Source organism: Pseudomonas putida W15Oct28 (assembly GCF_000708715.2).
GTDB lineage: Bacteria > Pseudomonadota > Gammaproteobacteria > Pseudomonadales > Pseudomonadaceae > Aquipseudomonas > Aquipseudomonas putida_R.
In genome coordinates this window covers 1-57,671 of the sequence record NZ_JENB01000016.1, presented here as the reverse complement: position 1 = coordinate 57,671, position 57,671 = coordinate 1, and the positions used below count along the sequence as shown (strand labels likewise).

Genomic DNA, 57,671 nt, shown 5'->3' with positions numbered 1-57,671 from the left:
AAGTTGAAGTAGCAGGGGTCGTCGACCAGCACGGTGTCGCCCGGCTCCAGCAGAAAGCGGCAAATCAGGTCGATGGCGTGGGTGCTGGATTCCGTGAGCATGATCTGTTCAAGCGTGGCTTCGGTGCCAATGCCTGCCAGTCGCCGTGACAAGAATTGCCGGAGGGGCGGATGCCCAAGCGGTGATGCGTACTCGGCCAGTTTCGCAGTGTCAGAACGGGCAACGGTTCGAAGCGCTTTACGCATGCCCGCTTCGTACATCCAGGAGGGGGGTAGCCACCCGCACCCGGGTTTCAAAGCATCGCTGGCGGTTTCAAGCGACTGGCGCGAGATCCACAGCGGGTCGACGACACGATCCAGTTTGGGGCCGAGTTCGGTCAGTGCCAGTGGCGCCGCTGGCCCGGCTACGTAAAAGCCGGAGCCAGGGCGAGAGCTGAGTACACCTTCTGCCATTAGCCGTTCATAGGCTTCAAGCACGGTAGACACCGACACTTGCATGGTCTGCGCCATCGCGCGCACGGAAGGAATTCTCGCGCCTGGCGTGTAGGTTCGAGCGGCTATCCTGGACTGGATTTCACCCATGACAGTGTGAATTCGCGTGCCGTTGCGTTTCATCGCACCCTCAACTGTGCTGGATTAATGTGCATAACAGTTCGGTTTAACTGTACTGGATTGTACGTGGCCTTGGTGAGCCTGTCAGTGATGTACTGAGCCTTGGCTTATCGAGGATGTACCGATGGAAAAATCAACAAGCGGGTGGATCAACGGCTTCATAGGCGTCGCGATCTTTGCGGGCTCGTTGCCGGCAACCCGTGTGGCAGTGGCGGCCTTCGAACCGACGTTTCTGACCTGTGCCAGGGCAACCATTGCCGCCCTGTTGGGGGCGCTTTTTTTGCTCGTGCTACGCCAGCCACGACCATCACGGGGTGATTTGTCGTCATTGGCTTTAACAGCGCTTGGCGTTGTTATCGGTTTCCCGCTGCTGACGGCACTGGCGCTGCAGCATGTCACCTCTGCCCATTCCATTGTTTTTGTCGGGCTGCTGCCGCTTTGCACCGCAGGGTTTGCCGTTTTGCGGGGCGGTGAGCGGCCTCGGCCACTGTTCTGGTTGTTCTCGATGGCAGGTGCCGGGCTGGTGGTTGGCTATGCGTTGATGAATGGGGGAGAGGCGTCGGCGGTAGGCGACCTGCTGATGATGGCGGCGGTGGTTGTGTGTGGGTTGGGGTATGCGGAAGGGGCGCGTCTGTCGCGCACGTTGGGTGGTTGGCAGGTGATCAGTTGGGCATTGCTTTTGGCGTTGCCGTTCATGCTGCTGCTGACGATCGCTAATTTTCCGGCGGCTGATACCTTCGCCAAGGTCAGCGCCCCTGCGTGGTTCAGCTTCGGTTACGTTTCACTGTTCAGCATGCTGATCGGGTTTGTGTTCTGGTACCGAGGGCTGGTTCAGGGTGGGATTGCGGCGGTGGGCCAACTGCAACTGGTTCAGCCGTTCATGGGGCTTGGGCTGGCAGCGTTGCTTTTGCATGAGCAGGTCAGCTGGATGATGCTTGTGGTGACGCTGGGGGCTGTGATTTGTGTGGCCGGGGCCAAGAAATATGCGCAGTAGATGAAGAGTTGGATCACCAGTAGTGGATGGCACCGGCGAAGTCGGCGTTCGCAGGCATGCCTAAATGCCAGTCAGTCAAGGTTTCGACCGCTTTGTTGGGGCTGCTTTGCAGCCCTTCGCGGGCTTGCCCGCTCCCACAGGTTTCGCGTTGGGTGCAGGAATACGCTGCTCCTGTGGGAGCGGGCAAGCCCGCGAAGGGCCGCAAAGCGGCCCCAATGGCCTGAACTTGCAAAACAGCTGAAGCTCACTCAGGCGGCTTCCGGCCCGAAACTACTGGCAGCTCAGAACCGAACCGTAACCCCCGCATTCACCGAGTGGAAGCGGGCGTCCGAACCGAATTGCCCCTGATACGACAGCCCTACCTCGGCCTGGCGGTTCAGTTGCACTTTCGCACCCACTTCGGTCATCGCCACGTTACGCGTCTGGGCGATGCCCTGCACCGCGAAGTCCGGGCCACCGGCAAAGGCCTGGGTGCTGCTCGGGTCCAGATCGCCATAGGCGCGGCGCCAGCCCAGCGAGCCATAGAACTGGGTGTCGTGATCAGCCACGCGGGTGCGTGTTGAAGCGCGCATGCCTACGGTCGAGAACCAGGTGTCCTGCTTTTCGCTGGACACGTCCAGGGCCGCCGCACCGCCTTTTTCCCGGAAGCTGTCGGCGTCGTACTTCACGTAGGCCACGCCCACGAACGGCTCCAGCGCCACCGCGCCCAGGCCGATGCGGTAGGCCGCTTCGCCACTGGCCTGCAGCGTGTTGGCGTCGCGCTCGCCCTTCAGGTGGTCGTTGAACCCGGCAAAGGCCACGTTGCGTTTGCTGTCCAGCTTGTGCCAGGTGTAGCCGACGTCTGCGCTCAGGCGCAGGGCATCGAGTTGGGCGCCGGTGTACAGGCCCAGGTGGTAGTTGTCGCTGTGGCCCTTGGCATCGCGGTCGTCGGCATCGAACTTGGTGCGGCTGTAGCCACCGTAAACACCGGCGCGCCAGTCCGGGTTGATGCTGCCGTCGGCGCCAATCAGCACGCCGCCGGTCCTCTGGTGCAGGCCGCCGGCGCCGTTGTTGCCGTCCAGCTTCGACCAGTTGCCGAAGACTTGCGCCCAGGCCCCACCTTGCGCTTCAGGTGTGGTGGGCATGAGGTTCGATGCACCCAGCGGCATGCGCACGCTCGTGCTGTCGAACAGGCTGCGCAGGCGGGTACCCAGCACGCCGGAGACCACCTGGCTGTTGGCGATAAGCGCGGTGCCGGTGCTGGCGTGGTAGTCGCCGGAGAGCTGGTCGATGGCATCGCGCGCGCTGTCGGCATCCAGCACCAGCAGGTTGTTGTAAAGGCGCAGCGGGTCGCCGCTCTGCTGCAGCACGCTCAATGCGCCTGCGGTGTTCCACTGGTTTTCGGTTTGCGCCACGGTCTGGAAGATGCCGGGTGTGCCAGGCCCGCCCGTTTCTGGCGGCTGCACCGGGGGTTGTACGGGGGGCTGCACGGGCGGCTCGACCGGGGGCTGTACCGGTGGTTCTACAGGCGGTTCTACCGGGGGCTGTACCGGTGGCTCGACCGGCGGCTCCACCGGAGGCGTCACTGGTGGTTTTACAGGCGGCTCGACCGGTGGTTCAACAGGGGGAGTGGTCTTCTGCGCGATTGTCAGGTTCAGTTCGTTGGCCGTGCGCTGCAGGCTGACGTTGAGAAACGCCGAGTGGGTGAACGCCTGGGCATAGGCTGTGCCAGCGGCGGCACCGTCCACCACACCGCCCTGGGCGGCCAGCAGCGTGTAGGTTTGCCCAGTCTGGTAGCTTTGCGCGTCGTTGAGCGTGGTGACATCGACCCGTGTGCCACGCAGGGTCGCGGTGCCGCTGACGTTGACGCGGTCGGCGCCGCCATTGCCGGCGATATCTGCGGCGTAGCGCGAGCCGTCGGCCATGTCCAGGTCGCCGTTGATCGACAGGGTGCCCAGCGCGCCTTCACCCGGCGAGAGGGTACCGCCCGAAGCCACCTGGGTGGTGCCGACCCGGCCGCTACCGGCCAGCACGCCACCGTCCAGCACCTGGGCGCGGTTGCTGTAGTTGCCGGACGCGTCGGTGTGGCCCACGGTACCGTTGACCACCAGGGTGCCGTTGCCGACGCTCAGCAGCGAGGTGCCGCGTGGGTTGGTCTGGTCGACATCGCCGGCCAGCACCAGCCGCCCGCCGCGCACCACCGTGCTGCCGGACATCCCGGTCAGGTCGCCGCTCAGGGTGGTATTGCCGCTGAAGGCGTACACTCGGCCCGCACCGCTGATGCGGTTGCTCAGTTGCAGGTCGCTGTCGGTGTGGTTGAACGCCAGCGCGCCGCTACCGGCGCCGAAGCGGATCGCCGTTTGCGGGTCGAGGCGGCCGGCGGCCTGTGCGGCGCTGGCCGTGGGGGCGTCGATATCGGTGCGGCTGTCGTCCCGCACAACCCCGCCCCCGATGCTGAGCGTGCCGCGTGCGGCCGAGTTGATGCTGGTCAGCACGCTGATGTCGATGCCCTCGGTGCTGCTCAGCTCGGCGCCGTTGGCCAGCACCAGGTTGGTGCTGGCGGTGGTGGTGCCCAAGGTCAGTGCGCGGGTGGCCAGGCGCGTGCCTTCGCCGGACACGCTCACCACGGTGTTGCGGTTGAGGTTGGCCGAGCCCAGCTCCATCGAGTCACTGGTCAGCACCGCACCGTTGCTCAGGCTGAGGTCGTTGCGGTTCCTGAAGGTGCCGGTGTTGTCCCAGCGGGTGTTGGTGCCGGACAGGTCGCTGATCGAGTTGATGGCCACACGTTCGCTGGCAAGCTGCCCGCCATCGCGCAGGGTAATGCGCGAGTCGTAGAGGAACACGCCGCCAGAGGTCACGTTGGCTGCATCCACTTTCGCACCCTGGCCACTGACCAGCAGGTTCGCCCGTGACAGCGCATTGCCGGCGTTACCGTTGTCGCTGAGCTGCAGGTCGCGCACCAATACCTGGCCGCCGTCGAGCACGTTGAGCGTACCCTGGCCGCTGCCGCCGACCACGATGGTGTTACCCAGCACGGCCGTTGTGCGAGGGACGACCCAGCGGGTACCTGGTCCCTGGACCGTGACAGTCGCCATGGCCGTACTGGCTTCGTTGTTGGTGAGCGCGCCACCGATTCGCCCACCTTTGCTGGTGAGTTCGGCGCCATTGTTGATGGTCAGGCTGGCGGGCACGCCGTTGCCGGGGCGCAGCGACACCGTGCCATCGTAGGCGCGGTCGCTGCTGAAGGTGTCCTCGCCACTGTCGAGGATGTAGTCAGCTGCGTGGGCGCTCGGCAGCAGGGCGAGGCTGATCGCAAACGTCAGCGGGGACAGTCGGAAAAGGGGATTCATAGCGACTCCAGATACTCCATTAGATGCCACGCAAGTGGCTGCCAGCCCTGAGGGCATTGGCGTTCCATATGTGCAACGGATTAACGCTGGGAGTATCGGCAAGCCTTTGCCGCGCTGAGAATAGTACGCATGTGCTAGCGCTATCCGGAACGTGACGCGGCGCACACAGTGGGCGGCGTGGCGCACAAGCGTTTCTTGCCGAATGTGTGATCTATGCCGCTCAGTCTTCGTCAAGCATGCGACCCCTTATCGACGTCTGAAGGGGATTGAGCCAGGGCCTTTCATGCAAACGCTGTTGAACGAGATTCTTGAAGAAGTACGCCCCTTGATCGGCAAGGGCAAAGTGGCTGACTACATCCCTGCGCTGGCCGACGTACCGGCGCAGCAGTTGGGCATCGCGGTGTATAGCAACGATGGCAGCCATTACTGCGCAGGCGACGCGATGGTGCCTTTTTCGGTGCAGAGTATTTCCAAAGTATTCAGCCTGGTTCAGGCAATTGGCCATTCAGGTGAAGCCATTTGGGAGCGGCTTGGCCATGAGCCTTCAGGCCAGCCGTTCAACTCGCTGGTGCAGCTGGAGTTCGAGCGCGGGCGCCCGCGCAACCCCTTTATCAATGCCGGCGCGTTGGTGATCTGCGATATCAACCAGTCACGCTTCGCTGCACCCACGTTGTCGATGCGTGATTTTGTTCGACGGCTGTCGGGCAACCCCCACATCTCGATCGATGCCCGTGTCGCAGATTCGGAATACCAGTTCCGCGCGCGCAACGCTGCCATGGCTTACCTGATGCAGTCCTTTGGTAACTTCCATAACGAGGTCGAGCAGGTGTTGCGCAGTTACTTCAGTTACTGCGCGCTGCAAATGAACTGCCTGGACCTGGCCCGGGCGTTCTGCTTCCTGGCCAACGACGGGTTCTGCAAGCACAGCGAAGAGCAAATCCTCACCCGGCGCCAGGCCCAGCAGGTGAACTCGATCATGGCCACCAGCGGGCTGTATGACGAGGCAGGGAATTTTGCCTATCGAGTGGGGTTGCCAGGCAAGAGTGGTGTGGGTGGGGGCATTGTGGCGATTGTGCCGGGGCAATTTACCGTATGCGTGTGGTCGCCGGAGTTGAATGCGGCGGGCAACTCCCTTGCGGGCATGGCGGCGCTGGAGTTGTTGAGTTCGCGGATCGGGTGGTCGGTGTTTTGATCAGTGGGCGGGCTAGCCGGTAACGGAGCCTGCTATTTCCCGAGTCACCCAACCCTTGAACGCCTCCGCTACCGGCGACGGGTGCATCGCGCCTGACTGGGCCAGCACCACTTTTTGCGGTGACACCTCTTCCAGCAATGGCCGGCACAGCAGCGGTGTACCGTCATAGCAGTGGTCGCCGGCGGGGCGGGTGCATGACAGGGCAACCCCGTAGCCATGCGCAACCAGGCCGCGTTGCATCTCGAAGGTCTGGGTGTATTGCTGGGTGCGCGGTTGCAGGTTGTGCGCCCAAAACAGTGAAAGGAAGTATTCACGCGTTTGTGCGATGTCCTCAAGAATCAGGCATTCCTGTGCCAGTTCATGCAGCGGTATCGCTGCCAGGTTGGCCAGGCGGTGGTCCGTAGCGATGAGCGCGTAGGGTTTCAACTCGGCCAGCACCTGGCGCGGCAGCGAGGGATCAAGGCCTATGTCGTAAGTAAGCGCAAGCTCTGCCTTACCGGCACTCAGGTGGCGGTGCACGCCTGCCAGGTCCGTTTCGAACAGCGTTACCTCCACATCGGGGTACTGCTTGCGAAAGCTCGAGAGCAGCCGCGGCGCGTAATAAGGGCCTAGGTCCTGAAAGCAAATAAGCGACAGGTTGCCGCGAAGCGAGCCTTGCGCCGTATCCGCTTTCTGATTCATGGCGATGGCCATGCCAATGATGTCGCGTGCCTGGGCCAGCAAACGCGTGCCCGCCGACGTCAGCTCCAGCCCGCGGCTGACCTGGCGCCGGAAGAGCCGCTCATTCAGCGCCTCTTCAAGTTGTGCAATCGCAACCGACACCGACGGCTGTGAAACGTGGCGGGCTCTGGCAGCAGCGCTGATGCTGCCGTGTTCGGCCACCGCGACGAAGTACTCGAGCTGCCTGAAAGAGAACCCTATCATTTTTTCCTATACTCAAAATTAGGAAATATATTCTTTTCCTATTGGTGCCGAAAAGCAATACTCGCTGTGCACCTTGCTTGTTTCACTTCAGAACTTGTGTGCGCCTGCCCCAATAAAAAGATTAAAGGGTGCCTTATGAAACAAACCGCCGAATTTCAATTGAGCCAGGAAACCATCGATGCTTTTCAGCGTGATGGTGCTGTGTGCGTCCGTAATGTGTTCACACCGGAAGAAGTTGCACTGCTCGAAACCGGCATCGAACAGAATCTGAAAACCCCCAGTGAGCGCGCCAAAGTGGCGAGCCGCGCCGACGACCCGGGTTGGTTCTTCGAAGACTTCTGCAACTGGGGCGATATCGCGACCTACCGCCAGTTCATCTTCGAGAGCCGGGTGGGCAGCGTTGCCGCTCAACTCATGAGCAGCGAGACAGCCCGGCTTTATCACGATCACCTGCTGGTCAAGGAGCCGAACACGCGCCAGCGCACGCCTTGGCACCAGGACCAGCCGTACTACAACATCGATGGGCGCCAGAACTGCAGCATGTGGATGCCAGTCGACCCCGTCGCAAGGGAGTCCACCCTTGAGTTTGTAGGGGGCTCGCACCTGGGGCCGTGGCTGATGCCGCGCAGCTTCCTCGACAGCCAGGCGCAATGGTTCCCGGAAGGCAGCCTGGCGGACTTGCCGGATATCGAGGCCGACCGCAGCGCCTGGAATATCCTCGGCTGGGAGCTTTCCCCAGGCGACGCCGTGTTCTTCCACATGCTCACCTTGCACGCTTCTGGAGGTGTCGGGGGCAACCGCCGGCGCCGTGCCTTCTCGGTGCGCTTCCTGGGCGACGACATTACTCACGCGCCACGCCAGTGGAAGACCTCGCCGCAGTTCCCCGGGCTTGAAACGCAATTGGCCAGCGGTGCCCAGATGAACCATGAGCTATTCCCGGTGCTGTGGCCAAGAGCTTGATGATTGAATAAATGCGTGCCTGATTAAAACGCACAGCCTCTGCGTTGTGCGGACCTGATAATAAAATCAAGAAGGTATCTATGAGCGCTCAATCTTCACAACAGCTGAAGCGGGGTCTCTCTACCCGGCATATTCGCTTCATGGCATTAGGTTCTGCTATCGGTACGGGGCTGTTCTATGGCTCGGCATCGGCAATAAAACTGGCAGGGCCATCAGTTTTGCTTGCCTACTTGATAGGCGGTGCAGCCATTTACATGATGATGCGCGCCCTTGGCGAAATGGCGGTTCATAACCCGGTGTCAGGCTCGTTCGGCCACTATGCCAGCCAATACCTGGGCCGCTATTTTGGCTTTCTGACAGGTTGGAGTTACGCATTTTCGATGTTGGTGGTGTGCCTGGCAGACGTGACGGCGTTTGGCGTCTACATGGGGCTGTGGTTCCCGGAAACACCCGCCTGGATCTGGGTGCTTGGGATAGTGCTCTTCATCGGGGCGCTCAACCTGTGTAGCGTGAAAGTGTTCGGCGAGATGGAGTTCTGGCTGTCGTTGCTGAAGGTGACCGCTATCGTTGCCATGATTGTGGCAGGAGGTGCAGTGCTGCTGTTGGGTATCCAGCTGAACGACGAGGCAGGCACTGTTGCCGGGATCTCGAACCTGTGGAGCCACGGCGGGTTCTTCCCTAACGGCGTGGGTGGGATGATTGCTTCGTTCACCGTTGTGATGTTTGCCTTTGGCGGGGTCGAAATGATCGGCATCACCGCAGGCGAGGCAAAGGACCCGAAGCGCGTGCTGCCTAAGGCAATCAACTCGGTGCCTCTGCGCATCCTGCTGTTCTATATCCTGACCCTGTTTGTGCTCATGGCCATTTACCCATGGACCAGCATCGGCAGCCACGGTAGCCCATTCGTTCAGATCTTCAGTGGCCTTGGCATAAGCTCAGCGGCAACCGTGTTGAACATCGTTGTAATTTCCGCTGCGGTATCAGCGATCAATAGCGACATCTTCAGCGCCGGGCGAATGATGTACGGCATGGCCCAAAACGGCCAAGCCCCTGCGGGCTTTGCATCATTGTCGCGTTTCGGTGTGCCGTGGATGACGGTTGCAGTGATGGGCGTCGCTCTGCTTTTGGGCGTGGTATTGAATTATCTGGTGCCAGAAGACTTATTCCTGGTGCTTGCCGCGGTGGTCACTTTCTCCATTGTCTGGGTGTGGTTGATGATTCTGCTATCGCAAGTGGCCATGCGGCGCGGCATGAGCAAGGAGGAGGTGGCTGCGCTGGATTATCGGGTGCCGCTGTGGCCGGTAGGACCAGCTTGCGCGATCGCGTTCATGGTGTTCATCTTTGGCGTTCTTGGTTGGTTCCCGGCCAGCCGCACCGCCATGTATGTCGGGGTTGGCTGGTTGGTCCTTCTGTCTTTGGGCTACTGGCTATGGGGCGTGCGTGCACCGCGGACAGTGTCAGCCAGCGCTTGAGGCATTGAGCCGTTCGCGTCCGGCATTGCGAGAGGGGACGGCTTTGATGTCGCAACCGATGGAGCTGGATATGGGGACATATCGAGACAGGGAAGGCCATGACCAATAGTCATACCCAACCCCGGGATCTTTGCTGCCCGGACCGGCCCCTTCGCGGGTAAACCCGCTCCCACAGAGACCGCGCTGGCTTCTGTATTTTGCTCAGGCAGTTGCTCCTGCAGGGGCATCAAAATCTCCAAGCCATGCGCAGTACCTGTGGGAGCGGGTTCACCCGCGAACACCGGCAAAGCCGGTGCCATCCAGCACCGAGTGCCGTAGTGATTCAGGAGACTTCATCCGTTGCTGGCGCGCTGCGAGACTCAAGGTCGATTTCCGTCGGCCACTGGACTTTCGGCGCCAAGCAATGCATGTGGCTCAGGCCATCGTCATCGTTCCAGTCGCGGGGTGGGTGCACGAACTTGGGCAGGGCTTCAGGGCCTTGCTGCATGAAGAGCCGAGCGATGGCCCAGTAAGCCTCGCCGTCATGCAGGGTATGAGTGAAGAAGACGCGATCAATGACTTCGTCAGTCTCAGGATTACGGACTGACAGCATGACGTTTTCGATCAGGCCACCGTGGCCGGGGGCGTAGATGCGGTAGACCTCGGCGGTGACGTCGTCCCAGTTGTAGGCGACGGGTTGGACACCCCAGCGTTTACGGCTGAAGATGAAGATGCGGTCGAACTTGTACTCGTAGATGTAGATTTTTCTACGTAGGCGATTGAAGCGAATAGGTTCGTCTCTGGGTATGACAAGATCGAGCTTGATGTAGGGGATGAGGGCCCACAGCATTACGGGCGGGCCGAGTACAAATAAAATATTCATTACCCAGTCGCGCTCCCAGCCGTAGGTAAATAAATCCCAGTACAAAGAAAGTGCTAGGCTGGCGCAAAATAATAAGCCAGGAATACCGACAAGCGCTGAAACTCCTCGGAGGCTTACCGTTTTTCTCGGTAACTCAAGGTACACGTCATTAAAGTGACTGGGTGGAGGGTTCACATGCTCTGTCCAGCAGTGGGCGTCTGGGTTGTCTCCAACTGGAGGCAGGTCATAGCTCCAGCCTATTGCACGCTCACTCAAGACCTTGGGTTTAAGCGTCATTCATTATTTCTCGAAAACATACTTCAATATAGGCGCTCGGCCAGCTACGGTCGGGCCACTTCGAGTCACGCCTGGGTTTTGGGAGCGGGCGTGCTCGCGCACACTGGCAAAGCCGGTGCCATTCAAAGCGGTCTCGTTGCAGCCAAGATGGAATGTTTCATGAGTCCCCATCCGTCGCAGGAGCACTCCGAGACTCAATGTCGATTTCCATTGGCCACTGGACCTTGGGTGCGAGGTAATTCATGGGGTTCAGGCCATTTCCAGCCTTCTGATCCTGAACAGGGCGTATAGCGTCGGAGATCGCATCATATCCACTTTGCATGTACAGCCGCGCTAATGCCCAATACTGCTTGCCTTGTTCTATGTTGTTACACAGAAAGAGGCGATCGATGACTTCGTCAGAGCCTGGTTTACGAACCGAGATCATCACATTTTCAATAAGCCCGCCGTTTCCCATGGGCGCATATACCCTATAAACCTCGGCGGTGAGGTCGGCCCAATCATAGGCCACGGGCTTCACACCCCAGCCTTTGCTGCCGAAGGCGTACAGGCGATCAAACCGGTATTGATAGAAATAGACTTTTTGGCGTGCTCTATTGAAGCGTATGGGCTCGTTGCGCGGGAGTCGTAGGTCTATACGGAATAGTGGGAAAAAGGCCCAGGTCGAAAGTATCACAACTACGAGCACTATGATTGTGATATCTAGCCTCGTCTGCCGGTAGTTGAGAAGCGCTTCGAAAAGGTCCGGCATGATGAATTCTATTAAGTATGCTAATAGCATCAGGCCTCCGAAAAATGATATCCCGCGCACGCTGATCGATGATCGAGGGATTTCAATAAATATACGCCCGGCCCGACTGATTTCTAGGTTCACTGCCGAATAGACCTCGCGCGGCGAAGGTATTGCGTCATGCGGAGGAAGATCATGCCTCCAACCAGCGCCTCGATGAGGTAGTGTCTTTTCTTCTCTTGTCATTCGTTGAGCTCAGTCGAAATGATTTCGGCGTACACTTCAGGCATCTTTCGATCAGGCCAGAACTTCAAATATAACGTTGCAGCGAGGATAGTAGGGGTGCCGATATAGGGAACCATTTCAAAGCCCCCAAAGTGCTGCCTGACACTCACGTTGCCGTCAGTTGTAGCAACTGCGTAATCAGTTATATTCTGCTCGATACTGCTGGTATCGTAATCTGGATTTTTAGGTGGAATGTACGGCTGGCTCGGACGGCTGATTACCTCTTCCTTCATACTTACGGGTAAATTTATGGCGCTGCCTATAATGACTTGGCCCTTGACATGCTCATTGAACTGGCCGTCACCATGGCGGTGCACCTTCAGCTCCCAGTGAAGCCCAGAGTTTTCAATATCGAAGCGGGGAAGGGTAATCAGGAATTTTATGCGTTGTTTGATAGTTAAGTTGAAGGGACTTCTTATCTTGGCATTAGATACGGTTCCCAGGAGATCAGTTTCGAACTTAACGTTTGCAGTGATTCCCAATACAGCCGCATTTAGCTCAACTGTGGCCATGTCTGCATGTTCAGGTGTATTCCAGTGGATAGCGGGTAGCTCGTTAGCCTTGCCGAAGTAGCACCTCCTTACCCACCGTTCGAGCGGCGACGACTCGTTCTCCTCTGCCCACTTGGTTAATGCATATGCCCCTAAGCCTGATACCAGTGCGATGCCTAACACACCCAATACTAAAGTTTTGAAGACTGCTGCCACGGCAGCGATTACCCCAATGCCAAATAGATATCCTGCGGCCTTATAGATTATCGCTGCACTTTCATCGCCTCCTGCCGTTGTACGCTTTACAGCACTTATCGTCTGGAGTGCATCGAAAACGCCAGCACCTACATTGATAACCGCGCCAAATCTAGCTGCCACGCCCCCAATCTTTATCAGGTTGGTCATTTTATCTCCGGTAGCAAAAGACAGGGTTCGCGTACGCTGTAGCTCTTTAGCCCCAGAAACAACCACCAACCCAAGTGCTTCGATGCTACCGCCCAAGATGCCCATTCTTGCACCTGCTAAGGCCATCAAGGCTTCCTTGGCTTTGGGCCCGAATTCCGCTTCAGCCTTCGCCTGGTTTTTGCTCAAACTGTCACTTTGTAAGTAAAGCCCTCCCATCGCGAGCAGCACTTCCCAGCTCCCGGCTACACCTCGCAAGCCGCTAAAGCCTGTGCGCACCAACTGCGCCGCCTGCTGCGAAGTAATGCGCATCCCCTGCAACATCTTGCGCGCATTCGCCTCCAGCGTCCCCGCCGCCACCGAGATATCCACCAAGGCAATCTGTGCCACGCTGCTCGCCTGAGTCACCTTCATGTTGGCTTCCTCAACCAACCGGCCACGCACCTCTTCAGCCGTACCCTCGACCCACACCGTTACACTGATCATGGTGTGGGTAAACCGCGGGTCGAGCACCGCCAGGCTCATCAGTCCGTGTTGCATGATCGGCCGTAACTTGGTCCAGGCCTTGGTTGAATGAACGTCGATGTCATCAATGTTGCGATGCATCCGGTCCCTAGCTTCCGCAATCGAGGCATTGGCCTTGTGCTGCAACTCGCGCAGGTGAGCACTCTGCAAGGCGTAGTACTCGCCCAGCTTCATCTTCACTTCCAGTTCGATCAGATGTACGCCGTTGTAAAGAAACTGCGTCGCGCTGTTCAGGTGCCGCACGGCGTTCTGAATACCGGGCGACATGCAGGGTGCCAGCCGCTGGCTAGCCGCGTTGAGCGCGCCCTGGGTTTCGGCAATGGCCTGTTTGAGGGTATTGCGCATGCGCAAGCCGGCATCGTCGCTGGCGATGACCTTGCTCAACATCGAGTACAGCTTGTCGCTGTCGTTCCAGTTGATCGTTTCGGTAGCACTAAAGCTGGGAAGCAGGCCAGCCAGCAGTGAGCGGTCCCGCATCAACAGTGCGCGATAGGGCGGGCTGTCGGGGTCCTGTAGCCATTTCAGCCAGAGGGTTTCGCTGGTGCCGGCTACGGGAGCCACACCGGGCACCACGGCCTCAGTGACGCCACCACCCAAGCACAGCGCCATGGTCTTGGCATACGCTACGCCAGACTCGCGATGATCGCCGTCGTAATCGTACTGCTCGGCCACCTTGAACATGGGCGTGTCGAACAGGGCAGCATAGGCACGGGCGTTCTTGTCGATGTAACCCTGAAATTCAGCTTCCTGCTGGTCATACTCGGCCTGGAACGCCGCGCGATTCGGTTCGTGGTAGCGTTCCTCCAGCCGCTCATCACTCTCCAGCTGCGCCCGCTCCACCAACCACTGGCGCTCCACTGCCGGGTCCGTGAACACCGGTGGCCCATCGCCGGTCATGGGTTCCAGCGACGGTACTTTCTGTGCTGCCCACTCCCGGTGCGTGGCACGAATGAACTGGAGGATCTGCGAGGTCTGCAACTGGTAGGCACGCATGGGGTCTTCCCGCCAGACCTGGCGCTTCACCACCCAGTTCAACCGCTGATGGTTGAATTCCTGAATCAGCCCAACGGTATCGTCGAGCACCACCGCCAGCACGCCGTTCTCCAGCTTGTGCCGGTTCATCGCGTTGACCAGGTACCCCTTCAAGGCGAACTTGCGCAGCCTGCGCGAGTGAAAGCCATGTGCACTGTCGAACGGCGAGCAGCCATGCTGCGTGTACTCGAACACCTCTTTGTCGACCTGCAGGTTATCGGGCGTCATGGCGATGCCCAGTAACTCAGGGTTGTTACGCGCCTGGATCAGGTCCACGCCCTGGAAGCGATGCGCGGGCGCCTGGCCCTTCTTGTAGGCATTCAACACACTCACCGGCCAAGGGTCGCTGGAGAAAGCCAGCCAAGCGCTGCCATAGCGGTCGGTGTCGATATTCAGGAAGGACGAGGGAATGTCGTGGTTTTCATTCGCGCACTTTTCGGGCAGCGATGCGGGTAGGCCGTCGGACGGTTCGTAGGGGTTGAAGCGGCGCAGGTGGCCCTGTTCGCTGACTTCGTAGGCATGCCAGACCTGTTGATCGAGCAGTACGTACAGGTAGCCCATGCGCAAGGTACGCAGGCCCATCTTCGCCGAGATATGCAGGCTACCCGCCACGGTCGTGATGCACTCCGGTCGGGTATCCGGCACCAGCGCACGGCGCAGCGGAAGGATCGGTAGGCCTTGCCGCTCGCAAGACATGCACTGGTCGTGCGGCAGCCCGGCTTCGGCTACCGCAATGGCGATACGTTGGCTGATTGTCAAAAACGACCTCGCATTGAAAGGACCGTGATGGTCCCTGAACACTAACGAGGAATCGCTTGCCGGAGGTTCATGGGGCGTCCTAAAACCTTGTAGGAAACGTCTCTAAATGAGCCACTGGACAATCACACAACTGTCCCCTCACGAGCTCTCGAGTCATGTGCAGGCTTCTGGGAGCGGGCGCGCCCGCGAACACCGGCAGCGCCGGTGCCATCCACCGCGTCGTATTCTTCGCGGGCTTGCCCGCTCCCACAGGTACTGCGCCGGCTTCAGGCTTGCGTCATACCAGTGGGAGCAACAGTCTTCCACAAAAAACAAAAGCTGGCGCGATCACTGTGGGAGCGGGCGTGCCCGCGAACACCGGCAACGCCGGTGCCATCCACCGCGTTGGATTCTTCGCGGGCTTGCCCGCTCCCACAGGTGCTGCGCAAGGCTCGGGTTTATCGCGGCGTCGAGCCGTCGGCTACAGCTTTTGTGCATGCTTTGAAATCGATGTGGGCGAGGGCAGGGGCAGCATGAAGGTCAACAATGCGCCCACCACCAGCGGGTTCAGCGCCGACCCGATGTTGCCGACCGCATTGATCACCGCAATGCCAATGGCCCGGGCCCTGAACGTCAGCGCCTGGTCCGGGGTAGTCCAGAAAATCGACATGGCGGTGTACGAGCCCGTGGCGGCCATGCAGATGCCGCACAGTTGCACCATCGGGTTACTGGCATAGGCAGTAAACATCCAGCCGGCAGCGGCCATCAGCATGGGCAGCACCAGGTGCCATTTGCGTTCCTGGCTGCGGTCGGAGTGCAGCCCCCACACCACCATGCCGATGATGGTGCACACCTGCGGAATCATCGCCAGAAAGCCAATGGTGGTGTTACTGCTGTCGGCGGCACTGATGCTCTTGATGATCAGCGGTGTCCACACGGCGATCATCGCCAGCGTGTTGACCAGGCAGAAGTACACCAGGCTGAACATCAGCACGGTGGGCGAGAGCATTTCGCGCAGCAGGCTGCCGGGCTCATCCTCTGCTGTGCGGGTTGATGGCGGGTTGTCTGCGGCCAGGGCATGTTGCAGATGTTGCTTGTCTTCGGGGCTCAGCCAGCGGGCCTGCTGCGGCGTGTCGTTGAGGTAGCCGAACACCACAAAGCCCATGATCACCGAAGGCATGCCTTCAAGCAGGAACAACCACTGCCAGCCGCGCAAGCCCCACACGCCATCCAGGCCCAGTATCAGCCCCGAGAGCGCCGACCCGAAGCCTGCGGTAAACGGCATCGCGATCATGAACAGGGCGTTGGCGCGTGCCCGGTAGGCCGCCGGAAACCAGAACGTCAGGTACAGCAGCACGCCGGGCAGAAAGCCGGCTTCAGTAATACCCACCAGAATCCGCAGCAGGTACAGGCTGCTGGCATCGGTCGCGAACAGGGTCGCGGTCGAAGCCAGCCCCCAGGCGATCATCAGGCTGCCGATCCATTTGCGTGCACCCACCCTGGCCAAGGCCATGTTGCTGGGGATACCACAGGCGATATAGGCGATGTAGAACAGCGTGGTGGCCATGCCGAACTGGGTACTGCTCAGGCCCAGGTCGCCCATCATGGTCAGGCCGGCAAAGCCGATGTTGATCCGGTCGAGAAACGACAGCACAAAGCACAGGAACAGAAAACCGAGCAGGCGCCTGGACACTTTGCGCATCACCTCCTGCTGGGGGCTACTGGCTGTTTTTATCGTTGTAATGGGGGCAGTGTTCTGATGCATGTGGGCGCCTGATTATTATTGGTTTCAGCGGCACCGGCTCCGGTGCTTTGGCAAGTGCAGGTACTAAAGGTCTTGTAGCGCCGACTGGGCAAGTTCGGTGAAGGCCTGGGCATCGCCGAGTGCATGGGCGCTGAGCAGCGCAAGCTTGGTCAGAAACAGCTCGGCCTTGGCCGGTGTGGCGTGGTCCAAAGCGTCTGCCAGTACGTCGTAAACCACTTCCAGGTCTGCTGCGGTCAGGGTATTCATGGCGCTTCCTCTCAGTGCTTGCCCAGGGCAGTGTCGATGGCGGATTGCAGTTGTGCGGCCGATACCTGCAGCCAGCGGGCGCAGATGTGCTGGTCCGGGCGCACCAGGTAGGCGCCATTGCGGGTGATGCCATATTTGGTAGCGATACGGCCGGTGGTGTCGTCGATCAATTGGTCTGCACCGCTGATGGTGGCCTGGGCGTTTTGCGCAATCGCGATGATCTGCAAGGGCACGCCGCTGCTGAGAATGGTATTCGCCTGCTTGACCATGTCACTTGGGATGCAGTCACTCTCAGTGAAAAAGAGCAGGTAGAAGCAGGCACCCAGATGGTCGAAGAGGTAGTCGTCTTCGGCCAGCCGAACGTTCAGCAGCGGGGCGCCGTTGCGCGGGCCGGCCGTGAAACGCTCATTGTCGTCAGTTGCACAGTTGAGCACCGAGTCCGCGTAGTCATGTGGCCGCGAAGTGCGCCAGTGGTACAACGGGCGGACGAACGCCTGGGTCAGCGACAGCGACAACACCGCGTCGCGTACCAGGCGGTAACCCGCAGTGGGTGGCGCCATGAACCGGGTGCTCTTGCCGGCCTCGCTGATGATCTCCCGCGCCGCGCTGACGCGTTCTGCGGAATAGGACGGCAGCAGCTTGGGGCCTGCCAAACCCTTCAGGGTGAGGGCCAGTTTCCACACCAGATCATGGCAATCCTGGAACCCGGTATTGGCGCCACGCACGCCGAAAATCGGCAACAGGTGTGCCGCGTCCCCGGCGAAAATCACGCGCTTGTGGATGTAATTCGGCAGGGTCAGCGCGCGGGCCGAATAGACCGAACTCCAGTCCATTTCCCATTGTGGGTCTTCAACGCCAAGCATGTGTAGCTGGGCATTGATGCGTGCGCGCAGTGACTCCGGTTGCAGCGCCTGTTCCGGGGTTTCGTTTTCGGGCAGTTGGTAGTCGATGCGCCAGATATCACCCGGTTCACGGTGCATCAATACGGTGTTGCCCGGGTTCCAGGCAGGGTCGAAGTAGGCCAGGCGCTCGGTGGGCAGGCCCAGGTCAATCTTGATATCGGCGATCACGAAGCGGCCTTCGTAGGCGGTACCTTCCAGTTTCAGGTCCAGCAGTGTGCGCAGTGTCGAGCGGGCCCCGTCAGCCGCTACTACCCAGTCAGCGTCCAGCTCATAGCTGCCGGCGGGGGTATCAATGCTCAGCCGGGCGAAGTCGTCATGCTGGGCCAGGTCCGTCACCCGGTTGCCCCATCGTAGTTCCACCAACGGGTGGGCCTCGGCGGCCTCGACCAGAAACTGCTCCAGGCAAGGCTGTTGCAGGTTGGTCATGGGTGCGTAGCGGTCGTCTGGGTCGTGTGGGTTTTCCATTCGAAACACCCGCTGGTTGCGGTAGAACGAATTACCACAGCTCCACGGTAAGCCGAGCTCGCAGACCCGGTCGGCGACGCCTACTTGCTGCAGGATTTCCATCGAGCGGCGGGTGAACACGATCGCCCGGCTGCCCTCGCTCACTTGCCGTTCCGCTGCCAGCACCACGCAGGCTATGCCATGACGGGCGAGGTCCAGTGCTGTGGTCAGGCCGATCGGGCCAGCGCCTACCACCACTACGGGTTTGCGTTCCGGGCGGGCGGCGCCGACGCTTGCGGTGTGGGCGGGGAAGACTTGATAGTTGAAATAGAGGGAGCGGCGAGGCTCGCTGTGGGGCTGATGCATGGCGGTGCACATCCTTATTTTTGTAGCTTTTCAGGTGTGCAAGTGACTCTACTTCAGGCGGCTATGAGCGATGTCCCCTTAAGGGGACAACCCTTTGTTTGAATGCCCCGGCTATTCGCGCCACCCGTCACTCCCCCGGCACTCTAGCCCGACACGCCAGCTCTGAAGTTTATGCGCACACTCGCGGCGCCAAACCGGAGAATGACCATGGCAATCGACCACAACGGCCCGGATGCCCCGTATTCGGGCCCTGAAGAAACCACCCCTGACACCGGAGCAGGTACAGGCTCCGGGCTTGAGCAAACCGAGTCCGAGCCCAAACAAGGCGCCGGTGAGGCGTGGTCCGAAAAGCGTCCCGTCGATTGGGACCCGCCTCCTGGCAACCCCGGTTCAGGCCAGGACGGTCAAACCGAACTGGACAATGAGGCTGCCATGCCAGATGGGGAAGCCGGCACCCGGGAAGGGGAGCTACCGTTACCGGCAGACGATGACGGCCCAATCGAGGAAGAGATGAACGATGTGGATGCCAATAATTCGGTCTCCGCCGAGCATCCTGAACCTCGCTGACGCAGCGGTTGCCCATTGCACGGGGCGCTGCCACGCACACAGCGCCCAAGTGCAATCATTACGACTGACTCAGCCGTTTCTCCATGATGATCGTGCGTTCATCCCCATGGAATTCATCCCGCACTTTGCGATACCCCAAGCGCGTATAGAAACCCTGCGCCGTAATCGAAGAGGGTACTTGTAACCGTTGCGAACCCCGCACAAGCGCCTCGTTCTCGACTGTAAGCATCAACTGCTCGCCGATACCTGACCGCTGATACTCGGGGGCGACGAACACGCTTCTGACTACATCATCTTCAAGGCTGGCAGTCGCCATGACCTCATCGTGATCAGCCGCAACGAAGATCAGGCGTTTACCCAGCAGGCCAACAATTCCCGCTTCGCTGAACGACTGCTCGACCCTGGCAATGGTCGCGGCATCGTAGTCCGCTGCATTTGTCTTGCGCAGGGCGGCGATGATCACTCGGCTAATACCCGCAGCATCCTCTGGTCGCGCCCTGCGAATCTGATACTCCATGGGTTACCTCAATTCATTGATCTGGCACGGCCACTGTGGGAGCGGGTTTACCCGCGAAGCATCCTGCGCGGAGTATGGCACCGGCTGCGCCGGCGTTCGCGGGCAAGCTCGCTCTCACAGGTATGGCGCCAGGCTCAGACGTTACACCGCCCCTGTGGGAGCTGGCTTGCCTGCGATGGGCTGCGCAGCAGCCCCACTGGCGCATCAACGCCGTCGTAATACGGTAGCCAGCCCAACGGTCAGCACCACGGCGCAAAGCATGGCCAGCCCGATAGTCAGGCCGACGCCCCACACTTCGAGCAGCCCCGCCAAAACCAGATAAAACGCGACCACCCCCACCGCCCCAATCGCATTACCCCGCACCATCGCCGCCATCCCGGCCCGGCCATTCTGCACATGGGCGAACACCACCAGCGGCCAGGCAATCACCGGTATCGGCGCGAGCATCCCGCTGGTTGCCGGGCCCAACCAACTCGCCAGGCTGGTGATGACCATCAGCAGGCAAGTGGCAGACACCATGCGCAGGGGGATCTCCCAAAACCGCTGACGGGGGCGGGCCAGAGTGTCGGGTTTGGGCTCACGGCCGCTGGCGCGAATCAGCACGCCGATCAGCAGCAGCGTCGCGGCAATCGACAGGTACAGGTTGCCCCAGTGAGTAAACGCATAGGCGGCCGCGCCATAGAACAGCAATGCCAGCAGCACGGCCGCGGCGATGCCGAGCCTGCGCGTGGCCAACAGGTAGAAGGTATAGGTGGCCTGCACTGCCGCCAAGCCGCCCAGTGCGCCGGGTATCGCGCCCAAGGCGAAGGCCGTGCCCTGTTCCAGGCACAAAAAGGTCATCACCAGCGCCGAGGTGATCGGCAGGCCGGACAGCAACCCACCCAGCAAACCGCCCCAGCGCCGCGAGGCGAGGGAGATGGCCCACATCAGCAGGGGCGTGACGATGAGTTTCAGGTAGAACAGCGTCATTGCAGGTGTATCCAGGCTAGATAACTGTGCGCCCGCCGTCGGCATTGGGTGGGGCGCGGATGAATCACCCGCGGCTGGCCTCCAGGGCCTGGGCCAGGTCGGCGATGATGTCGTCGCTGTGCTCGATGCCGATCGACAGGCGCACCATGTCCCGCGGCACGCCGGCCTTTTCCAGTTCCTCGTCGTTGAGCTGGCGGTGGGTGGTGGAGGCGGGGTGGCAGGCCAGTGACTTGGCGTCGCCGATGTTCACCAGGCGCACCACCAGTTGCAACGCATCGATGAAGCGCGCACCGCCAGCTTGGCCGCCCTTGATGCCGAACGACAGGATCGACGCCGGCTTGCCGCCGGTGTAGCGCTGGGCCAGTTCATGCTCGGGGTGGTCGGGCAGCCCGGCGTACTTCACCCAAGCCACCTGCTCGTGGGCTTGCAGGTAGTGGGCGACTTTCAGCGCGTTCTCGGTGTGGCGCTCCATGCGCAGGGCCAGGGTTTCCAGGCCTTGCAGGATCAGGAAGGCGTTGAACGGCGACAGCGCGGCGCCCGTGTTGCGCAACGGCACCACGCGGCAGCGGCCAATGAAGGCGGCGGGGCCGAAGGCTTCGGTGTAGGTGACGCCGTGGTAGGACGGGTCGGGGGTGTTGAGCAGGGCGAAACGTTCCTTGTTGTCGGCCCAGGGGAACGTGCCGGAGTCGATGACGATGCCGCCGATGCTGGTGCCGTGGCCGCCGATGTACTTGGTCAGCGAGTGCACGACGATGTCCGCGCCATGCTCGAAGGGGCGACACAGCACCGGGGTGGCCACGGTGTTGTCGACGATCAGCGGCACACCGTGCCGGTGGGCGGCTTCGGCCAGTGCGGCGATATCGACAATGTTCCCGGCGGGGTTGCCGATGGATTCGCAGAACACCGCCTTGGTGCGCTCATCGATCAACGCTTCGAGCGCGGCGATGTCGTCATGGGCGGCGAAGCGGGTTTGAATGCCCATGCGCGGCAGGGTGTGGGCCAGCAGGTTGTAGGTGCCGCCGTACAGCTTGGCCACCGAGACAATGTTGTCGCCGGCCTCGGCAACGGTCTGGATGGCGTAGGTGATGGCCGCCATGCCCGACGCCACCGCCAGCGCGCCGACCCCGCCTTCGAGGGCGGCCATGCGCTTTTCGAGCACATCGTTGGTAGGGTTCATGATGCGCGAGTAGATGTTGCCGGCCACTTTCAGGTCGAACAGATCGGCGCCGTGCTGGGTGTCGTCGAAGGCGAACGAGGTGGTCTGGTAGATCGGTACGGCCACCGCCTTGGTGGTCGGGTCGGGGCTGAAGCCCGCGTGGATGGCGAGAGTTTCCAGCTTCATGCAATCGTTCCTTGAGCGTGGGGTGGAAGCGTTCGAGCATGCGGCGGTGGGAGGGCGAGGGTCAAGGACGTCGTGGCGGCGGCGATTGAGCGGCGTTGCAAAGTCAATGTCGCCTGTGCCGATTGTAAAGATATGCAAAGTTTCCCTGTGCCATCACACCGCAGCTCTAGAATCCGCCCGCTGCCGGACCGGCCAACGGCGGGCAGCAGATCTAGCCTTGTGGAGCGTTCCAATGAAGTCGAAACACCTTTTCCGCGCAGCCCTGGTTGCGGCGCTGGTATCCGCCTTGTCGGGTTGCTGGATGTTCATGCCGCCGGGTGGTGGCGGTGGTCATGGTGGTGGTGGCCACGGTGGTGGCGGTGGTGGCTTTGGCGGCCATCAGGGCGGCGGCCCGCGCTGAGGTGACTAGCGATGGAACGCATTATCTCGGCCGGGATGCGGCAAGACGCCCGGCGCGAGATCACTTTCAGTGTTGATGGAGGTTGGCGGACTGATCGCAGATTTGCCGAATCTGCTCTGCAGTAACCTGTTAAATCGAATCCGCGTATACCTACATCAATCGCCCTCAGCTACCTGACCTACACAGTATCCGCGGCCTGTGCCTGCAAGGTTTTAATCGCTCGAGCCATACTGTAAAGCGTTTTGTATATTTGTTGCCGTGGGACGCTGAGCACTAGGAACTCTCCTCTGCTCTCAAATTTGTAATGCTTGAGCAGAAGATCCTTTACTTCGGGTAGCGGCTTCAGGTGCTTTGAAGAGGTTAATATTTCAAAGCTTTCTGATGAGGAAGTAATCAGGAAATATAGGTGGTATCCCTGATGCGAAAGGAGAAGGTTGGTACTGGGTTCGTAGTCTGTTCCGCTGACTGAGTTATATTCAACTAATTGTAATGGAGCGATTTTTTTCTGTAGCGCTGGTGCTTGGAGTTGGGTATGCAGGTGGTAGCTGTAGAGTTCTGCATGCATACCGCTCATGCGGCTCTTCTTCAGCAGGTAGATTTTGTCGCCTTGCCAGCGCAAGGCACGCTCGTAGCAGTATTTGAACACTTGAGGCGTGTCAATCATTATCTGCTGCCAGGGCTCTAGCTCTTCAGCATTGGCGATAACAGTATCCAGCTGGAGCTCCAAAGGGGTGCCAAGGTCTATCTGCTTCAGCAGCTCATGCAGCATCACTCGCGCCTCTTTTTCGTTCCAACCACCTCCACCTCTCAACAGTCGTTTCCAACTGGATTGCTCAGAAGCTGAGTTGACCAAGAACGAGTAGTTTGAGCCGCTGTACAAGAAGTAATCGCCCAGAGACAATAATGCGCGCTCCCAGCGGAAATCAGGCAGGCTGCTCAAGCCGCGGGCATTGAACATGGCTTCTGCTTTGCTCAAAAATTCCGCGAACACGCCCTGAAGCGTTTTGTGCTCTTTTGTCGACCAGGCTGCCACTTCAGATTTTTCTGACTTGGCCAACGTACCGCTGAAGTCCAGCAGAAATTCAATCTGCCCTTTGAAATAGCCATGCTTTTCCGCTCGCTCGATAAGCGGGAGCCACCCTGCATGAGCCTGCAACAGTTTGGACTTGAGTTGCTCTTCACTAATCTGCTGATGATAAAAACCTGTAGTCGGTTTTTCAGTACCAGCGAAGAAAGCCCCGATTTCGTCAGCATGGGGCAGAAGGCCCTGCACTGCCAGCATACTGCGCTGCATGTCAGCAGGGCGCTCATAGCTGGTGTTGATCGACAGGTTGTAGATTATCCGCATCCATTCCCGCAATGCCTGCGGCTCAGGCGCTCCCTCCGCAGCACGGAGGAATGCAACGTATGCGAATAGTTGCACCAGATCCGTGTATGCCAGGGCCGATGGATCATTGACCAAGCGTTGGAACATTGCGGCTTCGTTGAAATACGGGTTTTCCGGGAGCAGTGGTGTGAAGCGATTGCCGTCAGCGCTCCAGGTTTCAAGCAGCAAAATCAATGTATCGGAGAACGCCCGCTCCAGCCATTTTGCCTTGTGGTAATACGCGTATGTCGATTTCAACGGCTGGGTTTTGAAGGTGCTGACGTCCTCCAGATAGCCAGGTGATACGGGGTCGCGACAAATGAACGCAACAGCATGGAAGAAATTCATGATCGCATCGTCGAACAGGTTGGTTTCCTTGTCGCGATACGCCCAGAAAAAATCAGCCCAGCACGTGTCCATGCGGCGCGCAAAGTAATCGGCGACTGAGAACGCTCGGCCGCTGATCTCTCGGCTCTCGCACTCATACTGCGCTTTAAGGTCATGCTCGTAACGGGCCTTGAATGTCTCGAAAGCGGTCAACGGCTTACCGCGGGCGTTCATTTTGATGTACAGGTCATCGGACAATCCGAAGTGCTCAAGATCCAGCAACTGGAAAGTGATTACCGGTTGCTGTTCGTCCATCAACCGTTGGTAGCCACCTTGAACATCGCCGAAATGCTCGTGAATCGCTTTGAGCATGGCCAGGCACGACTGGATGGTCGGGTCCAGGCGCCAGTAACGGAAGTACCAGGCCTGGTTAGTTACCAGCTTGTCCAGCGAAGCATTGTCGGCGGTTTCACGTGCCGGCCAGAAATTCACCAGTTCATCGAAAAACTCGCTGCTGCTTGGGCGAACACTGTAGGAAAAGCGTGAGCGATTACCTTCGCAGAACACTTGACGGAACTCGGCTTCACGGCCGTCGCGCCAAGCGAGGTACCAGTGCAGCAGAAACAGGGTAGTTAGCCGTTGCTGACCATCGAGCGGTAGAAACTTGGTACGGCCTTCAAGATCAAGGCTGCCGTAGATGAAGTCGAGGTTCAGGGGAAGGGCAGGATTGCTCGGTTTCAGCGCAAAGGCTTGCTTGAGGGTGCCGAGGAATTCTTCGCGCACATCCTCAGCAGCAGCGCGACCCTGAGCATAATCACGCTGAATCATGGGGACCTGAATGCGCTGATGGCGGTTGATCAGTTGTTTCAGGGTAATCTGAGTGCCAGATTCGCTCATTGAGTCATCTCCTGGGTTGCACTGAAGAAGCCCACCAGGGCCCGGTTGATTTCGGCCAGATAGGCGTCACGGTCGTCCTGGCTCCAGAACATCACGTTGTCAGCTTCCGGGCTGTAGCATTTGAGGAATACATTGCGGGTACACAGAGGGACGAAAATCCCCGACTGGTCCAGGGCCAGCAACGCTTTGCGCTTGACCGCAAAAACGGCGTTTTTGTAGCTGCGGTTGGTAGCTTTATCCAGCAAGGTCAGGTTGCCAATGCCATGCTCGGTCGGCACATCTTCCTTTTCTTCAAAGAAGGCCAGCAACTCGTTGTAGAGGGCTTCAAAGGCCTCGTCTGAATGCTGTTTCTTCGACTTCTTGATAAAGGTTTGAATGCGACTCAACAGTTGGCGTTCTTGGTCACCTGATTTTTGAGCTTCCAGATAGCCTGCACACAGGCTCAGCCAGTTCACTTGGTCATGTTGCCGCAGGGGCCGGCTGGAAGCGATTGAGCGTACGTGCTCGATGTCCCATTCGCCTTTTTTGAAGTTGTCGAACTGGAAGCGCATGTTAGAGCGGGGACTGCTGAGCAAGGTGGCCAGGTTGAACAGCAGTAAGAGCGAGCGAATATCTGCCGAGTGTCGGCCGTACTCCAGCTCATCCAGACGTTCGCTGACACACAAGCGCAGTTCATCAGGCGTCAGCGCATCAAGGTCCTCGTCGCCGATCGCGCGAGCAAATACTTCTTTTCGCAATTTTCGCTCGAACGCGCTCTTGGTCGTCTGCTGCGAGAGCTTGCAGATATCCGCCACGTCTACGCCTTGATGAATCAGAAAACCAACAATGTGGTACAGCGTGCGGTCTTCAAACCACTCTTCAAGCATCATGTAGATTTGCTTGATGCGCAGCCACTCTTCGGCAGTGACGTCTGCAGCTTTCAGCTTTCTGCTGTAAGTATGGAAGATACTGTGATCATCCTCGCCAGCGTCCTTTGCGTGGCCTTCAACCTTGGTCGCCAGCTCAAACAGGAAGCCAATGCGGTTTTGTGGTCTGCTCTGTTGGTTGCTGAGAAAGTACCAGAACTCGCCTGCCTGCAACGCCTTTTCCAATTGGTCCCATTCGTGGGCGATTTTCAACTGCTGGGCAGTCGCGTCGTGCTCACCCGCATCACCCCGCTTGAGGAACAACGCGCGGATCAATTCGTCATCCGTCAGAGGAATCTTGCCAACGTTCAGGCGGGTGAAGGCGTCCACCGCGTTGTCCTGGTCCGCCAGTTCGAACCAGATGACCCGGGTTTTGTTCAGTACCGCAGACTTGATGTCATCCACTTCATGACCACGGCTGCTGAACCAATTTTCGATAGCCTTGATGGCACTGAGGAGATAAAAGTAGTCAACATTCTCCTCGGCAGCAGCCTCGTCTGGGTCATCTAGAAACGCCAGCAGCTGTGGGCGGGTTTCGTAGTCGAGGGTATACAGCTTCTGCCTGTACTTCTCCGACAGCCGCTCATTGAAGTGGCGGAGAATCAGTAGCAGTGTCGTCAGCCGCTGCTGGCCGTCAACCACTTCGAGTGGTCCATGCTCGGTGGCCTTGATGACCAGTGGTTGCAGGCAGTAGAAGTCTTCAGGCTGTGGGTTGCGACGCTGGCTGAACTCCCGAATGTCGTCCAGCAATTGCGTCACTTGCAGGGGTTTCCAGCGATAGCCGCGTTGATAGGCTGGAATCCAGAACTGTGTCGGATTGCCAGCTTGGTCGGTAAGTAGCTCGTGAATAGGTTTGAGGCATAGATCGGAATGGTTCATTCGAGTCCTTTCAAGGGATAGCCCGAGGGAGTGCCAGTTGCCAAGGCAAAGATGGGAAATCACAGCAGAAGTACTTGCGCACCTAGGCATCACTGACGTGATTGCGCTTCCAGCACCTCACATACTTGAACATTCAGCTTCACAAATTCGTCCCAGCCATACTGGCTGGCATAGTGCAATTCGTATTGCCGATCCACCCGACAGATTTCGGGCCTGTCTTCGTAGATCGTGCAGCGTTTACTGGGCACATCATGATGCCGGCAGGTACCGTCACCCCGGTCGAGGAAGCGCGTTTCCTCGGCCAGGTGAACGTTGCGGCAGCACAGGCCGCACTGATGACATGGAAAAGGCTGCATCACTTAAACCAAAGAGGCCAACCAGTCGCGAGTGCTCGCACTGTTGCCCATTTCAAAAGGCAGTTCGATGTTGCGTTTAGCCACCTCAGCCTTCAGCACCATGCCGCGTTGCAGTTCATCGTTGCATGCCATCAAGGTGAGCGAGAACGCTTCAAGTTCATAAGCATCCAGGTTGAATTCAAGCCTGCTGAGCTCGGTCAAGTAGCGGTCCAGCTCTGCGTTCACCGACTCGAAGTGCTTCACCACGCCGGCATGCGGCATGATTGACTCGATGAAGGCCCAGAGCTTCTGGGCTACTGGGCTATGCAGCAGGAAGTAGTTCAGGCCGAGAGTGACCACGCCAGTGACCAAGGCACTGGCGAACGCCACCAGTTCACCGCCGAAAGGGAAACTGCACAGTGGGAGCAGTTGGGCATGCACCATGGTGCCCACCACAGTGGCTGCACCAAGGGACATCAAGCTGGTAACGGCCTTGCAAAGGTCGACGAAGCCCAGTTGCTCCGGGTTGAAGATCATCAGTTTGATGGCCTTGACCAACTGGCCCCAGACTTCGCGGATAATCTTGACCGCCATGACCTTGGTCGTGGCGAACACATTGAATAGCGTGGTGGTTGCGCTGGCCATTACACCAGCGAAAACGCCGTCCTTGAAACCAATGAGAAAGTCCGTGAAGCGTTTCTGCACGCGTACCCAAACGCCTTTCAAGGTGTCGTTGACGCTGTCGATGAACGTTTCGAAGTCGAACTTGTGCTTGAGCTTTTCAAGCAGCACCGGCACCTGCCCGCGCAACTCGAACCAGACTTCGGCCAGCACCAGGCCCAGCATCTGGCGGGCACCCATTTTCAGGCCGGCATCCAGCGACGCGGAGGCGCTCTGCTTCCAGAATTTGCTGCTGGTGTAGTAGGTGCGGTTGATCTGTTCGTTGTAAGGGGCACGGGCAGCCTCGTCCCGCTTGCGCATTTCATCGGGGTCGATGGCCTTCAACGTGTCGATCTTGTTTTCGTCTTTGCGAATCTGATCTTCAAGCACGCGTGCATTGTGCTGTTGTTCTGGCGTGTTGCGCGGCAGGGTGGCCAGGCGTGCCCGGTCTTTTGCCAGTTTGCTCTCGCTTCTGCCAATCAGGTTGGGCAGGTCGCGCAAGTAGTCGTTGATAGGCGTCTGGCCTTTCGACTTGTTGATGCTTTCGTGGGTTGTTTGCAAGTTGCTGCTTTGGTTCGCCAGCTCAACACCGTCCAACCCTGCCAGCACGCGGCCTGCATCGTCATGTATTTCCTTGGCACTGATAACGTGATCAAGGTTGCGCTTCTGTGCCGCCGTCAGTGTGGCGTTGCGGTAAGGGTCGTGAAGGTCGCCGGCCAGGTGAGTAGCTTTATCCCTGCGCCCGGTCGCGATGTAGTTTTCGTGCTGATGGTACGGATCCGGGTTGTAGTCGCCGCGCTGTTCGAAGCTTTGTTTTTCCTGCTCCGTTGCCCATACACCACTGCGGGCATTATGAACGGTGTTCACATCACCGCCGTGCTTGTCCTGGAACAACAAAAAATCCAGGCCAAAGCTGGTGGCCAGGCTGTTGACCACAGTTTTTTCGAGCTCTTCAGCCCAGGGATAGTCTCGCGCTGCGGCGTGCATATTCAGATCCATGAAAGTCGAAAGGGGAGCTGGGGAGGGCAAGCCCTCCCCGGTGGGTGTCAGGCTGCTTCGAATTTCTCGGCTTCAGCGCTGGCACTTACCATCACCTTGTCGAGTTCGGTCTCGTTCAGGACCATCGAGCCGTCTTTATCCAATTCCATGGTCGGAACGCCGTCTTTATCTTTGGCGACCTGGCCGTTGACTTTCTTGAGCTTGAAGATCGGCGTGGTGATCACGTTCACCAGAATGGCCGCCAGCGCATAGCCGTTCTGAATGGTGAGTACGATCGAATCATTGTGTTTCGCCATTTCTGCTTTGACATCGACATTGCGGCCTTTAAGGTCCTGCAGGAAGTTGTCGATGTCTTTCAAGCTGTCGAAATACTGGTTGAACTGGGCATAGATGGACATCAGCGAACGACGGATCTTGCGTGAATAGTGCTCGGTTTCACCAAGCATTTCCGTGGCGCGAGTGAGCTTGCCGACGGCTGCAGTAACTTCCAGGTCGGCTTTGCGGGCGTTTTTCAGCGCTTCTTCGCCATGGCTGTTGTAAGCCCAGCCGGCAATCGCCAACACAGGGGCGGCTACTGCCGCGCCCAGAATCGCAGTGCCGCCTGCCATGCCCAGGCCACCGGTAGCCAACGAGCCACCACCAATTGCGGCCAGGGTTGCGTTGGTAGCAGCAACACCAGCCAGCGACGAAATAGCGGTACCGGTCGAAGCCGCACCCAAGGCCATTACACCTCCATACACAGCGAAGCCAGCCGCAGCGCCTGCGGTGCCAGCGCCCGCAACGGTACCGAGCACGCCAACGGCAGTGAAGCTGTAGTTATCGACTTTTTGCAGGTTGTGTTTGGGAATGTTGACTTCAAGTTTGTGCTGGCGGCCGGCGTTTATCTGGTCCAACAGTTTGTCGGCCAGCACCTTGAATTCGGCAAAGCTTTGGCCGATTTCCAGTTCTTTTTTCCCCAAGGCTTCGAGTGCAGAAGTGGTTTTGGTTTCCTGTTCGTCAAAGACTTCTTTCTTTGCCTCATAGCGTTCTTGGGCAACTTTGACAATTTCGTCGGCTTCCGAATGACGCTGGTATCCGTCGTAGCCTTTCTTGGCTCCGTAAGCTGCTGTAACCAGAGCGGCGGCACCGAGGATTAGAGGAAGCGGCATGGCAATGTCCTTTTTGTAGATATCGATATCTGTCTAGGTTTGCGCCCCCGTTTTCATCAAGCTGGGGCGCGGGAAGTTGGCATAACGTATTGCGAGGGAGGTCAGGCGGGGCAAGCCTGCTGGTAAAAAGATTGCATCGAGCGCAGGCGCTGGCGAATCTCGTCGACCCACACCTGTGGGGCATGCACACGAATGTTGTCGTTGAGCGCGAAAATCCACCACAGCGTTTCCCGGTCCAATGGCACTTTGGCGCGCAAGCGTTTCCAGTCCTCGGAGGGAATGTCGCTCAAGTCCTGCTGGAGGCTAAGCGGTGTCTCGTGCAGCAACGTTGCTATCTGTGGATGGACGTCGGCGATCAGTTCGACATGGTGGTCGGCCTGGCGCAGGTTGAACACGCCGCTGGCGATGTAGTCGTCGACATCGAAGCTGCTGTGAAACTCTGCAGTCTCACTGAGTACTTCGATTTGCTGGATGCGATGCAACGCAAACTGCCTTAGGTCGCTGTAGTCACCGACCGTCGCAATCAGGTAGCTGATGGCATGGCGCGAGACCAGCCCGGCAGGGTGCAGGCGAAAGTGTTTGATGGCATTTTTGCTGCGGCTTCGATAGCTCACCTGCAGTTGGCGACGTTCCAACAGTGCGCTGGAGACGTGTGCCCAAACCTCTGGCAACACTGCGGCAGGGATCAAGGTTTTACCGTTGGGCAGTGCACGAACGCGCCGGGCCCAGTCGGCCAGGCCGTTGGCGCCTACACCCTGCAGGTAGTTCCGAGCGCGGCGGAACTGTGGGCCCAATTGGTCCAGAACAGTTTGCGGCAACAGGGTATACAGGTGGTTCTCGGACAGGTACAACGCCAGCGCCGTCGGTGCATCCATGTCTTGCAACTGCAAGGGAGCGTTACGGGTGAAGCTCCAGCGGAAAGGCATCTCGCTGTCGTCACACACAAGGGAAAACGGAATAGACAGCCGGTTCAGGTCGCGTTGAATCGAACGCAACGTGACCGAAAAGCCGCGATCACGAAGCTTCTCCAGCAGCGTTGGAGTAGCAATTCGCTGTGGCTCGGTCGGAATTAGACGGAGTAAGGCGAACAGTCTGAGCAGCGTGTCCTTCGCTTGTGACATGAAAACAACCTTGTTCTGGATCACCGGGGGGCCGGTACGACTTTTGGCTGGGCGAATCGTACCGGTGAATGGTGGCGATATGCTAGTGTTGATGGCGGTTTAATGGCGCTTTTTGGCGTCAATTTCTATAGCCATTGGTATTGCCCAGGCTCGGCAGGCTCACTGTCGCTGCTCATTTTTGCGCTTGAGCTCAACGTACTCGCGGTACCACTCGTATCCTTTCCTTACCACCACGGCAAAGCCGATGACTGCAAACAGGTCTTTCATGTTCTTTCCTCTGGCTGGGTAGCAATAGCTTTTGCCAAGAGGGCGACAACCTGTGTCGCAGGGGACCATGACTTACTGGCTTACCATTCGATTCGCTGGCCGTCCCACCCCCAAAAACTGCCACTCTCCGACGGCCCAAGCCGCCCCACCTGCTCCATCACACACTGTGCCGCAAACGCCGGTTCAAACAGCTTCCCCTCCGGCACGTTCCCTTGAAACGGCCGCGACAGCTCGGTATCGGTAGTCCCCGGATGCAACGCCAGCACCGTGGCGGCCGGGTTCAGGCGTTTCAGTTCGATGCTTGCCGTGTGCAGCAACTGGTTCAGCGCCGCCTTGCTCGCGCGATAGCTGTACCAGCCACCCAGTCGGTTGTCGCTGATCGAACCGACCCTGGCCGACAGCGCGGCAAAAGTGGCGGGCTGATTGCGCAGCAGTGGCAACAGATGCTTGAGCAACAGGATCGGCGCGAATGCATTGGTGACGAAGCTGGCCTGTAGGCTGGAGAGGTCCAGTTGGGCCAACGACTTCTCGGGTTTGCTGCCCTCCTGGTGGAGGATGCCGAGTGTGCTGATAACCAGGTGAAGGTGCGGGCAGGCAAGGCCCACCTCGCTTGCAAGCGCGGTCAGCGCCAGCTCGTCGCGCGCATCGCAATCCAGCAGTACCACGCGTTCGCCATGTGCCCGGGCAAGGGCAAGCAACCCGTCAGCGTTGCTGGCGTGCCGCGACACAGCCCAGACCCGGCTTACATCATCGCGGGCCAGCAACGCCGTACACAGTGCCAGGCCGATACCTCGGCTCGCACCACATACCAATACGCAGGCTTTGTCAGATAACCCGGGGATCAGGCTCATAAAGTGCGCCTCATGTCTCGAATGAATCCCGCTCCCGCTTGGCCGGCGTCGACTCCAAGGCAAGCACAGGACCTGCAGGAGCAGCCTTGTGCTGCGAAGAGGCCGGTAGAGCTAAAGATCATCTTCGACAGCAATGGCCTCTTCGCAGCACAAGGCTGCTCCTACCGTGTGATGCGGTAGCCTGAGTGAAATGCTAGACAGTTGCTCCCACAGGGTAAAGCGGCGCATGCCTAAGCCCCAATACGCCACCAGTGCACATCAGAAGTTGTACGTCAGCCGGGTGAAGTAGTAACCCCCGGTAAAACCATAAGGCGAATAGGCACCATACCCCTTGGTCATGGTCTTGCTGCTGGGGTTCTGCCGCTCAGGGTAAACATCAAACAGGTTCTGCGCCCCCACGGCCAGGTTGAGGTCTTTGGTCAGCTGATACCCCACGTCGATGTCGGTGATCCAGCGCGCCTTGTACTCACGGTCCAGGCTGCGGTCGGTCGCCGAGTTCACTTCGCGCCAGGACCCGTAGCGGGTCAGGGTGAGGTTGCTGGTCCAGCGGTCACGTTGCCAGTTGGCGCCCAGAATCAACTTGGTGTGCGGCTGCACTTCAGTGAGGAAGTTGCGCGCCTCTCGGTTCATCAGGCTGTAGTCCGTGCCCTGGATAGTGACGTTTTCCTTGTAGCTCAGGATCTGCGTCTGGTTCCAGTTGAAGGCGGCCGTCCATTTCAGCTGCCCCCAGTTGCCAAGGTTCTGGTCGAAATTGCCGACCAGGTCCAGGCCCTTGGTGCGGGTGTTGGCGCCGTTGGTGAAATAGCGCCCGCCAGAGGTGGAGTCGATGCCGTTGTCCAGCAGCGCCTGGGTCACTTCGTCGCCCAGCAGGGTGCCGGTGAGGGTGATGCGGTCACGTACGTTGATCACGTAGGCATCTGCGGTAAACGACAGCTGCGGGGCAGGCTGGTAGGTCAGGCCCAGGCTGTAGTTGGTCGAGCGCTCGGGCTTGAGTGCGGTGGCGCCCAATGCCTTGGCTGCCGCCGAGTCCACCGGCAGTACGCCGTAGTTGATCGACTGGTACACGCCATTGACCACGCCGTAGGTTGTCGAGCGGGCGCTGAACAGGCTGTTTGCCAGCGACGGTGCGCGAAAGCCGTTGCTTACCGTGGCGCGCACGGCCAGCTCGGGGGTGAAGTCGTAGCGGGTGGTCAGCTTGCCGCTGCGGGTGGCGCCCACTCCGCGGTTGTAGTGTTCGTAGCGCAGCGCGCTGCCCAGGTACCACTGTGGCAGCGGGTTGAAGCCAACGTCGATGTAGCTGGCCACGCTGTTGCGGCTGGTGCTGGTGGCTTCGTCCGGCGAGATGCCGTTGGTGACCTGTGCACCGGATGCCGCGCAGTCGCCGGGCGCACGACAGTAGCCGCCGTTGGCCCATGAGGCCCAGTCACCATCGCGCACTTGATAGGTATCACGTCGGTGTTCCAGGCCCCAGGACAGGTCAAGCGGCTTGTCCAGGCCGATGTCGAAGCTGCGCTGCAGGTCCAGGTTGCTGGTCAGCTGTGTGGCAATCCAGGTGCCCGATTCAAAATGGTTGGGCGTGGCCTCGCCCAGCGAGGCGTTCTGGTTGTGCGTGGTGCCCTGCAGTGCCTCGTTGCGACCGTAGGTGCTGGACAGGTCCCAGGCCCATTCCCCGGCATTGCCCTTGGCGCCGAAGGCCCCCTGCACATCATCTTCCTCGATGTACCAGGTGGGCGTGTAGCCACCGGGGTAGCCGTTGGGGCCGGTGGTGATGGTGTTGGTGATGGTCGGCAGGCGGAAGTTCTGGCCCTGCTCCGCCTTGCGGTGCGAATAGGTGGTGAAGGAATACAGGGTCAGGTCGTCGCTTAGCGGCAGCTCGGCGTTGTAGCCCAGGGTCAGCAGGTTGATCTTCGGCGTGCCGTAGCCGCCGTAGGTTGACTTGCCGGCCTTGTCGAAGGCTTCGGCATAGCTGTAGCCGTTGGCACTGGCCTTGTTGTCATCGTTCTGGCTGCGCGCATCCAGGGCCAGTTGCACAATGCCGCTGTCGCCGATCTCGAAGCCCTTGTTCAAGCCTTGCTGCACGGTCTGCTTCTTGCCGTCGTAACCCTGGCCTGCGTTGGTTACCGAGGTGCCGGAAGCGTCGGCCTTGAGGATCACGTTGATCACCCCGGCAATGGCGTCGGAGCCGTACTGGGCGGCTGCGCCATCGCGCAGCACTTCGACGTGGTCGATGAGGCTGATGGGGATCAGGTCAAGGTCGGTGGGCGCTGCGCCCGCCTGGATGCCGCTGATGTTCAGGGTGGCGCTGGTATGGCGGCGCTTGCCGTTTACCAGCACCAGCACCTGGGCCGCGTTCAGCCCGCGCAGGCTGGGCGCACGGGCCATGCCGCTGGCGTCCCAGCCGGTCTTCTCCGGCAGGGTGAAGGACGGCACGCTGGCGCTGAGGGCTTCCATCAGGCCGGGCTTGCCGGTTTGCTGCAGTTGCTTGGCGCTGATCACATCGATCGGCACCGGGCTGGTGGTGACCGTGCGTTTTTCCGAGCCGCGGTTGCCGGTGACGATCACGGTACCCAGCTGTGACGGGGCGGTGGCCTGGGCAGTGCTTTCGGCAAATGCATCCGGCGCGGCCAGGCCGGTGGTGCCAAGGGCCATGGTCAGCAGTGCGGGTTGCAGGCGCGGGCTGGGCAGTTTCAAGGCGTGAAGCATGTTCGCTCTCCATGAGCGCTGTCGAACAGCGGGTGCACAGGGGCCGCCCGCCGGGTGGGCCCGGCAGGCAAGCAATAGGGGAAATGAGTTAACGGCGTATCAGGGCGCTTTTGCAGCGACCGCTTCGATCTCGACAAGGGCGCCCGGCAGGGGCAGGGCCACCACCTGCAAGGCGGTGCGGGTTGGCTTTTTCGGTTGCTCGGCGGTGGCGAAAAATTCGGTGTAGGCGGCTTGCAGCCCGGCAAAATCCAGCTTGCCTTCGGTGGCCGGGTCGCCTACCAGAAACACCCTCAGCTGTACCACGTCACCCAGCCCCAGGCCCTGGCTTTGCAGGGCGGCCTGGATCTTTTTCAGCACCGAGCGGGTCTGGGTTTCGGTGTTGCCATAGGCGGCAATGGTCTGCGGTGGTGCCTTGGGGTCGGCGACGTCGGGCAAGGTGCCGCTGACGAAGGTCAGCGAGGTCCCGGCCGGCACGGTGACCAATTGCGAAATGGGGAACTTCGAGCCTGGCGGGTCGACACGCTTGATGGTGTCGGCCTGGGCGGTAAGTGCGGACAGTGACATGAAGGCTCCAAGCAGCAGGGCAGTATTGTTCATCAGAAGGCTTCCTTGTTCAGGCGGCGACGCCGCGTTGCTGTTGCAGGGCGTGCCGGGCGATCTGCCCGACCACATGGCGGGCCGAGTCCGCAGCACTGTTCTGCCAGATGCCCACCCCGCCATGCGCCAGTGCATCGCTGGCCAGCCAGGTGCGGCCCTGGGGCTGGTTGAGGTGGGAGTAGCCGGGCTCGGCCAGCACGTCGTGGACAATCCACGGGCTCTCGCTGAACGGCACCTTCGACCAGTTCACCGCCACCCCGCGCTGCAACTTGCCGGCATGGCCCGGGTGCAGCGACTCCACGGCCTGGCGCGACGACGCCAGTTGCTGCTCTGTCGAGCGCGTGGCAAATGTGCGCGCCACTTCGCCGGTGTTGTAGGTGCCCACCAGGATGCCCTGGGCACTGTTCAGGTGGTCGCTGGGGTACCACAGCAGCCGCGCTTCGTGGTTGATGTAGGAGAGCCCGCCGTAGATCTGGAACTCGCTTTCCCAGAAGCGCGGTGCCTGCCACGCCACCTTGTTGGCCAGGTCCGGCTTGGCCTGGGCGATGGCCGCCTGTGTGGTCTTGCCAAAGTTGTGGTCGACCCGGGCCAGCAGTGGCAGGGGAATGGTGACGATGGCGTAGTCGGCCGTTTCTACCTGAGTCTTGCCGCTGCGTCGGTCACGCCAGGTGACCTGGCTGGCGTTGTCCCCAGTGCGGATCGCCTGCACTTCGGCATGCAGCTGCACCTTGTTCTGCACCTTGGCGTACAGGGCTTTGGCAATCTGGTCCATGCCGCCGACTGGCTGGAACATTGTGGCGGAAAACTCCGGGATCTCGTCGAACACCAGCGGCAGCATCAGGTTAGGGTTGAGCAGTTGCTTGAGTGCCACGGGCTGGCGCTGGATCGGGGTCTGGTCGCCCGCCCCGGCGAAGCGGGTGTAGCCGGCGCGGACCGAACCCTTGTAATGGCGCTGCTCGTCGAGGTCGCCGTACACCTTGAGAAAGTCCAGCAAGGCCTTCTGGTCGCCGGTGTCCAGTTGCTTGTCCAGCGCTTTGCCGCTGATGCTGCGCGACAGCAGTTCGCTGAGGTGCCCACGGGTGTCATTGACCGCCTGGCGCAGCAGCAACGGTGGCTGCGTAAGGTCGGGTTGGGCGAGGGCGTTGCGGCTGCTGTTGACCAGCACTTCCAGCGGCACGCCCAGCTCGCGGCAGTAGCCGAGGATGGTCAGGTGGTGGCTGGGCAGGCGTGCGGGGCCGGCATTGAAATAGTGGCCGTTGTCGAAACGCACCTGTTGGCGGCTGCCGTCATTGTGCAGTACCTCGTCGCCGTTGCGCAGCGTCCAGGCGCGCCCGCCGATTCGTTCGCGGGCTTCCAGCACGCGCACATCAAAACCGGCTTTGCCAAGCTCATAGGCCGCCACCAGGCCGCTGATGCCAGCCCCCACCACCAACACGCGCTTGCCGTTGCCGGACGTGGCCGGCAGCCCCAGCGGCTGGAAGGTGCTGGCCGTGGCCGCGGTGGGCAACAGGCCCAGCGCGGACAGGCTGCCAAGCGCGGCGCCGTAGCTGCCGGCGGCCATCAGGTGGGCAATAAGGTCTCTACGGGTCAAGCCCATGGTGTGTTCTCCTTGCAAGTGGAAAGTGAGTCCGTTCAGGGCGGCGCTACAGCTCGTAGCGCACGCTCAGCAGCACGGTGCGTGGGTCGTTGACCGAGTAGTAGGCGGTGCGGCTGGCGGCCGAGTAGGCAATGCTTTGCGGGTAGGCGCGGTCGAGCAGGTTCTTCACCGACAAGGTGGTGGTCCAGTGGCCGTCTGCGCTGGCATAGCTGGTGCTGGCATTCCAGAAGCCCTGGGCAGGTACTTCGTAGATGTCGGCGTTAAGCGGGTTGGCGTAGGAGTGGGTCTGGTACTGGTAGTCGGTGTTGGCCACCAGCTCACCCGGCAGGTTGACGGGCACTGTCCAGTTCAGGCCAAGGCTGGCGTTCCATTCCGGCGCAAAGATCATTTTCTTGCCGTCGGCGCTCACGCCCGGGCCACTGGCGTTCTGGAAGTCGTCGTACTGGCTTTTCAGGTAGCCCAGGTTGGCGGTCAGGCGCAGGTCGCGGGCCAGCAGCACGGTGTTTTCCAGCTCCACGCCGTAGGTGTGGGCACTGCCGACGTTGGTGCGCAGGTTGGCGCTGATGGCCGGGTCCCAGGCATTGGTCTGCAGGTCGTCGTAGTCGTTGTAGAAGAAGGCGATGTTGCTGCGCAGGCGGCCATCGGCAAAGTCGCCCTTGAAGCCCACCTCATAGGTGGTGACGTTTTCCGGGTCAAAGCCCTGCTCGGCAGCGGCGCGGGTTGGCGCGCGGTTGTCGAAGCCGCCGGCCTTGAAGCCTTTGGCCACATAGCCGTACTGCACCAGGTTGTCGCTCCAGGCGTACTCCAGGCCAATCTTGGGGCTGAGGGATGCCCAGGAATCGCTGGTTTCGGCAGCGAAGTTGGTGCCGGTGATTGCCCGGTCGGTGGTGATGGCGTAGTTGGTGTAATCGAAGTTCTTGTGCTCGTGGGTGTAGCGCAGGCCGGTGGTGAGTGACAGGCGAGGGGTCAGCTTGTAATTGCTCTGACCGTACAACGCGTAGCTTTCGGTATCGGTGGTGCTGTATTGGCCGCTGGCATTGACCCGGTTTTGCGCCACCGAAAAGGTCAGGCTGTCGCGCTCGGCGCGGAAGCGTTCCTTGTACAGGTACACACCGAGGGTGTAGCTGAACCTGTCGTATTCGCCGTTGAGCTGGAACTCCTGGGTGGCGTAGCGCTGCTTGTAGGTGATCAGGTTGTTCTGGATCGGCGACGCGGTGCCGCTGTTGGCCTGGCCGGAGTTGTCGTAGTCCACCGGCTGGTCGAATTCCGACCAGGCCGTGACCGACTTGAAATTCAGGTGGTCATCGATGTTGTAGATCGCACGCAGCACCGCGCTGCCCTGGTCCAGTTTGTTCTTCGGGTCGAGGCTGCTGTAGGTCTTGAACTTGTCGAAATGGCCGTTGGCCGGGTTGAAGGGCGTATAGCTGGTGGTATCGCCGCGGTCGAAAGTGCCGGCCAGGGTCAGTTGCACGTCCCAGGGCGAATCCTGCGGGGCCAGGCGCAGCTTGCCGCGGTAGGACTGGATGTCGATGTTGTTGACGTCTTTGTCACGAGTGCGGTTGTACACAGTGCCGTCGCGGGTCAGGCGGATCGCCGAGAAGCTGCCGAACAGGGTGTTGTCCACCAGTGGCCCGCTGACCAGCAGGCGGCCGTTCTGTGCGTTGTAGTTGCCGGCACCCAGCTCGACGAAGGCGCGGGCCTGCTGGGTCGGGTCGCGGGTGATCACCCGTATCGCGCCGGCTGCACTGTTGCGCCCGTACAAGGTGCCTTGCGGGCCACGCAGTACCTCGACGCGCTCAACATCGTTGAAGTCCAGCATCGAGGAAATCGCCCGCGGGATGTACAAGTCGTCGGCGTACACCGCAACGGCAGCTTCCTGGATCGGGTCGGTCTCGCCAATGCCGCGTATGCCGTAGGTTTGTGCGCTGTAGGAAATGGACTGGCGGTTCAGGGTGAGGTTGGGCACCCGCCCGGACAGGTCGCGCACGTTGTTGATCTGCGCATCCTGCAGGGTGCGCTCGTCGAAGGCACTGATCGCCAGCGGGGTTTTTTGCAGGTTTTCTTCACGGTGCTCCGCCGTGACGGTAACCGTCGGCAACTTGTTGCCTGGCGTTTCGGCAGGCTCGGCAAAGGCCGTGGGCGTGAAGAGGGCGAATGCAACGGCGGCGGACAGGTGATGGCGAACAGGGTAGGGCAAAGGCTTCATGCTGCAGCTTCCAGGTAACCAGCATCGAATGGGATTTCGGATACCTGGATACCGGAGCCGGGTGAGGTGACCTGAGGCTGAAGGAGGTATTAGGTTCCTTTGCCTCCACCAGTCAGGGGTCGGTCTGGTGAGAACATATCTCTATGAAAAATGGTTTTAAAATACTTTTTTTGTCTAAGCTAATATTATTGATTGGAATTTATTGCGTTGTTTAAAATTTAAAAAATGCATGTTGCGTATTGTGAAGGTGGTGACTGCGGGTCGCAACGGCCGCCTCACTCCTTATAGATCTTGGTCAACAACCGCAACAACTGATCCCGCTCCTCATCATCCAGCGCCGAGGTCGCCTCGCGGTCGCTGTCCCTGGCGATCTGCTTCAGCTCCTTGAGCAGCGCTTCTCCCGCCTTGCTCAAGAAGATCCCGTAAGAGCGCTTGTCCGGCTTGCACCGCACGCGCACGGCCAGGGCGCGTTCTTCCAGCTTGTTCAGCAGCGGCACCACCTGGGGTGGCTCGATCGCCAGTGCCCGCGCCAGGTCCGCCTGCATCAGCCCAGGGTTCTGCTCGATCACTGCCAGCGCCGAGAACTGCGCCGGGCGCAGGTCGTGTGCCGAAAGCCGGCCAATAAGGTTCTGAAACAGCTTCAATTGGGCGCGGCGCAGGGCGTAACCGATCAAGTCTTCAAGCACCCCATCCGCAGCAGCAGCGGGCATGGAAGCGGTTTCGGTAGTGCGGGCAGACCTTGCCATGGGGTGCAGGCTCCTGGCTCATGGATAAGAAAGTTACCCAGTCTGCCTGCCTTGGCGTCATCCGGCTAGGGGAGTGACTGGGAAATAACCGCCACACAGGCTGTGAAGAAAAAGATAATTTTCATAATGGTTAATTGACATAACTAATTTGCTCGCTTAGCTTGGTGTTCACCACCTCGAACAACAAGAGTGCAGAACCATGAGCAAATACGAAGGCCGCTGGGCTACCGTGAAGGTCGAACTGGAGTCGGGCATTGCCTGGGTCACCCTCAACCGCCCGGAAAAGCGCAATGCAATGAGCCCCACGCTGAACCGGGAAATGGTCGACGTGCTGGAAACCCTGGAGCAGGACGGCGAAGCCGGCGTGCTGGTGCTGACCGGCGCGGGTGAATCGTGGACCGCAGGCATGGACCTGAAGGAATACTTCCGTGAGGTGGACGCCGGCCCGGAAATTCTCCAGGAAAAAATCCGCCGCGATGCCTCGCAATGGCAATGGAGGCTGTTGCGCATGTATGCCAAGCCGACTATCGCCATGGTCAACGGCTGGTGCTTTGGCGGCGGCTTCAGCCCGCTGGTGGCCTGCGACCTGGCCATCTGTGCCGACGAAGCCACCTTTGGCCTGTCGGAAATCAACTGGGGCATCCCGCCGGGCAACCTGGTCAGCAAAGCCATGGCCGATACCGTTGGCCACCGCCAGTCGCTGTACTACATCATGACTGGCAAAACCTTCGGCGGGCCTAAGGCTGCCGAGATGGGGCTGGTTAACGAAAGCGTGCCGCTGGCGCAATTGCGCGACGTCACCCGCGAACTGGCGCTTAACCTGCTGGAAAAAAACCCGGTGGTGCTGCGTGCGGCCAAGAACGGTTTCAAGCGCTGCCGCGAACTGACCTGGGAGCAGAACGAAGACTACCTGTACGCCAAACTCGACCAGTCCCGCCTGCTGGACACCGAAGGTGGGCGCGAGCAGGGCATGAAGCAGTTCCTCGATGACAAGAGCATCAAGCCGGGCCTGCAGGCCTACAAGCGCTGAGTTCAGGCGGGCTGGGCCATCACCGGCCACAGCCTGCGGATATTCCCGATAAGTACAACAAGAGGAATAAGCATGTTGCAGGTGCCTTTGCTGATAGGCGGGCGGTCGCGCCCCGCCAGCGATGGACGTACCTTCGAACGCCGCAACCCGGTCACCGGTGAAGTGGTGTCGCAAGTCGCCGCCGCCACGCTGGACGATGCCGATGCGGCGATAGCCGCTGCCAGTGCCGCGTTCCCGGCCTGGGCCGCCTTGGCGCCCGGCGAGCGTCGCAGCCGTCTGCTGGCCGGCGCGGACCTGCTGCAGGCGCGGGCAAACGAGTTTATCGCGGCGGCGGGTGAAACCGGGGCCATGGCCAACTGGTATGGCTTCAATGTGAAACTGGCCGCCAATATGCTGCGCGAAGCTGCCGCCATGACCACGCAGATTACCGGCGAAGTCATCCCCTCGGATGTGCCCGGCAGTTTCGCCATGGCCTTGCGCGCACCTTGTGGCGTGGTGCTGGGCATCGCCCCCTGGAACGCCCCGGTCATCCTTGGCACCCGCGCCATCGCCATGCCACTGGCGTGCGGCAACACGGTGGTGCTCAAGGCCTCGGAGCTGAGCCCGGCCGTGCACCGGCTGATCGGCCAGGTGCTGCACGATGCAGGCCTGGGCGACGGTGTGGTCAACGTGATCAGCAACGCCCCGGAGGACGCCCCGGCCATCGTTGAGCGGTTGATTGCCAACCCGGCCGTGCGCCGCGTCAACTTCACAGGTTCCACCCACGTCGGGCGCATTGTCGGTGAGCTGGCCGCCCGGCACCTCAAGCCAGCTTTGCTGGAGCTGGGCGGCAAAGCCCCGTTGCTGGTACTGGACGACGCTGACCTGGACGCTACCGTCGAAGCCGCAGCGTTTGGCGCCTACTTCAACCAGGGGCAAATCTGCATGTCCACGGAGCGGCTGGTGGTGGACAGCCGCATCGCCGACGCCTTCGTCGACAAGCTGGCGGTGAAGGTGGCCGGGCTGCGCGCCGGCGACCCACAGGCCAGCACGTCAGTGCTCGGCTCGCTGGTCAGCGGCGCGGCCGGTGAGCGCATCAAAGCCCTGATCGATGATGCGGTGGCCAAGGGCGCACGCCTGGTGTGCGGCGGCCAGCTGGAGGGCAGCATCCTGCAGCCGACCCTGCTCGACCACGTCGACAGCAGCATGCGCCTGTATGGCGAGGAGTCTTTCGGGCCGGTGGCGGTGGTGTTGCGCGCTGAGGGTGACGAGGCCCTGCTGAAGCTGGCCAACGACTCCGAGTTCGGCCTGTCGTCGGCCATCTTCAGCCGCGACACCAGCCGGGCGCTGGCCCTGGCCCAGCGGGTGGAGTCGGGCATCTGCCATATCAATGGCCCGACCGTGCACGACGAGGCGCAGATGCCGTTTGGCGGGGTCAAGTCGAGCGGCTACGGCAGCTTCGGCAGCCGCACGGCCATCGACCAGTTCACCCAGTTGCGCTGGGTCACCCTGCAGCATGGCCCGCGGCATTATCCCATCTGAGCAACACGCGATTGGCCGCCACCGGCAGGGCCGGGCGGCGGCAGGATGTACAACAAGAACAAGGAGCAACCTGCGTGAATACCGAAGCCCGCTTACGGTCGTCCGACCCTGGCCAATGCCCGCCCTACCGGCAGGTGTCCATCGGGCACCCTCAGGTGCAGGTCAGTGAAGCCGACGGCATCCTGCGCATGCAGCCGGTCGAGCCCCTGGCGCCGCTGCCTGCGCGTTTGCTCGACCGGCTGCTGCACTGGGCGCAGATGCGCCCCGATACAATTTTTATTGCCGCGCGTGAGCCTGACGGCGCCTGGCGCGAGGTCACCTATGCGCAAATGCTCAGCCAGGTGCGCACCATCGCAACCCACCTGCTGGGCTTCGGCCTGAGCGCCGAGCGGCCGTTGGCATTGTTTTCCGGCAATGACATCGAGCATCTGCAGATTGCGCTGGGTGCGATGTATGCCGGCATCCCGTATTGCCCGGTATCGCCGGCCTATGCGCTGCTGTCGCAGGACTTTGCCAAGCTGCGGCATGTGTGCCAGGTGTTAACCCCCGGCCTGGTGTTCACCACCGATACTCAGCCGTTTCTGCGCGCCTTCGATGCCGTGCTTGATGCCTCGGTACCCGTGGTCAGCATGCGCGGCGAAGCGCCGGGGCGTCGGCATTTGAGCTTCGACAGCCTGCTGCAACCCTGCGACACCGCTGCTGGCGATGCAGCGTTTGCCGCAACCGGGCCCGACACCATCGCCAAGTTCCTCTTCACGTCGGGCTCCACCAAACTGCCCAAGGCGGTGATCACCACTCAGCGCATGCTGTGTGCCAACCAGCAGATGCTGCTGCAAACCTTCCCGGTGTTCGCTGAAGAGCCGCCGGTGCTGGTGGACTGGCTGCCCTGGAACCACACCTTTGGCGGCAGCCACAACCTTGGCATCGTGCTGTACAACGGCGGCAGCTTTTACCTGGACGCGGGCAAACCCACCCCGCAAGGCTTCGGCGAAACCTTGCGCAACCTGCGCGAAATCTCGCCAACGGCCTACTTGACCGTGCCCAAGGGCTGGGAAGAACTGGCCAAGGCACTGGAGCAGGACGCCCAGTTGCGTGACGTGTTCTTCGCCCGCATCAAGCTGTTTTTCTTCGCCGCCGCGGGCCTGTCGCAAAGCGTGTGGGACCGCCTGGACCGGATCGCCGAGCAGCACTGTGGCGAGCGTATCCGCATGATGGCTGGCCTCGGTATGACCGAAGCGGCGCCGTCCTGCACCTTCACCACCGGGCCGTTGTCGATGGCCGGTTATGTGGGGCTGCCGGCGCCGGGTTGCGAAGTGAAGCTGGTGCCCCAGGCCGACAAGCTGGAGGCGCGCTTTCGTGGCCCGCACATCATGCCGGGGTACTGGCGTTCGCCGCAGCAAACCGCCGAGGCCTTTGACGAGGAGGGGTTCTACTGCTCGGGCGATGCACTGAAGCTCGCCGACCTGCAGCAGCCCGAGCAGGGCCTGATGTTCGATGGCCGTATCGCCGAGGACTTCAAATTGTCGTCCGGGGTATTCGTCAGTGTCGGCCCGCTACGCAACCGTGCGGTGCTGGAAGGCTCGCCCTATGTGCAGGACATCGTGGTAACCGCGCCGGACCGCGAGTGCCTGGGGGTGCTGGTGTTCCCGCGTTTGCCCGAGTGCCGGGCACTTGCTGGCCTGCCGGCCGATGCCAGCGATGCCGAGGTGCTGGGCAGTGACACGGTGCGCAACTGGTTTGCCGCCTGGCTGGCGCGCCTGAACCGTGACGCCCAGGGCAACGCCAGCCGCATCGAGTGGCTGGCGCTGCTCGAAGAGCCGCCGTCGATCGACGCGGGCGAAATCACCGACAAGGGTTCGATCAACCAGCGTGCTGTGCTGCAGCGGCGGGCCGCGCAGGTAGACGCGCTGTACCGCGGCGAAGGCCCGACCCAGCTGCTCGCACAGGGTCGGCCATGAGCAGTACCGGCCTGTGTACTACGTTCGATGACGCGGCCATTGTGGACATGGTGCGCACCCCCTGGGTAGACCTGGGTGGCGCACTGTCCGCTGTGTCGCCCATCGACCTGGGGATCAAGGCCGGGCGTGCGGTGCTGGCTCGGGCAGGTATCGCCCCGCAGGCGGTCGACAGCGTGCTCGCCGGCAGCATGGCCCAGGCCAGTTTCGATGCCTACTTCCTGCCGCGGCATGTGGGCTTGTACTGCGGTGTGCCGCAGGCCGTCCCGGCGCTGGCGGTGCAGCGTATCTGCGGCACCGGCCTTGAACTGTTGCGCCAGGCCGGCGAGCAACTGCGCAGTGGCGCGCAGCAGGTGCTGTGCGTGGGCGCCGAGTCGATGTCGCGCAACCCGGTTGCGGCCTACGAACACCGTAACGGTTTTCGGCTGGGGGCGCCGGTCGGTTTCAAGGACTTTCTCTGGGAAGCGCTGTACGACCCCGCTGCCGGCGTGGACATGATCGGTACTGCAGACAACCTGGCGCGTGAGTACGGCCTGCACCGTGAAGCTGTGGATGCCTGGGCCTTGCGCAGCCACCAGCGCGCCTTGCACGCCCAGCAGCAGGGCTGGTTCGATGAGGAAATCGTCGGTGTTACGGCTGAGACATTCGACGTTGAAGGCTGCTTGCCACGCGGGATCGAAATGCCCCGCGGCGTAAGCGAAATCAGCCGGGACAGCCACCCACGGACGACTGATGCAGCAGCGTTGGCCCGGCTGCGTGCCGTGCACAGTGAAGGTGTACAAACGGCTGGCAACAGTTGTGCAGTGGTCGATGGCGCCGCTGCCGCTGTGGTCGCGCGCTACTCAGCCTGTACCCGGCTGCCGTTGGCGCGGTTGTTGATGGCCACGGCAGTTGGCGTATCACCGCACACCATGGGCATCGGGCCTGCTCCGGCCATCGCGCTGCTGCTGGAGCGCAGCGGCCTGCGCCTGGAACAGATCGACCGTTTCGAAATCAACGAGGCCCAGGCTGCCCAGGTGCTGGCGGTGGCCCGGGCGCTGCAGCTCGATGTGGAAAAACTCAACGTCCATGGGGGTGCCATCGCCCTGGGTCACCCCTTGGCCGCCACCGGCCTGCGGCTGGTACACACCCTGGCTCGGCAACTGCGCCAGGACGGCCTGCGCTACGGGATCGCTGCCGCCTGCATCGGTGGTGGCCAAGGCATGGCGCTGCTGATCGAAAACCCTCAATTCACGGCTTGAACGCGAGGTATCCCATGCTCTGGAAGGCGCCCTTGCTGGACATGCAATTCGTGCTGCAACACTGGCTGCGGGCCGAGCAGGCCTGGCAGGCAATGCCACGCTATGAAGAGCTTGATCTCGACCTGGCCACACAAGTGCTGGAAGAGGCCGCCCGCTTCAGTGAACAGGTGTTGGCCCCGCTGAATGCAACGGGTGATCGCCAAGGCTGCCGCCTTGAAGACGGTAATGTGCGTACGCCGGAGGGTTTTGCGGCAGCCTATCGTGCCTATGTCGAGGGCGGCTGGCCAGCGCTGGCCTGCGCCCCCGAACGCGGCGGGCAAGGGCTGCCCCTGGTGCTGGACGCTGCCTTGCAGGAGATGCTGTTCGCCAGCAACCACGGCTGGGCCATGTACACCGGCATCGCCCATGGCGCCTACCTGTGCCTGAAAACCCATGCGTCTGATGAACTGCAGGCGCGCTATCTGCCGGGCATCGTCAGCGGCGAAACCCTGCCGACCATGTGCCTGACCGAGCCTCAGGCCGGCAGTGACCTCGGCTTGCTGCGTTGTCGCGCCGAACCCATGGGCGACGGCCGCTACGCCGTCACCGGCAACAAGTTGTTCATCTCTGGCGGCGACCACGACCTGACACACGACATTGTGCATCTGGTGCTGGCGCGGCTAACGGATGCGCCGGCGGGCAGCCGTGGCTTGTCGCTGCTGCTGGTGCCTAAATGGCTGGACGATGGCCAGCGCAATGCCGTGCACTGCGATGGCCTAGAGCACAAGCTGGGTATTCGCGGCAGCGCCACCTGCGCGCTGCGGTTCGAGGGGGCCAGCGGCTGGCTGGTGGGGCAGGCCCACGGTGGCCTGGCCGCCATGTTCGTGATGATGAACTCGGCCAGGCTTCATGTCGGCCTGCAGGGGCTGGCGCATGCGCAGGCGGCGTGGCAGTACGCCAGGGAGTATGCCCTGGAGCGCCGGCAGATGAATGCACCGGGGCAGCCCAAGGGCGCTGCCGACCCCATTCACCTGCACCCTGCCATGCGCCGAATCTTGCTGGAGCTGCGGGTGCGCACCGAAGGCATGCGGGCCCTGGGCTACTGGGCAGCGCACTGGCTGGATATTGCCGATGCATCAGCTGACCTTGCACAACGGGCCAAAGCCTCGAAACTGGCAGCGCTGTTGACGCCCATCATCAAGGCCGTGTTCACCGACCTCGGTTTCAACCTGGCCAGCAAGGCGCTGCAGGTGTTCGGCGGCTATGGCTATACCTGCGAGTTCGCCATCGAGCAAACGCTGCGCGACAGCCGTATTGCGATGATTTACGAAGGCACCAACGAAGTGCAGGCCAACGACCTGCTGCTACGCAAGGTGCTGGGCGATGGGGGTGAAGGCTTTGCGCTGCTGCTGGTCGAGCTGCGGGAGGAAACTGGCGCAGGCGAGGCGGGCGATGCGTTGCGCAGGGTTTGCGACACGCTGGAAGTGGTGGTTACCAAGGTGCGGGTCAGCGCAGCGGACGACCCCGAGTACCCGTACCGGGCTGCGGGCGACTTCCTGCAACTGTGCGGCACAGCCTTGCAGGCCTATGCCTGGGCCCGCACGTGCCGCTGCATTCAGGCGCTGCCGGTAGATGCGCCGCAGCGCCTGGAAAAGCAGGAAAGTGCCCGTTACTTCTTCGACTACCTGCTGCCCGATTTCGACCGGCAGGTGGCGGCCATCGAAGCGGCCGCATCACCTTTGCCGTTTATTCACGAACCGTTCTGAACCCCACGTGCGAGGTTGCCATGAACACCGGCTGCGGTTGCCGCGCCGAGGGCCGGTAGCGCATGCACCGGTCTGCCGAGCACAGGTGCGACCCGCCCTTGATCACGGCCACTTTCACCCCGGGTTCGGCGGGGTCAAAGCTTTCGTCCAGGGTGGGGCCTGGCGGGTCGAGGGCGGCGTCACGCTGCGGGTCGTGGCCAGGGCGATAGCCCGTTCGGGTCAGTTCCCACACATTCCCCCCAGTATCGAACAGGCCAAACCGGTTGGTCGGGAAGCAGCCCACCGGTGAGGTGCCAGTGAAACCGTCGGCTGCCGCGTTGTGATAGGGAAACTGGCCCTGCCAGGTATTGGCCATGATCTGCCCTTTGGGCAATTCCGTTGTGCCCCAGCTGAAGTCGGCATCCTGCAAGCCACCGCGCATGGCGTATTCCAGCTGGGCCTCGGTGGGCAGCCTGCGCCCGGCCCAGTGTGCATACGCCTCGGCATCCTCAAGCGCCACCTGCACCACCGGGTGGTTTTCCAGCCCCGCCACGCTGCTGCCGGGGCCCTGCGGGTGCCGCCAACTCGCTCCAGGCATGAACTGCCAGCCAGGGCTGAGCACCTCCGGCCCTTGCTGGAACACCATCGCGCCAGGCACCCGCAGGTGCTCGGGAAGGGTGGGGTCGTCCTTTAGGCTGATGCCCCGCTCGGCATGGGTGAGGTAACCGGTAGCGGCTACGAAGCGTGCAAACTGGGCGTTGGTGACCGGATGCACATCGATCTGCAAGCCCGACACGCTCGCCATATGTGCCGGGCCTTCTTCGTCGTAGAAGCGGTCCGAGCCAAAGCTGAACGTGCCGCCTGGCAAGCGCACCATGCCGTCCAGCCAGGCGCCCTGGCGCGCAGCGGGCAGGCCACTGTAGCCGTTGCACAGCAGCACGGGCGACGGGGCTTCTGGCCAGGCGCTGTAGCCCACGGCGAGCAGGCCGGCGGCGACCAGTGCGCAGCCGGCTACTCGGGCAATCATTGCTTGCTGGCCACGGCCGGGCTGGCCGGTTTGGCTGGGCTTGCAGGGCGGCCATCGGCGTCGGTCACGATATTGCTGCGCTGCGCATACGCCTTCCAGTCGCGCAGCATGCTGGCGACCTGCTCGGGGTGATCGGCAGCGATGTCGTGGTGCTCACCCGGGTCTTTGCGCAGTTCGTACAGGTGCCAGGCCGGCTTGCCATCGGTGGCATCCCACAGCAGTTTCATCGGGCCTTTGCGCAACGAGGCGCTGCCGTTGATTTCCCAGCCCAGGGCTTCGTCCTCGGCGTGAATCCGCGTGTCCTGGCCCTGCAGGTAGCCCAGGGCCGAGGTGCCTTGCGGCGGCACGATATCGCGTTCCCGGTACTTGATGCCGGGCATGGGGGCACCCGCCAGTTGCAGCAGGGTAGGCATGATGTCCCTGACACTGGCCAGTTCTTCGCTGCGCCCGGGCTTGATCGTTGCCGGGTAGTAGACGAAGGCGGGCACGCGGATGCCGCCCTGGTAGGTGGTCATCTTGTAGCGGCGGCTGGGCAGGGCGCTGACCTGGGCCCAGGCCGAGCCGATCATCAGGAACGAGTCACGTTTGCCGTAGTTGTCCAGGTTGTTGTCGAAATGCTGCTTGATCCAGTTCGGGTCGACGCGGGTAGCGTTTTCCGGCCCGTTGTCGGACATGAACAGGATCAGCGTGTTATCCAGCTCGCCGGCCTTGCGCAGGTGATCTACCAGCCGACCGACTTCGGCATCCAGGGCGGTGACCATGGCTGCGTATACCTCCATGGTGCGCGCTGACTGGCGTTGCTGCTCAACGGTCAGTGACGCCCAGCTCGGCACACCCTCCAGTTGCGCTTGCAGCGGGAAGCCCGCTGGCACCAGGCCGGCCTTGCGCTGGCGCTCCAGGCGTTCGTGGGCAATGGCCTCGTAGCCCTGATCGTACCGGCCGCGGTACTGCGCCAGGTATTTGTCCGGCGCCTGCAACGGCCAGTGTGGCGCGGTGTAGGCGGCGAAGGCAAAGAAGGGTTTTTGGCTGGCCTTGCCTTCGTCGATGGCGGAAATCAGGCGGTCCGTGAACCAGGTGCTGGAGTAGAAGTCGTCGGGCAGTTCGATGGGTTTGCCGTTGTGCTGGAATGTTGCGCTGTAGTTCGACTGCAAGTCCATGTTGGCTTGCTTGAAGTGCGCAGCACCCCCTTCCAGCAGCACGTAGGCCTGGTCGAAGCCGCGGTTTTGCGGCTGCTGCGCGGGCTGCATGCCCAGGTGCCATTTGCCGGAAATGTAGGTGCGGTAACCGGCATCGTGTAGCAGTTCGGCCAGGGTGGCGACGTTGGCGCCGAGCACGCCTTCATAGCCCGCACGCACTTCGGCGCCGGCCGGCAGGCGCTTGCGTGCTTCGGCCATCATGCCCAGCCCGGCAATGTGCGGGTCATTGCCCGACATCAGCATTGCCCGGGTGGGGGAGCAGCTGGGCGCGGCATGAAAGTCCAGCATCAGGCGGCCGTCGGCCAGCAGCTTGTCCAGGTGCGGGGTCTGGATTTCGCTGCCCAGCGCGGACAGGTCGGAAAAGCCGAGGTCATCGGCGACGATCAGCATAATGTTTGGTTGCTTAACTGTTTGCGCAGCCATCGCCTGGCTGGCGCCGAGCATGAGCAGGCCGAGGGCGGCAAGGGGTTTGAGGCAGTTCATGTGGGTGCTCTTGTTGTTTTAATGAGTGATTTTGCACGTACGACGGCGGATCAGACACCGCGCAGAACAAATACTAGCCACCAATGTTGCCTTGTCGCAGCCCCTGTGCGCATTAGTGTTCGATCAGCGAACGCAGAATGGCGCGTGCCACTTGCGGGCGTCGATTGGCTATTGACGGCAAGATGATTAACAAAAATAATCGTTAACAGAGTTATCCAATTTTATAAAAACAAGTAAAGGGAAATTCTGATGACGAGGCCGTTGAACCGGGCGTTGGTGCCCGTTGTGCTGCTTTCGCTGTGCCAGTACGTGCAAGCGGCCAGCCCGCTTGAAGACAGCCGGCCAGGCCGGCCCGGCGCGCCGCGCTGGGTCGAGGACTACCGTTTTCTGGATGACCCCGCCAAGGCCAGCGACCCGTTCGACGGGCTGCGCTACCATCGTTTGTCCGAGTCGGCCTGGCTGCAGCTGGGGGCCGAGGCGCGTTACCGCGCCGATGCGCTGAACCAGCCTTTCTTCGGCTTGCGTGGCCTGAAAGACGATTCCTACCTGTTGCAACGGTTGCAAGCCCATGCCGACCTGCACCTGTTCGATGATGCCCTGCGTACCTTCGTGCAGGTGGAGAACACCCGGGCGTTCGGCAAAGACCTGTACTCACCCAATGACGAAGGCCGGAATGAAATCCGCCAGGCATTCATCGACTTCAACCACGACTTTGCCGCAGGGCGCTACACCACCCGGGTCGGGCGCCAGGAGATGGCTTTTGGCGACCAGGTGTTCGTCACTTACCGAGATGTGCCCAACCTGCGCCTGAGCTTCGACGGCGTGCGTGCCAGCCTCAATCTCAAGGACGGGCGCAAGCTCGACGCCTTCGCTGTCAGGCCTTTGAAAACAGGTGAAGACAGCTGGGATGACGGCAGCAACAATGCGGTGAAGTTCTACGGCCTGTACGGCACCTTGCCGCTGACGGCCGTGTGGAACATGGACCTGTTTGCCTTCGGCCTGGAAACCGACGACCGCAGCCTGGCTGGCGAGACGGGGGACGAGCAGCGCTACACCTACGGCACACGCCTGTTCGGCCGCTATCAGTCCCTTGACTGGAGCTGGAACCTGGCCGGGCAGGGTGGCCACCTGGGCGGCGCCTCGATCCGTGCCTGGGCGGTGTCGAGCGACAGCGGCTACACCTTCGACCACCCCTGGCAGCCTCGGCTGGGCATGCGTGCCGACGCCGCCAGCGGTGACAGCGACCCGGGCGACGGCAAGGTCGGCACCTTCGACCCGCTGTACCCGCGTAACGGTGTTTACGGTGAGGCCAGCCTGACCACCTTGAGTAACGTGATCGTGGTCGGGCCCACGTTCGGCTTTTCCCCTTGGCGCACGGTGCGCTTCGAGCAAGGCGTGCTCGAAGTGTGGAAGCAGCGCGAAGAGGATGGTGTGTACATGCCCGGCATGAGCCTGCTGGCCAACACCCGTGGCACCGGCCGCCATGTGGGCACCATCTACCGCGCGAACACCCGATGGCTGGCGACACCCAACCTCACGCTGGATCTCGACATGAAGTACTACGACGTCGGTGCTGCCATCAAGGAAGCCGGCGGCGAAGACTCCTCGTTCGTTTCCTTGCGTGCCACGTTCAGGCTTTGACTTCCCGACCCATAACAACAAAAGGGGCCACACATGAGTCATTCATCCTCATCTTCAAGCAAGCCGGTGCTTACCATCGGCCTGTGTTTTCTGGTGGCGCTGCTGGAAGGGCTGGACCTTCAGGCCACCGGGGTTGCTGCGCCGCACATGGCCAAGGAGTTCGCGCTAACCCCGGCCATGCTTGGCTGGGTGTTCAGTGCCGGGCTACTGGGGCTGCTGCCGGGGGCGTTCATCGGCGGCTGGCTGGCCGACCGGCTTGGCCGCAAGGCCATATTGATCGTTGCGGTACTGCTGTTCGGCGGCTTCTCGCTGGGTACCGCCCATGCTGAGACGTACACCTCGCTGCTGATTGCGCGCCTGATGACCGGCTTGGGGTTGGGGGCCGCCTTGCCGATCCTGATTGCCCTGGCCAGCGAAGCCGCGCCAGAGCGCCTGCGCAGCACGGCGGTGAGCCTGACCTACTGCGGCGTGCCTCTGGGCGGGGCGATTGCGTCGGTCATCGGCATGGCCGGGCTGGGCGAAGGCTGGCGGACGGTGTTCTATGTGGGCGGTATTGCCCCCATCGCGATTGCCTTCGTGCTGATGGTATGGCTGAAGGAGTCCCAGGCGTTTCGTGCCCAGCCTGCTGCCAGCGCAGCCGGCAACGGCATGCTGGCCCAGCTGTTCGGGCCGGGCCAGGCAAGCCGCACCTTGTTGCTGTGGGTGGCGTGCTTCTTCACGCTTACTGTGCTCTACATGCTGCTCAACTGGTTGCCGTCTCTGCTGATCGGGCAAGGCTACAGCCGGCCACAGGCGGGCGCGGTGCAGATTCTGTTCAACCTGGGGGGCGCTGCAGGTTCGTTCCTCACCGGTCGCATGATGGACCGGGGCTTCGCCGGACGGGCCGTGCTCATCGCTTATGCCGGCATGCTTGTCTCGCTGGCGGGCCTGGGGTTGTCGAGCACGTTTGGCCTGATGTTGCTGGCCGGGTTTACCGCAGGCTATTGCGCCATCGGCGGGCAATTGGTGCTGTACGCGCTGGCGCCGACGTTGTATTCGACCCAGGTGCGCGCGACCGGCGTGGGCGCTTCGGTGGCGGTAGGGCGCCTGGGGTCGATGGCCGGGCCGTTGGCCGCAGGGCAGATCCTGGCGGCGGGGGCAGGTGTAGGCGGCCTGCTGCTGGCGGCGTCACCTGGCCTGGTGGTGGCGGCATTGGCGGCGCGTGCGTTGCTGGGGCAGCGTAGCCGCCCGACCGCCAATGCCCCGGTCGAGGAAGTTGCGCGCTAAACAGGCTGGATGGCACCGGTAACGCCGGTGTCGTCCTGTTCCTGCACGGGCGTGTCGAGCGGGGAGCGCGTCGTTGAACGCCCCCTGTTCGCCACCCCGAACGGCACATGCACCATCGGCAAATCCCCCGCCGGCGACTGCAGGTGGCTGCGCTGGTCGTCGAAGAACACATGCGGCTTCAGGATCGACAGCACCCTGGGCTTCTCCATTCCGCCAAGAAAGAAGCACTCGTCCGGCGACACCCCCCAGTCCTTCAACGTCGTCACCACCCGCTCATGTGAAGGCGCATTGCGCGCCGTGACAATGGCAATCCGCAAGATCCGCTTGTAGTCCGGGTTCTCGGCCAGCTTGCGGTCCTCCAGCATGCGTATCAGCGAAAGCTTGCGGTACAGGTCCGCCAGCGGCCCTGGCGAATGCGGAATGCCCTTGTGCACGCGCTCGTGCTCCTGAAAGTCATCCAGGTTGTCGTTGCGCTTGTACACGCTCTCTGCCTCGTCGTCGGCAATCACGCCATCGAAGTCGAAAGCCACCCGCAATTCGGTGTCGATCTCGTCGTCGTAGATGCGCGTCGGCAGTACCCGCCCGGCCGGGTAGTTGGCATCGATGGCTTTCTGCACGTCTTCCTCATTGGCGCTGAGGAACAGCGAGGCATTGAATGCCGGGATGTACTCGTAGGGCGAGCGGCCCGACATGAAGGCCGCGCGGGTGATGTCCAGCTGGTAGTGGTTGATCGAACGAAACACCCGCAGGCCGGTTTCCGGCGAGTTGCGCGAGAGCAGCACCACTTCAACCGGCAGTTGCTCGGGGAAGGCCTGGTTGATGCTCAGGAAGCGGCGAATGAACGGGAACGCCACGCCTTTGGGGAATGGCTCGTCCAAATTCTGCTGCTGGTGATGGCGGTACGCCTCGACGCCCTCGGTCTTGTAGATGTCGTCCGAGACGGTGAGGTCGAACAGCGCACTCGAGGCAACGCCAATGACCAGTTTCTGTTCGATGGGGTAGGGCATTGAGCAACTCCTGAGCCTGTGCTGAGGGCAAGTGTACGCCTGCGCGGTGACGAAAGCCCTCAGGCCTCCGGTACCAGTCCGAGCAGCACCTGAACCTGGCGCTGCAACTGGCTCACATGCTCGCGCTCGGCACGCAGTGCAGAGTGCAACTCGCGGTTTTCCTGTTTATGGATGCGAGCGGAGCGCTCCAGCTCACGGTCGCCGTGCAGCAGGTCCCACATCTCGCCTTGGCGAGCGTGCTGCAGGCACACCAGTAGCAGGGTGATGCCGCAGATGCCCAGCAGAGAGATTTCGATGGCTTCCATGTGACGCTTCCTTGGGTGGTGGCAGTTTGCCGGCAAGCGAAACGATATGTCTACTTTGGCTACATGTCGATAATGGAGACTTGTACAGGTAAAGCAATGGTGCATATCCGAACGGCTTCTTTGGGGAGGCCATGATGAGTGCGCAAGGCCATTTGATATCATGCGCTGCCCGCGACGCCGTGCTGGCCAAGCCTTTGGCGGCAACAGCGCTGCATGAGGCAGGCGATGGGCGTGTTCGTCAGCATGTGCCTGTTTACTTTACATATCTGGCTGGCTTGATAGGCAAGCAGGTGGATATGTATGATCAGGCGACACGTCATTTATCATGATGCTCGTTGCCAACCTTTCAGGAGCCCACATGAAACGCACGCAACGCATGGAGCAAACCCGCTGGGACCTGGCCCTGCGCTACCGGTTGATCGAGACGGTGGTCTGGTGGGAAGGTCGGCTGACCACCAATCACCTGATCCAGAGTTTCGGCATCAGCCGCCAGCAGGCGTCGAAGGACATCAACACCTATATCAATGACTACGCCTCGAAAAACCTGGTCTACGACAAGCAGATCAAAGGCTATGTCCCGACCCGACAGTTCAAGCCGCTGTTCATCGACGACAGCGCCAGCGCCTACCTCGACCTGCTCAACCAGAACAACGAACGCGCCCCGCATATCGAAGGCCTGGCCTTGGCCTATGCCCACACCGAAGTGCTGAAGGTGCCCGACCGCTCGGTTAAACCGGAGGTCTTGCGACCGCTGCTCAAGGCCTGCCGTGAGAAGCGCCGCCTGGACATCGACTACGTGTCGTTCAACAGCCCCGAGCTGGACGGACGCACCATCGCCCCGCATACGCTGGTGTACACCGGCATGCGCTGGCATGTGCGGGCCTATTGCGAAAAGAACCGCATGTACCGCGACTTTGTACTCAGCCGCTTGCGCGGTGTGCCGGATGTACATGATGAGCAGACCGAGAACGGTATCGACCAGGACGTGGAATGGAACACACCGGTCGATGTGATCTTCAAGCCGGATGAACGCCTGACACCCGCGCAGCGGGCCATCATCGAGGTGGACTACGGCATGACCGACGGGCAATTGGTGGTGGGGAGCTCGCAGGCATTGGTCAAGTATGTGGTGAAGCGCTTCGGGGTGAACCCCAACATGCACGACGCAAGGCCCGAAGCGCAGCAGCTGGTGCTGGCGAACCGGGCCGAACTGAAGCCTTGGCTGAGCCTTGATTGAGGCGCATGCAACGGCACATTACGGGGTCGCTGGGCAGGTACCCTTCCTGTGCGCGGCCACGCATTGCAGACCGCCTCGTTACCTGATCAACCACTCAATTCTCTCGTTCATCAGTGGATCCAATGATGCCAATTTGATAGCTTTCCGCCCCTTACCGCTGTATCCGGATAAGAATTGATGAACCAGCTATACGAACACGGCACTCTGACCCCGCTCGCGAACCCGATTGTGGACAGGGTGATCGAGACCACCCTTGGCAGTTTGGACGCGGCTTCCGATAACAAGGTACTGCGTGGCCTCAACGATGCGCTGGCGGGTGAAATCGAACGCTTGCACGCAGACGCCGCGAACCCGGATGGCGACCCGCACGGCCCACTGAGGGTGTTGCGCGAACTCAGGCAACAGCTCGACCAACTGCTGGCGCTGGCCGATGGTCATGCCTTGTGCAGGCAAGAGGTGGAGCGCCTGGCAAGTGTGCAAGGCCAGCATGCAATCGAAATGGCCGCGTTGCAGGCCAGTGCCGAGGTGCAGAACCGCAAGCTGGTGGCAAGTACCCTGGCCCGCGTGCAGAAGGAAGGGGCGATCCGCAAGAGCCTTGAGCAGTACCAGGAGCAGCTTGCCGCCAGCAACCTGGCACGGGAAGCGTTGTCTACCACGGTGACGACGGCATTGAAGAGGCTTGCGCTGGCAACCAGCACCCAGGCTCAGCGCGTCGACAGCGTCGAGACGCGTTTGGCCAGCCAGGCTGAGCGCCAGCGTGAATGCGAGCTGCAATTACAGCAATTGACCGGGACCGACTGGGCGGCGTATCTGGGGCGCAATGCCGTGCCGCTGGCGGCGCTGGCGGTGGCTGTGTTTGCGCTGGGGCTGAACCTGTTCGGTTGAACGTAACTTAAAGGCAAACCTGAAGCCTGCGCGGTCTCTGTGGGAGCGGGCACGCCCGCGAAGAACCCAGCGCGGTGGATGGCACCGGCTTCGCCGGTGTTCGCGGCTAAAGCCGCTCCCACAGGTACTGCATAAGCCTGAAGCCTGCGCGGTCTCTGTGGGAGCGGGCACGCCCGCGAAGAACCCAGCGCGGTGGATGGCACCGGCTTCGCCGGTGTTCGCGGCTAAAGCCGCTCCCACAGGTACTGCATAAGCCTGAAGCCTGCGCGGTCCCTGTGGGAACGGGCACGCCCGCGAAGAACCCAGCGCGGTGGATGGCACCGGCCTCGCCGGTGTTCGCGGCTAAAGCCGCTCCCACAGGTATTGCATAAGCCTGAAGCCTGCGCGGTCTCTGTGGGAGCGGGCACGCCCGCGAAGAACCCAGCGCGGTGGATGGCACCGGCTTCGCCGGTGTTCGCGGCTAAAGCCGCTCCCACAGGTACTGCATAAGCCTGAAGCCTGCGCGGTCTCTGTGGGAGCGGGCACGCCCGCGAAGAACCCAGCGCGGTGAATGGCACCGGCCAGCCTGCGCGGTCTCTGTGGGAGCGGGCACGCCCGCGAAGAACCCAGCGCGGTGAATGGCACCGGCCTCGCCGGTGTTCGCGGCTAAAGCCGCTCCCAGAGGTATTGCATAAGCCTGAAGCCTGCGCGGTCTCTGTGGGAGCGGGCACGCCCGCGAAGAACCCAGCGCGGTGAATGGCACCGGCTTCGCCGGTGTTCGCGGCTAAAGCCGCTCCCACAGGTACTGCATAAGCCTGAAGCCTGCGCGGTCTCTGTGGGAGCGGGCACGCCCGCGAAGAACCCAGCGCGGTGGATGGCACCGGCTTCGCCGGTGTTCGCGGCTAAAGCCGCTCCCACAGGTACTGCATAAGCCTGAAGCCTGCGCGGTCTCTGTGGGAGCGGGCACGCCCGCGAAGAACCCAGCGCGGTGAATGGCACCGGCTTCGCCGATGTTCGCGGCTAAAGCCGCTCCCACAGGTACTGCATAAGCCTGAAGCCTGCGCGGTCCCTGTGGGAGCAACTGTCTTCTTGTGGAAGCTGGCCTCGCCGGCGATGGGGGGCGTAGCGCCCTAGGCCCGGCTGTGCCGGGCAACGCCAGCAAGGCTTGCTCCTACGAGTGAGCTATTTGCTCCTTCCAGGGCGTTCCGGTCTTGAGCATCGCATTTAGC

Annotated in this window: 44 protein-coding genes (1 of these 44 running past the window's edge); 16 read left to right on the top strand and 28 right to left on the bottom strand. The window is 61.3% G+C overall.

The genetic code is table 11. The features are described from left to right. A protein-coding gene (locus tag AK81_RS13475; protein ID WP_043199701.1) for a PLP-dependent aminotransferase family protein crosses the window boundary here: on the bottom strand, positions 1–614 show its beginning. Its footprint begins 769 nt before the window's first position; only the first 614 of its 1,383 coding nucleotides appear in the window; its start codon is at positions 612–614; its stop codon lies off the left edge, out of view. 121 nt (positions 615–735) lie between these two features. On the opposite strand from AK81_RS13475, the gene AK81_RS13470 reads away from it, so the two are divergent. Next, positions 736–1,605 (top strand): DMT family transporter, encoded by an 870-nt coding sequence (locus AK81_RS13470; protein ID WP_043199700.1) that lies wholly within the window; start codon positions 736–738, stop codon positions 1,603–1,605. Positions 1,606–1,886: 281 nt separating this feature from the next. Here AK81_RS13470 and AK81_RS13465 read toward each other — a convergent pair whose 3' ends face one another. Next, positions 1,887–4,934 (bottom strand): autotransporter outer membrane beta-barrel domain-containing protein, encoded by a 3,048-nt coding sequence (locus AK81_RS13465; RefSeq protein ID WP_081042064.1) that lies wholly within the window; start codon positions 4,932–4,934, stop codon positions 1,887–1,889. Positions 4,935–5,217: 283 nt separating this feature from the next. On the opposite strand from AK81_RS13465, the gene glsB reads away from it, so the two are divergent. After that, on the top strand, positions 5,218–6,126 hold the full coding sequence (gene glsB, locus AK81_RS13460) for a glutaminase B (protein ID WP_043199699.1): 909 nt from the start codon (positions 5,218–5,220) through the stop codon (positions 6,124–6,126). Between the two features lie 12 nt (positions 6,127–6,138). On the opposite strand, the gene AK81_RS13455 is transcribed toward glsB, so the two are convergent. Next, positions 6,139–7,050 carry a LysR family transcriptional regulator gene (locus AK81_RS13455; protein ID WP_043199697.1) on the bottom strand — a complete coding sequence of 304 codons (912 nt, stop codon included), beginning with the start codon at positions 7,048–7,050 and terminating at the stop codon, positions 6,139–6,141. 135 nt (positions 7,051–7,185) lie between these two features. Here AK81_RS13455 and AK81_RS13450 point away from each other — a divergent pair, with 135 nt between their 5' ends. Both AK81_RS13450 and AK81_RS13445 read left to right on the top strand, forming a co-directional pair. Further along, complete coding sequence (locus tag AK81_RS13450) at positions 7,186–8,010, top strand: phytanoyl-CoA dioxygenase family protein (RefSeq protein ID WP_043199695.1); 825 nt, start codon at positions 7,186–7,188, stop codon at positions 8,008–8,010. Positions 8,011–8,090: 80 nt separating this feature from the next. Then, complete coding sequence (locus AK81_RS13445) at positions 8,091–9,482, top strand: amino acid permease (protein WP_043199694.1); 1,392 nt, start codon at positions 8,091–8,093, stop codon at positions 9,480–9,482. Between the two features lie 322 nt (positions 9,483–9,804). Here AK81_RS13445 and AK81_RS13440 read toward each other — a convergent pair whose 3' ends face one another. The 6 genes from AK81_RS13440 to AK81_RS13415 all read right to left on the bottom strand — a co-directional run bounded on the left by AK81_RS13440 (position 9,805) and on the right by AK81_RS13415 (position 18,546). After that, positions 9,805–10,620, bottom strand: coding sequence for a DUF6708 domain-containing protein (locus AK81_RS13440; RefSeq protein ID WP_343226796.1), 816 nt, complete (start codon positions 10,618–10,620; stop codon positions 9,805–9,807). 157 nt (positions 10,621–10,777) lie between these two features. Next, on the bottom strand, positions 10,778–11,494 hold the full coding sequence (locus AK81_RS13435) for a DUF6708 domain-containing protein (protein ID WP_241496078.1): 717 nt from the start codon (positions 11,492–11,494) through the stop codon (positions 10,778–10,780). 98 nt (positions 11,495–11,592) lie between these two features. Further along, a complete protein-coding gene (locus AK81_RS13430; protein ID WP_043199795.1) occupies positions 11,593–14,844 on the bottom strand; it encodes a T6SS effector BTH_I2691 family protein in 3,252 nt (1,083 codons plus the stop codon). 460 nt (positions 14,845–15,304) lie between these two features. After that, positions 15,305–16,525: an MFS transporter gene (locus AK81_RS13425; RefSeq protein WP_043199690.1), complete on the bottom strand. Its 1,221-nt coding sequence runs from the start codon at positions 16,523–16,525 to the stop codon at positions 15,305–15,307. 126 nt (positions 16,526–16,651) lie between these two features. Then, positions 16,652–16,834, bottom strand: coding sequence for a hypothetical protein (locus AK81_RS13420; protein ID WP_043199688.1), 183 nt, complete (start codon positions 16,832–16,834; stop codon positions 16,652–16,654). 11 nt (positions 16,835–16,845) lie between these two features. Then, on the bottom strand, positions 16,846–18,546 hold the full coding sequence (locus AK81_RS13415; RefSeq protein WP_043199687.1) for an FAD-dependent monooxygenase: 1,701 nt from the start codon (positions 18,544–18,546) through the stop codon (positions 16,846–16,848). 207 nt (positions 18,547–18,753) lie between these two features. Between AK81_RS13415 and AK81_RS13410 the strand changes: the two genes are divergently transcribed. After that, on the top strand, positions 18,754–19,113 hold the full coding sequence (locus AK81_RS13410; protein ID WP_043199686.1) for a hypothetical protein: 360 nt from the start codon (positions 18,754–18,756) through the stop codon (positions 19,111–19,113). A gap of 58 nt (positions 19,114–19,171) precedes the next feature. Here AK81_RS13410 and AK81_RS13405 read toward each other — a convergent pair whose 3' ends face one another. The 3 genes from AK81_RS13405 to AK81_RS13395 all read right to left on the bottom strand — a co-directional run bounded on the left by AK81_RS13405 (position 19,172) and on the right by AK81_RS13395 (position 21,941). Then, on the bottom strand, positions 19,172–19,630 hold the full coding sequence (locus AK81_RS13405; protein WP_043199685.1) for a GNAT family N-acetyltransferase: 459 nt from the start codon (positions 19,628–19,630) through the stop codon (positions 19,172–19,174). Between the two features lie 204 nt (positions 19,631–19,834). Then, a complete protein-coding gene (locus tag AK81_RS13400; RefSeq protein ID WP_043199684.1) occupies positions 19,835–20,599 on the bottom strand; it encodes a hypothetical protein in 765 nt (254 codons plus the stop codon). A gap of 64 nt (positions 20,600–20,663) precedes the next feature. Beyond that, positions 20,664–21,941, bottom strand: a complete 1,278-nt coding sequence (locus AK81_RS13395; RefSeq protein WP_043199683.1) for a bifunctional O-acetylhomoserine aminocarboxypropyltransferase/cysteine synthase — start codon at positions 21,939–21,941, stop codon at positions 20,664–20,666. Between the two features lie 232 nt (positions 21,942–22,173). On the opposite strand from AK81_RS13395, the gene AK81_RS30260 reads away from it, so the two are divergent. Next, positions 22,174–22,341: a hypothetical protein gene (locus AK81_RS30260; protein WP_193393762.1), complete on the top strand. Its 168-nt coding sequence runs from the start codon at positions 22,174–22,176 to the stop codon at positions 22,339–22,341. A 178-nt stretch (positions 22,342–22,519) separates the two neighbouring features. On the opposite strand, the gene AK81_RS13390 is transcribed toward AK81_RS30260, so the two are convergent. The 12 genes from AK81_RS13390 to AK81_RS13340 form a co-directional block, all read right to left on the bottom strand. Continuing rightward, the gene (locus tag AK81_RS13390) at positions 22,520–24,931 is read right to left on the bottom strand and encodes a DUF262 domain-containing protein (RefSeq protein ID WP_050491879.1); all 2,412 of its coding nucleotides are present in this window, start codon (positions 24,929–24,931) and stop codon (positions 22,520–22,522) included. Continuing rightward, entirely contained in the window at positions 24,928–26,715 is a 1,788-nt protein-coding gene (locus tag AK81_RS13385) for a DUF262 domain-containing protein (RefSeq protein ID WP_043199682.1), read from the bottom strand. The genes AK81_RS13390 and AK81_RS13385 overlap by 4 nt, the downstream gene beginning before the upstream one ends. Positions 26,716–26,804: 89 nt before the next feature. Next, complete coding sequence (locus tag AK81_RS30670) at positions 26,805–27,071, bottom strand: YkgJ family cysteine cluster protein (RefSeq protein WP_081042062.1); 267 nt, start codon at positions 27,069–27,071, stop codon at positions 26,805–26,807. Positions 27,072–27,074: 3 nt separating this feature from the next. After that, the gene (locus AK81_RS13380) at positions 27,075–28,697 is read right to left on the bottom strand and encodes a hypothetical protein (RefSeq protein WP_043199681.1); all 1,623 of its coding nucleotides are present in this window, start codon (positions 28,695–28,697) and stop codon (positions 27,075–27,077) included. Positions 28,698–28,756: 59 nt separating this feature from the next. Beyond that, positions 28,757–29,857, bottom strand: a complete 1,101-nt coding sequence (locus AK81_RS13375; RefSeq protein WP_043199679.1) for a hypothetical protein — start codon at positions 29,855–29,857, stop codon at positions 28,757–28,759. A gap of 101 nt (positions 29,858–29,958) precedes the next feature. Further along, the gene (locus tag AK81_RS13370) at positions 29,959–30,978 is read right to left on the bottom strand and encodes a helix-turn-helix transcriptional regulator (protein ID WP_043199677.1); all 1,020 of its coding nucleotides are present in this window, start codon (positions 30,976–30,978) and stop codon (positions 29,959–29,961) included. Between the two features lie 347 nt (positions 30,979–31,325). Further along, on the bottom strand, positions 31,326–32,096 hold the full coding sequence (locus tag AK81_RS13365; RefSeq protein ID WP_043199676.1) for an SDR family NAD(P)-dependent oxidoreductase: 771 nt from the start codon (positions 32,094–32,096) through the stop codon (positions 31,326–31,328). A gap of 258 nt (positions 32,097–32,354) precedes the next feature. Next, positions 32,355–34,799 carry a TonB-dependent receptor plug domain-containing protein gene (locus AK81_RS13360; protein WP_081042061.1) on the bottom strand — a complete coding sequence of 815 codons (2,445 nt, stop codon included), beginning with the start codon at positions 34,797–34,799 and terminating at the stop codon, positions 32,355–32,357. A 99-nt stretch (positions 34,800–34,898) separates the two neighbouring features. Beyond that, positions 34,899–35,396 carry a RidA family protein gene (locus tag AK81_RS13355; RefSeq protein ID WP_043199674.1) on the bottom strand — a complete coding sequence of 166 codons (498 nt, stop codon included), beginning with the start codon at positions 35,394–35,396 and terminating at the stop codon, positions 34,899–34,901. Positions 35,397–35,412: 16 nt separating this feature from the next. Continuing rightward, positions 35,413–36,993 carry a flavin monoamine oxidase family protein gene (locus AK81_RS13350; protein WP_043199672.1) on the bottom strand — a complete coding sequence of 527 codons (1,581 nt, stop codon included), beginning with the start codon at positions 36,991–36,993 and terminating at the stop codon, positions 35,413–35,415. Between the two features lie 46 nt (positions 36,994–37,039). Beyond that, a complete protein-coding gene (locus tag AK81_RS13345) occupies positions 37,040–39,199 on the bottom strand; it encodes a TonB-dependent receptor (protein WP_043199670.1) in 2,160 nt (719 codons plus the stop codon). A gap of 275 nt (positions 39,200–39,474) precedes the next feature. Then, on the bottom strand, positions 39,475–39,945 hold the full coding sequence (locus tag AK81_RS13340; RefSeq protein WP_043199668.1) for a MarR family transcriptional regulator: 471 nt from the start codon (positions 39,943–39,945) through the stop codon (positions 39,475–39,477). A gap of 199 nt (positions 39,946–40,144) precedes the next feature. Between AK81_RS13340 and AK81_RS13335 the strand changes: the two genes are divergently transcribed. The 5 genes from AK81_RS13335 to AK81_RS13315 all read left to right on the top strand — a co-directional run bounded on the left by AK81_RS13335 (position 40,145) and on the right by AK81_RS13315 (position 47,437). Continuing rightward, entirely contained in the window at positions 40,145–40,975 is an 831-nt protein-coding gene (locus AK81_RS13335) for a p-hydroxycinnamoyl CoA hydratase/lyase (RefSeq protein ID WP_043199667.1), read from the top strand. A gap of 72 nt (positions 40,976–41,047) precedes the next feature. Further along, on the top strand, positions 41,048–42,496 hold the full coding sequence (locus AK81_RS13330) for an aldehyde dehydrogenase (protein WP_043199666.1): 1,449 nt from the start codon (positions 41,048–41,050) through the stop codon (positions 42,494–42,496). A gap of 74 nt (positions 42,497–42,570) precedes the next feature. After that, the gene (locus AK81_RS13325; protein ID WP_043199665.1) at positions 42,571–44,454 is read left to right on the top strand and encodes a feruloyl-CoA synthase; all 1,884 of its coding nucleotides are present in this window, start codon (positions 42,571–42,573) and stop codon (positions 44,452–44,454) included. Continuing rightward, positions 44,451–45,692: a thiolase family protein gene (locus tag AK81_RS13320; RefSeq protein WP_043199664.1), complete on the top strand. Its 1,242-nt coding sequence runs from the start codon at positions 44,451–44,453 to the stop codon at positions 45,690–45,692. The genes AK81_RS13325 and AK81_RS13320 overlap by 4 nt, the downstream gene beginning before the upstream one ends. Positions 45,693–45,706: 14 nt before the next feature. Further along, on the top strand, positions 45,707–47,437 hold the full coding sequence (locus tag AK81_RS13315) for an acyl-CoA dehydrogenase (RefSeq protein WP_043199663.1): 1,731 nt from the start codon (positions 45,707–45,709) through the stop codon (positions 47,435–47,437). Here AK81_RS13315 and AK81_RS13310 read toward each other — a convergent pair. Both AK81_RS13310 and AK81_RS13305 read right to left on the bottom strand, forming a co-directional pair. Continuing rightward, complete coding sequence (locus AK81_RS13310; RefSeq protein ID WP_043199662.1) at positions 47,418–48,443, bottom strand: formylglycine-generating enzyme family protein; 1,026 nt, start codon at positions 48,441–48,443, stop codon at positions 47,418–47,420. The genes AK81_RS13315 and AK81_RS13310 overlap by 20 nt on opposite strands. Next, positions 48,440–50,122, bottom strand: a complete 1,683-nt coding sequence (locus tag AK81_RS13305) for an arylsulfatase (protein WP_043199661.1) — start codon at positions 50,120–50,122, stop codon at positions 48,440–48,442. Before AK81_RS13305 ends, AK81_RS13310 begins: the two co-directional genes overlap by 4 nt. Positions 50,123–50,371: 249 nt before the next feature. On the opposite strand from AK81_RS13305, the gene AK81_RS13300 reads away from it, so the two are divergent. Both AK81_RS13300 and mhpT read left to right on the top strand, forming a co-directional pair. Further along, the gene (locus tag AK81_RS13300; protein ID WP_043199657.1) at positions 50,372–51,763 is read left to right on the top strand and encodes an alginate export family protein; all 1,392 of its coding nucleotides are present in this window, start codon (positions 50,372–50,374) and stop codon (positions 51,761–51,763) included. Positions 51,764–51,796: 33 nt separating this feature from the next. Further along, entirely contained in the window at positions 51,797–53,029 is a 1,233-nt protein-coding gene (gene mhpT, locus AK81_RS13295; protein ID WP_043199656.1) for a 3-(3-hydroxy-phenyl)propionate transporter MhpT, read from the top strand. Here mhpT and AK81_RS13290 read toward each other — a convergent pair. Together AK81_RS13290 and AK81_RS13285 are read right to left on the bottom strand one after the other, a co-directional pair. Next, positions 53,026–54,036, bottom strand: coding sequence for a 5'-nucleotidase (locus tag AK81_RS13290; RefSeq protein WP_043199653.1), 1,011 nt, complete (start codon positions 54,034–54,036; stop codon positions 53,026–53,028). The genes mhpT and AK81_RS13290 overlap by 4 nt on opposite strands. A 59-nt stretch (positions 54,037–54,095) precedes the next feature. After that, positions 54,096–54,341, bottom strand: a complete 246-nt coding sequence (locus tag AK81_RS13285) for a hypothetical protein (protein WP_043199651.1) — start codon at positions 54,339–54,341, stop codon at positions 54,096–54,098. 134 nt (positions 54,342–54,475) lie between these two features. On the opposite strand from AK81_RS13285, the gene AK81_RS29470 reads away from it, so the two are divergent. The 3 genes from AK81_RS29470 to AK81_RS30665 all read left to right on the top strand — a co-directional run bounded on the left by AK81_RS29470 (position 54,476) and on the right by AK81_RS30665 (position 56,463). After that, the gene (locus AK81_RS29470) at positions 54,476–54,670 is read left to right on the top strand and encodes a hypothetical protein (RefSeq protein WP_154100784.1); all 195 of its coding nucleotides are present in this window, start codon (positions 54,476–54,478) and stop codon (positions 54,668–54,670) included. 29 nt (positions 54,671–54,699) lie between these two features. After that, entirely contained in the window at positions 54,700–55,578 is an 879-nt protein-coding gene (locus AK81_RS13280) for a helix-turn-helix transcriptional regulator (RefSeq protein ID WP_043199650.1), read from the top strand. A 498-nt stretch (positions 55,579–56,076) separates the two neighbouring features. Then, positions 56,077–56,463 carry a hypothetical protein gene (locus AK81_RS30665; RefSeq protein ID WP_154100789.1) on the top strand — a complete coding sequence of 129 codons (387 nt, stop codon included), beginning with the start codon at positions 56,077–56,079 and terminating at the stop codon, positions 56,461–56,463. Positions 56,464–57,671: the final 1,208 nt, after the last annotated feature.

Bases quoted from the DNA above. Each gene is read 5' to 3' on its own strand.
- AK81_RS13470 (WP_043199700.1), top strand. From the start codon at position 736: ATGGAAAAATCAACAAGCGGGTGGATCAACGGCTTCATAGGCGTCGCG.
- AK81_RS13465 (WP_081042064.1), bottom strand. From the start codon at position 4,934: ATGAATCCCCTTTTCCGACTGTCCCCGCTGACGTTTGCGATCAGCCTC.
- glsB (WP_043199699.1), top strand. From the start codon at position 5,218: ATGCAAACGCTGTTGAACGAGATTCTTGAAGAAGTACGCCCCTTGATC.
- AK81_RS13455 (WP_043199697.1), bottom strand. From the start codon at position 7,050: ATGATAGGGTTCTCTTTCAGGCAGCTCGAGTACTTCGTCGCGGTGGCC.
- AK81_RS13450 (WP_043199695.1), top strand. From the start codon at position 7,186: ATGAAACAAACCGCCGAATTTCAATTGAGCCAGGAAACCATCGATGCT.
- AK81_RS13445 (WP_043199694.1), top strand. From the start codon at position 8,091: ATGAGCGCTCAATCTTCACAACAGCTGAAGCGGGGTCTCTCTACCCGG.
- AK81_RS13440 (WP_343226796.1), bottom strand. From the start codon at position 10,620: ATGACGCTTAAACCCAAGGTCTTGAGTGAGCGTGCAATAGGCTGGAGC.
- AK81_RS13425 (WP_043199690.1), bottom strand. From the start codon at position 16,525: ATGCGCAAAGTGTCCAGGCGCCTGCTCGGTTTTCTGTTCCTGTGCTTT.
- AK81_RS13420 (WP_043199688.1), bottom strand. From the start codon at position 16,834: ATGAATACCCTGACCGCAGCAGACCTGGAAGTGGTTTACGACGTACTG.
- AK81_RS13415 (WP_043199687.1), bottom strand. From the start codon at position 18,546: ATGCATCAGCCCCACAGCGAGCCTCGCCGCTCCCTCTATTTCAACTAT.
- AK81_RS13410 (WP_043199686.1), top strand. From the start codon at position 18,754: ATGGCAATCGACCACAACGGCCCGGATGCCCCGTATTCGGGCCCTGAA.
- AK81_RS13405 (WP_043199685.1), bottom strand. From the start codon at position 19,630: ATGGAGTATCAGATTCGCAGGGCGCGACCAGAGGATGCTGCGGGTATT.
- AK81_RS13400 (WP_043199684.1), bottom strand. From the start codon at position 20,599: ATGACGCTGTTCTACCTGAAACTCATCGTCACGCCCCTGCTGATGTGG.
- AK81_RS13395 (WP_043199683.1), bottom strand. From the start codon at position 21,941: ATGAAGCTGGAAACTCTCGCCATCCACGCGGGCTTCAGCCCCGACCCG.
- AK81_RS30260 (WP_193393762.1), top strand. From the start codon at position 22,174: ATGAAGTCGAAACACCTTTTCCGCGCAGCCCTGGTTGCGGCGCTGGTA.
- AK81_RS13390 (WP_050491879.1), bottom strand. From the start codon at position 24,931: ATGAGCGAATCTGGCACTCAGATTACCCTGAAACAACTGATCAACCGC.
- AK81_RS13385 (WP_043199682.1), bottom strand. From the start codon at position 26,715: ATGAACCATTCCGATCTATGCCTCAAACCTATTCACGAGCTACTTACC.
- AK81_RS30670 (WP_081042062.1), bottom strand. From the start codon at position 27,071: ATGCAGCCTTTTCCATGTCATCAGTGCGGCCTGTGCTGCCGCAACGTT.
- AK81_RS13380 (WP_043199681.1), bottom strand. From the start codon at position 28,697: ATGCACGCCGCAGCGCGAGACTATCCCTGGGCTGAAGAGCTCGAAAAA.
- AK81_RS13375 (WP_043199679.1), bottom strand. From the start codon at position 29,857: ATGCCGCTTCCTCTAATCCTCGGTGCCGCCGCTCTGGTTACAGCAGCT.
- AK81_RS13370 (WP_043199677.1), bottom strand. From the start codon at position 30,978: ATGTCACAAGCGAAGGACACGCTGCTCAGACTGTTCGCCTTACTCCGT.
- AK81_RS13365 (WP_043199676.1), bottom strand. From the start codon at position 32,096: ATGAGCCTGATCCCCGGGTTATCTGACAAAGCCTGCGTATTGGTATGT.
- AK81_RS13360 (WP_081042061.1), bottom strand. From the start codon at position 34,799: ATGCTTCACGCCTTGAAACTGCCCAGCCCGCGCCTGCAACCCGCACTG.
- AK81_RS13355 (WP_043199674.1), bottom strand. From the start codon at position 35,396: ATGAACAATACTGCCCTGCTGCTTGGAGCCTTCATGTCACTGTCCGCA.
- AK81_RS13350 (WP_043199672.1), bottom strand. From the start codon at position 36,993: ATGGGCTTGACCCGTAGAGACCTTATTGCCCACCTGATGGCCGCCGGC.
- AK81_RS13345 (WP_043199670.1), bottom strand. From the start codon at position 39,199: ATGAAGCCTTTGCCCTACCCTGTTCGCCATCACCTGTCCGCCGCCGTT.
- AK81_RS13340 (WP_043199668.1), bottom strand. From the start codon at position 39,945: ATGGCAAGGTCTGCCCGCACTACCGAAACCGCTTCCATGCCCGCTGCT.
- AK81_RS13335 (WP_043199667.1), top strand. From the start codon at position 40,145: ATGAGCAAATACGAAGGCCGCTGGGCTACCGTGAAGGTCGAACTGGAG.
- AK81_RS13330 (WP_043199666.1), top strand. From the start codon at position 41,048: ATGTTGCAGGTGCCTTTGCTGATAGGCGGGCGGTCGCGCCCCGCCAGC.
- AK81_RS13320 (WP_043199664.1), top strand. From the start codon at position 44,451: ATGAGCAGTACCGGCCTGTGTACTACGTTCGATGACGCGGCCATTGTG.
- AK81_RS13315 (WP_043199663.1), top strand. From the start codon at position 45,707: ATGCTCTGGAAGGCGCCCTTGCTGGACATGCAATTCGTGCTGCAACAC.
- AK81_RS13310 (WP_043199662.1), bottom strand. From the start codon at position 48,443: ATGATTGCCCGAGTAGCCGGCTGCGCACTGGTCGCCGCCGGCCTGCTC.
- AK81_RS13305 (WP_043199661.1), bottom strand. From the start codon at position 50,122: ATGAACTGCCTCAAACCCCTTGCCGCCCTCGGCCTGCTCATGCTCGGC.
- AK81_RS13300 (WP_043199657.1), top strand. From the start codon at position 50,372: ATGACGAGGCCGTTGAACCGGGCGTTGGTGCCCGTTGTGCTGCTTTCG.
- mhpT (WP_043199656.1), top strand. From the start codon at position 51,797: ATGAGTCATTCATCCTCATCTTCAAGCAAGCCGGTGCTTACCATCGGC.
- AK81_RS13290 (WP_043199653.1), bottom strand. From the start codon at position 54,036: ATGCCCTACCCCATCGAACAGAAACTGGTCATTGGCGTTGCCTCGAGT.
- AK81_RS13285 (WP_043199651.1), bottom strand. From the start codon at position 54,341: ATGGAAGCCATCGAAATCTCTCTGCTGGGCATCTGCGGCATCACCCTG.
- AK81_RS29470 (WP_154100784.1), top strand. From the start codon at position 54,476: ATGAGTGCGCAAGGCCATTTGATATCATGCGCTGCCCGCGACGCCGTG.
- AK81_RS13280 (WP_043199650.1), top strand. From the start codon at position 54,700: ATGAAACGCACGCAACGCATGGAGCAAACCCGCTGGGACCTGGCCCTG.
- AK81_RS30665 (WP_154100789.1), top strand. From the start codon at position 56,077: ATGGCCGCGTTGCAGGCCAGTGCCGAGGTGCAGAACCGCAAGCTGGTG.